This is a genomic window from Bacillus cereus group sp. MYBK195-1, assembly GCF_051916605.1.
GTDB classification, from domain to species: domain Bacteria; phylum Bacillota; class Bacilli; order Bacillales; family Bacillaceae_G; genus Bacillus_A; species Bacillus_A cereus.
Map to the genome: position 1 here is coordinate 287,240 of NZ_JBQAGZ010000001.1, position 57,671 is coordinate 344,910.

Here is a 57,671-nt window from a genome sequence, read left to right on the forward strand (position 1 = left end):
ACATATTGGTATTATATTGTTGTTTAAGCGACATTTCATACGTAAATTGTCGGTTGTAGATTCAAAATAATTATTTATAATTATAAACGATAGTCCTTCAGAAATCAGCACCGCTCGCAGGTAGATAAATTTCGATTTACGCTGCAGATGGTGTGATTTTTTTGTTAAAAGGTTAATATAATTAACAATTAAACAATCTAAACAATAAGGACATAAATAGTTTAGAAAAAAATTATATGCGATATAAGGAGAGGAATGCAATGAATCAGTTTCGAAGAATGGTAATTATCAACATTATCACATTAATTGTACTAGTTGGCGGCGGTATTGGCGGTTATTACTATTACAACCAAACGGAAAATTACTTAAAAACAGACAATGCAAAGATTGATGGGAAGGTAATTCCGGTTGCTTCACCAGTGGCAGGTAAACTAACTGACTGGAAAGCTGAAGTAGGAAAAAATTATAATGAGAACGATAAACTAGGCACTGTTACTGTAGCGGCAGCTAATGGAGAACAAACAGTAGATGTAACCATTCCACAAAATGCAACGGTTGTACAATCAAACGCAACAACAAATGCTTTCGTTGGAGCTGGTAGCCCGATTGCTTACGCATTCGATATGAACAATTTATGGGTAACAGCAAACATTGAAGAAACAGATGTTGATGATGTTCAAAAAGGTCAAGATGTAGATGTGTATGTAGATGCATACCCAGATACAACGTTAACAGGAAAAGTAGAACAAGTTGGCTTAACAACAGCGAGTACATTCTCTATGTTGCCATCAAGCAACGCAACAGCGAACTATACGAAAGTAACACAAGTAGTACCAGTTAAAATTTCTTTAGATCATAGCAAATCAGTAAATATTGTTCCTGGCATGAATGTGACAGTTCGTATTCATAAGTAAGGGGGAGATGAGATGTCCTCAATTGTAATTGCAGGATATGCACTATTTTGTATAATCGTCTTCTTCCTTGTAAATCGTCTTTTACGAAAGAAAAAAACGAAAATGGGAGAAGAACAAGTCCCAGCCGTAAGTAAAATAGAAATAAGTAAAGTTGAAACAGAAGAGAAAGAAATTGAACGAAAGCAAGAATCGGAAATTTCTAATGTAGTTGAGTTAGAAACAGGAAAGCAAGAAGAAGTAAAACAAGAAAAAGAAGTGCCGAAAAAACAAATGTCTACGCCTGTAGAGAATGTGAACGTAAAAGCAGTTGTAGCTGTATTAATTCTCGGCATGTTCGTTTCTATTTTAAACCAAACAATTATTAACGTTGCATTACCTCCGTTAATGAATGAATTTAACGTATCAACTTCAACAGCACAATGGTTAATTACAGGCTTCATGCTTGTAAATGGTATTTTAGTACCGATTAGTGCATTTTTAGTTTCACGATTTACGTATCGTAAATTATTCGTAGCAGCAATGTTATTCTTTACGGTAGGATCTATCATTTGTGCTACTTCAGGAAACTTTACAATGATGATGACAGGTCGCGTAATTCAAGCAGTTGGTGCGGGTATTTTAATGCCGGTTGGTATGAATATCTTCATGACGTTATTCCCGCCTCATAAACGCGGAGCGGCGATGGGATTACTAGGTGTAGCGATGATTTTAGCACCAGCTATCGGACCGACTGTAACAGGTTGGGTGATTGAAAACTATAGCTGGAACTTAATGTTCTATGCGATGTTTATTATCGGTTTAATTATTACGTTCCTATCTTTAAAATTCTTTACACTAGCTCAGCCAGTGTCTAAAACGAAATTAGATATATTCGGTGTGGTTAGTTCAAGTATTGGACTAGGAAGCTTATTGTACGGATTTAGTGAAGCTGGAAATAATAGTTGGACTAGTGCAGAAGTTGTTATTTCACTTATCATTGGTGTAATTGGTTTAGCGTTATTTATTTGGAGAGAGCTAACAACGGACAATAAAATGCTTGATTTACAAGTATTTAAATATCCAGTATTTACTTTCACTTTAGTAATTAACGCAATCGTTACGATGGCATTATTCGGAGGTATGTTATTGCTTCCAGTATATCTGCAAAACATTCGTGGCTTTACGCCAATTGAATCTGGTTTACTACTTCTTCCAGGATCATTAATTATGGGGATCATGGGACCAGTAGCGGGTAAATTATTCGATAAATATGGCATTCGTCCATTAGCGATAATTGGATTGGCAATTACGACGTATGCGACATATGAATTTACAAAATTATCGATGGATACACCGTATAGCGTTATTATGACGGATTATATTATACGTTCAATTGGTATGTCATTCATTATGATGCCAATTATGACGGCTGGTATGAACGCGCTGCCGATGAAATTAATTTCTCACGGTACAGCAACGCAAAATACGTCAAGACAAGTAGCGGGTTCAATCGGAACAGCGATTTTAATTACACTTATGACGCAACAAACGACTGCTCACGTAGCAGATTACGGCAACATGTTAACAACATCAAACCCAATTTTAGTTGATAAAATACACGGCATGGGGCAAAGTTTAGCGGCCTTAGCTGGATCAGCTCAAGCAGGAGACGCGATGAGTACACAACTATTATATGGACAAATTTCAAAGCTATCTGCAATTAACGGTATTAACGATGCCTTCTTAATCGCAACGATACTAGCAGGTATCGCTTGGGTGTTATCGTTCTTCTTACCATCAGGCAATAAACCAAATAGAAAAGCAGGGAATTAAATTCCCTGCTTTTTTGTGTTCTTTATGCAGTTAAATATAAAAGCTGGTAACCAGCTACGGAGCACAGCCCTGTTATAAACAAAATTGTTCCCATAGCACGAATACTTGATATTTGTCTGCCGCTTATAATAGCTAATAGTCCAGCTAAAGAGAAGAGACCCCAATATAAAGTTCCTGAAATTGGAATCATCCCCTCTAAGTCTATTCCATAACCTATACAAATGATAGGAACAACGATAAGAGATATGCTAATTAAACCAGCTATAATAGTAAATGATTTACGACATTTCATACCAGCAATAATAAAAAAAATGCCGACGATGAATTCGCATAACATTAAAGTAAAAGCTAAAATCATCCAAATTAATATTCCGAACATTTCTGTATTACCTCCGATTTGTGGGTTTCGAAAAAAGTTATATATAGAATCAAACACCTACAGACATGAGTACCCAGAAGATAACCCCTAATATTCCAATGGTAAAAATAATGAATCCCATATTACGTATACTTTTAATTTTTGCTTGGAATCCACTTATCCCTGCTAATAATCCAGTTAAAGAAAATAGGGTCCAGTAAAGAGCAGTTGGAATGGGGAAGATTGTATCCATATTAATTCCTATACTTAAAAAAACAAAAGGTAGTGTGACAAAGGATAGGCTAAGTAGCCCCATTAAACCAACGAGTAATTTCCGATATTTAATTCCTGTTACTATTAAAAAAATACCACCAGCAATCCCGCATAGTAAGAGAAGTGGCGTGAAAAGCATCCAAATAACACTGAACATATGTAAACTCCTTTATATGAATTAAGTTATATTTTACTACATGAAGTTTATTTTGGATATTATTAATAAATATGTATAAATTGATAGAAATGAGAAGTGATCATACGAATTAATAAAAGAGGTATCGTGAGGATACCTCTTTCTAATTCAAGAATGCCAACAAATTATTCATAATATGAAATAACATAGCTGGAATAATGGATTTTGTTTTTTTACATAAAATAGCCATTAATAATCCCATGAAGAAAGTAATGACCATTACGCCAAGTGAGTATGTATGAGCGATACCGAAGAAGAAGCTTGTTATAATCGCTGCAATCCAAAATGGAAAGCGTTCTGAGAAAAAGCGAAGTATAAAGCCACGGAAAATAAGCTCTTCAAAAATTGGTGTGAGTATTGCAAAGCCGAGAAGTAATAATATTTGATACTGCTTAAAGACATCTAAGTTTAGTGCGGAAGATTGCTGCTTTGTTGCGTCTTGGAACACATAATTTAACAAGATGTAATTGAGTAAAATGTTTATAGCGAAGAAAAGAAGTAAGTATACGTATGTACGCCATTCTCTCAGTGCTTTAAAGTTAAATGATTGTAGTAGTAATTTTTTTGCGGGTTCGAATTTAAAAATGAAGAATAACAACACGGCTAGCTGTAATACAATACTTGCAGTATTTACGATAGATTCATACAGGGCAATTTGTTTTTTATCTGTAAGACCGGCTGTATAAATTGTTAAGGGCATTGCGAGGAACACAGTAATAAGTCCGGTTCCGAAAAAAGCGAATACAACGGAGCTAATAAATTGTCCCCATGACATAGAGTATTTCTGTTCATTAGAAAGTTGTGTAGCGGGTTGCATATGTAGAATCACCTCTTTATATTTGTATATTTAATTATAAGGCATTTTGTTTTCAGGCGTAATATTTAAATATTACATATAAAGGTGTATTTTCCATAAAATAATAAAAGAGGTATCACCCTGTAGTGATGCCTCTTTCTCATTGATAACTATGTTCTATCTTGTTATTCAATTTTGCTTGCTCTATTTGCAATTCACGCTCTACCAATCGATCTAATTGCTGAATTGCTTTAAGTGCTTTTTCATAAGAAATTGTTCGATAATGATGCGCTCCGCCCGGTTCTTCATCTGCTTCGTCTGCCCATTTAATAATATTTTGAAGAGATGTTCTTTCAATTTCTTGTTCCACTAAGAAAGAATCTGTATGAAGAAGAATTGCAATAGAAATTTCTTTTGCTAGTTTTGGATGTTCTCCTAATCTAATAAGTAATTTATGTGCTCTTTCAGCACCTTTAATTGCGTGTATATCATTCTTTTTATATAAGTCATAATCCCATTCACCGCCTGTGTACCACGTATGATGTCCGATATCATGAAGGAAGCCAGCTTTTGTGGCAGCATCGACTGAGGCGTGATGCTTTTTGGCTAGGTGAAACGCATGGTAAGCGACAGCGATCGCGTGGACCATTCCAGAACGGTTTACGTATTTTTGTGTAATGTGGTGTTTAAAAATTTGTTCAAGCGTAATACGGTGCATAAAACATTCACTCCTTTTATCTTATGGTGTATATGAAGAAAAATCGATCGGTTTAAATGTATTTTGAACATTGTACTCCATCATAGTTCGTTAGTAAAGTAGAAATGTTTAGGAGAAGAAAAAATTTTTCTGCAAAAAAAATCACCTTAGCTTATGCAAAGGTGATTTTCAAATTGCTTATTTTTTTAATCCTTGCTCTAGTGTTTCTAACATTTCGTGCTTTTCATTTTCATCAGCGTTTTTCCAAATGACTTCAAATAAAACGCCAAGACCTGGAAGCATTTTTTCTTCACCGCTTTGAATTGCATCGACGATTGTTTCTTGTAATTGATCTTGTGAATTTCCAGATACATTCGCTAATACGGCACCGCGTAAATTAAAACTCATTGCTTTCACCTCTTCTTCAGAATTGAAACTGACGTTAGTTTTTGTTCTTTTTTATGTAAATATGTATGAAAAATAGGCTATAATGATAAGACAAGAAGAGAGGGAAATACATATTATGAAAAACATTGATTCAGTACAAAATCCGCGTGTAAAGCAGTGGAAAAAGCTGCAAACGAAAAAAGAACGCGATAAAAAAGGTTTATTTTTTGTAGAAGGATTCCACTTAGTCGAGGAAGCTTTGAAGGCAGGAATTGTAACAGAACTTATCGTTTCAGATCAGACAGACCTTCCGAAAGATTGGACAGTTAATGATGTGGAAATGTATATCGTACCTGAGGCGATTGTCAAAATACTTCGTGAAACAGAAACGACACAAGGTGTATTTGCTGTTTGTGAGAAGCATGAGAAAGAAGTAGCTCTTACTGATGGGAAATTCCTTTTATTAGATGGCCTGCAAGACCCAGGTAATTTAGGAACAATTATTCGTACAGCTGATGCAGCTGGTATTCACGCCGTTGTGCTTGGAGAAGGTTGTGTTGATGTTTACAATAGTAAAGTACTCCGCTCTACACAAGGCTCTATTTTCCACTTACCAATTGTAAAAGGGAACTTAGAAGAATGGGTAGACAAGTTAAAAGAAAACAACGTTCCTGTATATGGAACAGCTCTTGAAAATGGAGTTCCGTATGGTGAAGTAACGCCGGCTGGCAGTTTTGCATTAATTGTAGGAAATGAAGGAAATGGCGTACGCCAAGAAATTCTTGCAAAAACGGATCAAAACTTGTATATTCCGATTTACGGCGGGGCAGAATCATTAAATGTTGCGGTTGCAGCAGGGATTTTAACGTATTATTTGCAAAGCCCGGTTGCGAACAAATAAAAAACTTCTTATAATAAGTTGAAGTACATTATATTAAAAGTTAAATAACGAAAAACGTTGATAGAGAAGAGTAACTTACAAAATCGCCATATAGGGAGAGAGTGCCGTAGACTGAAAGCATTCTTATGGTAGACGGAAGTGAATTCACCTCTGGAGTTGACGCCAGGACCATGTATATGTAAAGGCGTTCCGGTCAGAATTGATCGTTATAACTAATGAGTGGGCAGACTTGTTCTGTCAATTTAGGGTGGTACCGCGAATTTACCTCGTCCCTTTTTGGGAGCGAGGTTTTTTTATTTTTAAAATTAGGAGGGTTCCAAAATGGAAGCACGTTTAAAAGAGCTAAAGCAAAAAGCGTTAGAGCTTATTGAAGAAGCGAAAGAGCTAAAGGGCTTAAACGACGTACGCGTAGCGTATTTAGGAAAAAAAGGCCCAATTACAGAAGTATTACGCGGCATGGGAAAATTGTCAGCAGAAGAGCGTCCACGTATGGGAGCATTAGTAAATGAAGTGCGTGAAGCGATTCAAACGCGTTTAGATGACAAAATTAGTAACTTAGAAAAAGCAGTAATCGAAGCGAAATTAGCTACTGAAACAATCGATGTTACACTGCCAGGTCGTCCTGTTGAAACAGGTTGTCACCATCCGTTAACAGCTGTTGTTGAGCAAATTGAAGATGTATTCATCGGTATGGGTTATGAAGTAGCTGAAGGAACAGAAGTAGAAAAAGACTACTACAACTTCGAAGCACTAAACTTACCGAAAGATCACCCAGCGCGTGATATGCAAGATACATTCTACATTACAGAAGAAACGTTACTACGTACACATACATCTTCTGTGCAAGCACGTACGATGGAAAATAATAAAGAAAAAGGCCCAATCAAAATTATTTGTCCTGGTAAAGTGTATCGCCGTGATGACGACGATGCGACGCATTCACATCAGTTCATGCAAATTGAAGGTCTTGTAATTGATAAAAACATTCGTATGAGTGACTTAAAAGGTACACTGCAAGTATTCGTGAAAAAGATGTTCGGTGAAGATCGTGAAATCCGTCTTCGTCCAAGTTTCTTCCCATTCACAGAGCCATCTGTAGAGATGGATATTTCTTGTATGATGTGTCATGGCAAAGGTTGCGGCACTTGTAAAGGAACTGGCTGGATTGAAATTCTAGGCGCAGGTATGGTTCACCCGAACGTACTTGAAATGGCTGGTTATGATTCAAAAGAATATCAAGGTTTCGCATTCGGTATGGGCGCAGAGCGTATCGCAATGTTGAAATACGGAGTAGATGACATTCGTCATTTCTATACAAATGATGTACGTTTCTTACAACAATTCAAACGAGCGTAAGGGAAGGAGAGGATAAATATGTTCGTATCATATCGTTGGTTACAAGAGTATGTAGATATTAAAGATGTAACAGCACAAGAACTAGCAGACAAAATCACGAAAAGTGGTATTGAAGTAGAAGGCGTTGAAGTATTAAATAAAGGTGTAAAAGGTGTTGTAGTTGGTCACGTATTAGAATGTGAAAAACACCCAGAAGCTGATAAATTAAGCAAATGCTTAATCGATATCGGTGAAGAAGAGCCAGTTCAAATTATTTGTGGAGCTGCTAACATTGCAAAAGGTTTAAAAGTACCAGTTGCAAAAGTTGGAGCTGTACTTCCTGGTAACTTCAAAATCAAAAAAGCAAAACTACGCGGTGAAGCTTCTCACGGTATGGTTTGTGCTCTTCAAGAGCTTGGTATTGATGGAAAGTTAGTTTCAAAAGAATACGCAGATGGTATCTTCATCTTCCCAAGTGACGCTGAAGTTGGTGCAGATGCACTTGAAATTTTAAACTTACACGATGAAGTACTTGAGCTTGGCTTAACACCAAACCGTGCAGATTGCTTAAACATGTTAGGTGTTGCTTACGAAGTAGCTGCTATTTATGGCCGCGAAGTAAAACTTCCAGCTATCGACTTACAAGAAACAGCAGAAAAAACTTCTGATTATATTTCTGTAAGCGTAGAAGCGAAAGAAGAAAACCCATTATACATTGCAAAAATGGTTAAAAACGTAAAGATTGGTCCGTCACCAATGTGGATGCAAACTCGTCTTATGGCAGCTGGCATTCGTCCAATTAGCAACGTAGTTGATATTACAAACTACATTTTAATGGAATACGGTCAACCGTTACATGCATTCGATTACGATAAATTAGGTTCAAAAGAAATCGTTGTTCGTCTTGCAAAAGAAGGCGAAAAAATTGAAACGTTAGATGATCAAGAGCGTACATTACAAAGCCACCATCTTGTAATTACAAACGGCACGAAAGCTTTAGCTGTTGCTGGTGTAATGGGCGGGGCGGATTCTGAAGTTACAAATGAGACAGTAAACGTTCTAATTGAGTCTGCATACTTTGCAGGTCAAACAGTACGTCGTACATCAAAAGACTTAGGTCTTCGTAGTGAATCAAGTGCACGTTTCGAAAAAGGAATCGATCCAACACGTACATTTGAAGCAATTCAACACGCAGCTGCTTTAATGGCGAAATATGCTGGCGGTGAAGCACTTGAAGGTGTAGTAGAAGCTGACAACTTACAAGTACAAGAGCGTACAGTATCTGTTACTGCTGAAAAAGTAAACCGTGTATTAGGTACAAATATTTCTGCGAGTGAAATGGGTACAATGTTCACAAACTTGAAATTCCCATTTACAGAAGTAGAAGGAACATTCCATGTAAATGTACCAGCACGTCGTCCTGATATTACAATTTCAGAAGACTTAGTAGAAGAAGTGGGCCGTCTATACGGTTATGACCACATTCCAGTTACATTACCTTCTGGAACGATGACTCGTGGTAAATTAACATCAGCACAAACGAAACGTCGTAAAGTACGCCGCTTCTTAGAGGGTGCTGGTTTATATGAAGCAATTACGTATTCATTAACAAGCGCTGACAAAGCGAAACAATATATGGTTGAGCCAAACGAAAAGGCGCCTGTAGGTCTTGCACTTCCAATGAGTGAAGAACGTAGCCAACTTCGTTTAAGCTTAGTACCGCAATTACTAGAAGCAGTTTCATACAATGTCGCTCGTAAAAACGACAGCGTTGCTTTATACGAAGTAGGTTCTATCTTCTTACCGACAGAAGAAGGAGAACTTCCGAAAGAAGAACAACATCTTGCAGGTGTTATGACAGGTCTTGCTCTTCACCATGCATGGCAAGGTGAGAAGAAAGTAGTAGACTTCTTCGTTGTGAAAGGTGTACTAGAAGGACTATTCGACGTGCTTGGCGTTTCAAATCAAATCACATATGCACCAGCAAAACGTGAAGGTATGCACCCAGGCCGTACAGCTGACATCGTATTAGATGGCGAAGTAATTGGTTTCATCGGTCAATTGCACCCAGAAGCAGAAAAACAATTAGATGTGAAAAATACATTCGTATTTGAATTATCTCTTGTAAAAGTATTCGGTGCAGACGCTGAGGAAACTTACTACTCAGCAATTCCACGTTTCCCATCTATGACACGTGACATGGCTGTTGTAGTAACAAAAGAAACAAAAGCTGGTGAAATGAAGCAAGTCATTGCTGAAGCTGGCGGAGAACTTCTGAAAGACGTAACACTATTCGACTTATACGAAGGTGAAAAAATGGAAGAAGGCAAGAAATCACTTGCATTCTCTATGACTTACTTCGATGCAGAACGTACATTAACAGACGAAGAAGTAACAGAAGCACATAACCGTGTATTAACAACGGTAGAAGAGAAATTCGGTGCGGAGTTACGTAAGTAATTAGAAAATTGCCGGATTCATTCCGGCAATTTTTTTATTGGATTGGTTGTCGGACGCTGTCGGTAAGTCGATATATTACAAAAATCGCTCATATATTTTCCGACACCTTGCATCTTTCTCTCGAATGTAGTACATTAATTTTAGTTTAACAAAATGAAAGACGATGATAAGGAAAAGTAGTATATACTATAATCCAAAGCGAGTCAGGGACGGTGAGAGCCTGATGAGGCGGTATATGTGAAGAACACCTTGGAGTTGCTAACCGAAATTGAATTTTGTATTCAAGAGTAGACTTAGACGGGAATCCGGCCTGTTACAAACCGGGAAGTATGTATTACATACGAGTTAAAGTTGGTCTTTATGACAAATTGGGTGGTACCGCGAAGTTTAACCTTTCGTCCCTTTATGGATGAAAGGTTTTTTTGTATTTAAATATATGAGCAAAGGAGAATTTCACTATGGAAAACACATTAGTAAAAAGTCTGTATAGAGATACAGAAAAGTATGCAGATCAAACAGTACAAGTATCAGGGTGGATTCGTAACTTACGTGATTCAAAAGCATTTGGTTTCATCGAATTAAACGACGGTAGCTTCTTTAAAAGCGTTCAAATCGTTTTCGATACAGAATTAGAGAACTTCAAAGAAATTGCAAAACTTCCACTTAGCTCTTCAGTTAAAGTAGAAGGTAAAGTAATTGCAACGCCGGGAGCGAAGCAACCATTTGAAATTAAAGCAGAAAAAATTGATATCGAGGGCTTATCAGATTCTGATTACCCACTTCAAAAGAAGCGTCATACGTTTGAATACTTACGTACAATCGCTCACTTACGTCCAAGAACAAATGCATTCTCTGCAACGTTCCGCGTACGTTCTATCGCAGCATTTGCGATTCACCAATTCTTCCAAGAGCGTGGATTCGTACATGTCCACACACCAATCATCACTGGTAGTGATACAGAAGGTGCTGGCGAAATGTTCCGCGTAACAACGCAAGATTTAAATAACCTACCAAAAGGTGAAGACGGAAAAGTTGATGAGTCAAAAGACTTCTTCGGTAAAGAAACAAACTTAACAGTAAGTGGACAGCTGAACGCTGAAGCTTATGCATTAGCATTCCGTGATGTATACACATTCGGACCTACATTTCGTGCAGAAAACTCAAACACAACTCGTCACGCTGCTGAGTTCTGGATGGTTGAGCCTGAGATTGCATTCGCTGAACTAGGTGACGTAATGAACCTTACAGAAGATATGCTGAAATATGCAATGAAATACGTATTAGAGCATGCTCCAGAAGAAATGGAATTCTTCAACAGCTTCGTTGATAAAACAGTTCTAGAGCGCATGAACAACGTAATCAACTCTGACTTCGGTCGCATCACATATACAGAAGCAATTAAAGTGCTTCAAGAATCAGGTGCTGACTTCAAATACCCAGTAGAATGGGGAATTGACTTACAAACAGAGCACGAAAGATACTTATCAGAAGAAATCTTCAAACGCCCTGTATTCGTAACTGACTATCCGAAAGACATTAAAGCATTCTACATGCGTTTAAATGAAGACGGTAAAACAGTAGCTGCTACTGACCTTCTAGTTCCTGGCATCGGCGAATTAATCGGCGGAAGCCAACGTGAAGAAAGAATGGACGTTTTAGTAGACAGAATTAAAGAATTAGGTATGAACGAAGAGGACTACTGGTGGTACTTAGAACTTAGAAAATACGGCGGTACAAAACACGCTGGATTCGGTCTAGGTTTCGAGCGCTTCCTAATGTACATCACTGGTATGGCTAACATCCGTGACGTAATTCCATTCCCAAGAACTCCAGGTTCTTCTGAATTCTAAAATATGAAAAAAAGCGAGAGGATTTCCTCTCGCTTTTTATTTTACATATTGTATAGTTTATTCCCTCGTAGCAAAAAGTAACGCGAAGGGGTGAATATAAATGAGTAAAAAAGTGAAAAAAGATCATTCAAGATCGGGCCTAGGTTCTCCAGAAGTTGAAGGACAAGGAACGACGACACATGAAACAGGTTCTCATAAAGTATCTTCATCAAATAAGAAGCAGAAACGAAGCTAACATAACAAAGGAGAGTCTTAAGGGCTCTCCTTTGTTATGTGTTACATCTTATTATCGTTAATTTCTTTTGTAATCTTATTTATGTCTTTGTCTAATCGATCTAAATAGAAAAACCACAGTAAACTTATGAACACGTAATAGATGGCCATCACGCCAAGATTATCAGATATATTTTCGAATGTGGATTTAGTAGTGAAAAAAGCTCCCCAAATGATAGAAATAGTGAGGTAAGAAAGTGGGCCTACGAGGTGTACGAAAGCATATAGTACCTTTTTAACTTTTACAGCGTTCATATGAAAAACCTCCTTTTTCTAATCATACATTCAAGTTCTTCACAGAAGTGTTGTAGTTTTGCTGGATTATGTATTAACAAGCGTGCATCGTGTTTCCCAATAAATCTTCGAATCCGAAAGTTTAATAAGAAAGATCGACCATAACGCTCTATTAAATCGTTGAACGCTGGTTGTTCACTTAGTAGCTGAATGTTTTCTCTAATTTCGAACTGTCTTTCGTGTGGATCGCCTAGTAAAATATTTAGAATCATTTGTAGAAGTAGCAATGTAGATCTCCTCCTATGTTAGGATAATCCATATATTATAATTATAACAAAACTATAAGGACAATAGTAGGATGAAACAAAAAACAGGAGTTTGTAGGCTCCTGTTTTTGTCGATACTATTTTAATAAGCGAAGCGCCTTCTCCGTATTAGCGAAATGCAGTTTCACAAACTCGGGTAATCGTTCTTTACCAAGCTTTTGAATTAATTTAGCAGCAGCGATATCAACTTGTTTACCAGCACCTTTCGGAAGTGGCATACCAGCTTTTTTACTTAGTTCGTCAAACTGTTTTACGAATGAGTAGCGAGCTAAAATAGAAGCAGCGGCTACTGCTAAATGGACGCTTTCACCTTTCGTAGCGAAATAAACATTTTCACGCTGTACCTGTTTTTGTTTTGCTAAATATTTATAGTATGTATCAGGTTGTGTGAATTGATCGATTAAGACGCCTTCAGGTTTTGTAGGTGCCATTTTCGCTAATAAGTTTGTAATAGCTTTATTATGTAGCAAGGCTTTTAACTTACCTTGGTTGTTTCCTTTATCAAATAGCTCGTTATATTTTTCATTATGAAGGACAAGAGAGCTGTAAGGAACAACGTGTAGAAGTTGTTTCGCAATGGCAGTAATTTGATCGTCATTTAAGTTTTTAGAGTCTTTTACACCAAGTTCTTTTAGTAGTGGAATTTGCTTCGCATCCACATATACAGCAACGACTGTCATCGGTCCAAAGAAATCTCCCGTACCAACTTCATCAGACCCTACAATAGACATTGTACTGATGGAAGTAGGCGGCGCATAACGATGGGAATCGACAGATTTTTTTACAGCTGTTTTTGGCGCGTGAGAGACAGTTTGCCAACGAGAAGCTTCTGCTTCAGCGCGGCCTCCTTGGAACATTACTTTTCCAGATTTATACGCTGTAATCGTGCAAGATGGCACCTTAGCCATAAAGATACCGCCTTGCGGAATTTTCGGGGTAAGCGAATGTTTATATTGTTGTTTCATGTCTTCAATTACTGTAGAATTTGTTTGAATTACGATAGAATTTGACATAATGGTCGCCCCTTTTTTTATATTGTTATTTTTATCATATCGGATTGTTCTTTCTGTTTCCATATTATGAAGGTTCATGGTATGATAAACTTTAGGATTCTGTACGTGATTGGAGGCCGGTGAGTTGTCACAACAAAAGGGAAAGAAAAGTCGAATTAATGTAGAAATCTATGGTCAGCAATATTCAGTTGTTGGCGATGAAAGTACAAGTCATATCCGCATGGTAGCAGCGATTGTGGATGATAAAATGCGCGAACTCAATGCCAAGAATCCTTCGCTTGACACGAGTAGACTAGCGGTATTGACGGCGGTAAACGTCATACACGATTACATAAAATTAAAAGAAGAACATGAGAAATTGAAAGAAAGTATGACAAAAAAAGGAATGGAATAACATGATTGATATTATTATCATTTTACTGCTTGTTATGGGATTTTTCCTCGGCTTACGCAGAGGGTTTATTCTGCAACTTGTGAAGTTAACAAGCTTTATTATCGCATACCTTGTTGCATACTGGTACTGTAAAGATTTAGCGCCAGCACTTGCGAAATTTATTCCGTATCCATTTGATAAAAACGTATCTGTTCCAGAATGGATTGATGCAAATAATATTGAGACAGTATTTTATCAAGCGCTTGCGTTTATCATATTGTTTATTATTACAAAAATAGCACTTTCATTACTTGGTAATTTGTTAAATATGTTTGCAGAAATACCGGTTTTAAAGCAAGTAAATGCGTTTGCGGGGGCAATCCTCGGATTTTTAGAAGTATATATTGTTTTGTTTGTCTTAATTATCATTGGAAACATTCTTCCGATTGAACAAGTACAAACACCATTACAAAAATCATCAATTAGCAAAATAATTGTAGACGATACACCGATTCTATCTGAAAAGGTGAAGGAACTATGGCAGACAGGTAGCAGAGTATAACTTCTCTTTTTTCGGAAAGAGAAGTTTTTTTCTATGAAAGAAAGGCGGGGTAATGATGAAAGTAAATAAAAAACAAGTTATCAAATTATTAGAGACAATCGGGCTTTTTATGGAACTAAAGGGTGCGAATCCATTTAAAATATCTGCATTTCGTAAAGCGGCAGCAGCATTAGAAAGTGACGATCGTAGTCTTTCTGAGATTGAAGACTTCACAAAGATTCCGGGCATCGGAAAAGGAACAGCAGCCGTTATTCAAGAATATATAGAATCGGGAACATCTGAAGTATTACAAGAACTTGAAAAAGAAGTACCGAGTAGCTTATTGCCGTTATTAAAACTACCAGGTCTTGGTGGTAAAAAGGTGGCTAAGTTATATAAAGAGCTAGGCGTTATTGATATGGAGACGTTAAAAGCTGCTTGTGAGGAAAATAAAGTACAAGCTTTAGCTGGTTTCGGTAAGAAGACAGAAGAGAAAATATTAGAAGCAATCGATCAAGTAGGCTCTCGTCCAGAGCGTTTACCAATTGCGATGGTATTGCCTATTGCCGGGGAAATAGAGGAGAAATTGTCGAATATTGCTGAAGTAATTCGTTTCTCTCGCGCTGGTAGTTTGCGCCGTGTTCGTGAAACAGTGAAAGATTTAGATTTTATCATTGCAACGACAGAACCAGCAGCGGTACGTGAGCATTTACTACAATTCGATAATATGATTGAGGTAATCGCAAGTGGGGATACGAAAGTTTCTGTTCGTCTTCAATATGAATATGATATTTCAATCGATTTCCGCTTAGTAAAACCAGAAGAGTTTATTACAACACTTCACCATTTCACAGGATCAAAAGACCATAACGTGAAAATGCGTCAAATCGCAAAAGATAAAGGCGAGAAAATTAGTGAGTACGGTGTAGAGAACTTAGAAACAGGTGAAGTGAAAACATTTGAGACTGAAGAAGACTTCTTTGCTCATTTCGGTCTACCATTTATTCCGCCAGAAGTGCGTGAAGATGGAAAAGAAATTGAATTAATTAAAGAGTATCCGAACTTAATTCAGTTTTCCGATATACAAGGTGATTTACATATGCATACAACTTGGAGTGACGGTGCTTTTTCTATTGAAGAAATGGTACAAGCGTGCCGTGCTCGTGGATATAAGTTTATGGCGATTACTGATCACTCGCAATACTTAAAAGTAGCGAATGGTTTAACGAAAGAGCGTCTTCGTGAGCAAGCGAAAGAAATTGAACGTATGAATGAAAAGTATCCAGACATTACAATTTTACGCGGAATTGAAATGGACATTTTACCAGATGCCTCGCTTGATTTTGATGATGAAGTATTAGAAGAATTAGACTATGTCATTGGAGCGATTCACTCTAGCTTCTCACAAGACCGTGAAACGATCATGAAGCGTCTGCGTACTGCACTTGAGAATAAATATGTCACAATGATTGCTCATCCGACAGGACGTCTTCTCGGGCGCCGTGAGGGTTATGATGTAGATACAGATTTATTAATTGAACTCGCAAAAGAGACAAATACAGTTTTAGAATTAAATGCGAATCCGAACCGTCTAGATTTAAGCGCAAAATTATTAAAACAAGCACAAGATGCTGGTGTAAAAGTAGCGATTAATACAGATGCTCATACACTTGAAATGTTAGAAGATATGGAAACAGGTGTAGCAGCAGCACGTAAAGGTTGGATTCAAAAAGATAACGTGATTAACACATGGGATATTGAACGTTTATTAGACTATATTAAACGTAATAAGTAACACAAGGGGGACCTGCAACATGTTAGAAAGAACGTTGCGTGTATTAGAATACAATAAAGTAAAAGAACAATTACTTGAACATACAGCCTCTTCACTTGGCCGTGACAAAGTGAAGCATTTAGTGCCGAGCACTGATTTTGAAGAAATTGTAGAAATGCAAGATACAACGGATGAAGCAGCGAAAGTTATTCGTTTAAAAGGTAGTGCACCATTAGGTGGTATTACGGATATTCGCTCAAATGTGAAGCGTGCAAAAATTGGGAGTATGTTAAGTCCAAATGAATTACTTGATATTGCGAATACGATGTATGGTAGTCGTAATATGAAACGTTTCATTGAAGATATGGCTGATAACGGTGTTGAGCTTCCGATTTTAGAAACTCACGTCGCTCAAATTGTATCTTTATATGATTTAGAAAAGAAAATTACAAATTGTATCGGTGACGGCGGTGAAGTAGTGGATAGCGCAAGTGATAAACTGCGTGGGATTCGTACTCAAATTCGTACTGCGGAAAGCCGTATTCGTGAAAAGTTAGAAAATATGACGCGCTCTTCAAACGCGCAAAAGATGCTGTCTGACTCGATTGTAACGATTCGTAACGAACGTTACGTGATCCCAGTAAAACAAGAATACCGCGGCGTATATGGTGGTATTGTTCACGATCAATCAGCTTCTGGACAAACGTTATTTATTGAACCGCAAGTCATTGTAGAATTAAATAACGCACTGCAAGAAGCTCGTGTGAAAGAGAAACAAGAAGTCGAACGCATCTTATTGATGTTAACAGAAGAAGTGGCAGTAGAAGCTGATATCGTTTTATCAAACGTAGAAGTAGTTGCGAATCTTGATTTCATTTTTGCGAAAGCTTTTTATGCAAAGCGAATTAAAGCAACGAAACCAATCGTAAATAACGAGCGTTATATGGATTTAAGACAAGCTCGCCATCCGCTAATCGATCCAGAAATTATTGTGCCAAATAACATTATGTTAGGTAAAGATTTCACGACAATTGTTATTACAGGACCGAATACAGGTGGTAAAACAGTTACGCTGAAAACAGTTGGTATTTGTGTTTTAATGGCGCAATCTGGTCTTCACATTCCAGTAATGGATGAGTCAGAGATTTGTGTGTTTAAAAATATATTTGCTGATATCGGTGATGAGCAATCGATTGAACAAAGTTTAAGTACGTTCTCCTCACATATGGTGAACATCGTTGATATTTTAGAAAAAGCTGATTTTGAAAGCTTAGTTTTATTCGATGAATTAGGTGCTGGAACAGACCCACAAGAAGGTGCTGCACTAGCAATTTCGATTTTAGATGAAGTATGTAATCGCGGTGCTCGCGTTGTTGCAACGACGCATTATCCAGAATTAAAAGCGTACGGATATAACCGTGAGCAAGTTATTAATGCGAGTGTTGAGTTTGATGTAAATACATTAAGTCCAACTTATAAATTATTAATCGGTGTACCAGGCCGTAGTAATGCCTTTGAAATTTCGAAACGTCTTGGATTATCTGATCGCGTTATTGACCAAGCACGCAACCACATTAGTACAGATACGAATAAAATTGAAAATATGATTGCGAAGTTAGAAGAAAGCCAGAAGAACGCAGAGCGTGACTGGAACGAAGCAGAAGCACTTCGCAAACAATCTGAAAAACTTCATCGTGAATTACAACGTCAAATCATTGAATTTAACGAAGATCGCGATGAACGATTATTAAAAGCGCAAAAAGAAGGGGAAGAAAAAGTCGAAGCCGCAAAGAAAGAAGCAGAAGGCATTATTCAAGAACTTCGTCAATTGCGTAAAGCACAGCTTGCAAACGTGAAAGATCACGAGTTAATTGAAGCGAAGAGCCGTCTAGAAGGCGCAGCACCAGAGCTTGTTAAGAAACAAAAAGTAAACGTGAAAAATACTGCGCCGAAGCAACAGTTACGTGCAGGTGATGAAGTAAAAGTATTAACGTTCGGTCAAAAAGGTCAATTACTTGAAAAAGTAAGCGATACTGAGTGGAGCGTACAAATCGGTATTCTGAAGATGAAAGTAAAAGAATCTAACATGGAATACATTAACACACCGAAGCAAACAGAGAAAAAAGCAGTTGCAACGGTAAAAGGTAGAGACTATCACGTTTCATTAGAACTTGACCTTCGTGGTGAACGATTTGAAAATGCAATGGCGCGCGTTGAGAAATACTTAGACGATGCCCAGCTTGCAAGCTATCCTCGCGTATCAATTATTCACGGTAAGGGGACAGGAGCACTTCGCCAAGGTGTACAAGATTACTTGAAGAAGCATCGTGGTGTAAAAACCTTCCGTTACGGTGACATGGGCGAGGGAGGCCTAGGCGTAACAGTTGTCGAATTAAAATAGAAAACAACGAAACAAAGGGGAAACCATTATATGTTTATGGACAAACTTGCAAAAGTATTGTTAGCTTGTTGCGGAATATTTTTGGTGATTGGGGTTATTTATTTAGTTGTTTTTGCGAAGTGAAAAAGCGTCAATCGTGGCAGAATGATATTGCCATAGATTGACGCTTTTAATATATGTGAAAAGGAATAGAACATGAAAATCAACCAATACATAAGCGAAGCAAAATCATGCTCCAGACGTGAAACAGATCGCCTCATTAAAGCTGGACGCGTGGCTATTAATGGTGAAATATGTACGCACGGTGCACTTGTGAGCGATGGTGATGTTGTAACGATTGATGGGCAAGTTATTGTAAAAGAAGAGAAAGAAAAGGTGTACATAGCCTTTCATAAACCAGTCGGAATTACTTGTACAGCAGCTGATCATATTGAAGATAATATTATTGATTATATCAATTATCCAGAGCGAATCTTTCCAGTTGGACGATTAGATAAAGCATCGGAAGGACTTATCTTATTAACGAATGACGGCGGTATTGCGAATCGAATTTTACATGGTGATCATGAGCACGAGAAGGAATATGTTGTCACAGTCGATAAACCTTTTACGGACTGGTTTATTGATGAGATGTCCAGCGGTGTAAAGATTAAAGATGGAATGACGAAGCCGTGCAAAGTGACAAGAGTCGATCAATCAACATTTCGTATTGTTTTAACGCAAGGAATGAACAGGCAAATTCGTAGAATGAGTCGAGCTTTCGGGTTTACTGTAATAAAGCTAAAGCGAGTACGCATTATGAATATAGAGCTAAATGAGCTTGAAGTTGGAAAGTGGCGGAGCGTTACGGCTGAAGAGTTAGAAATTTTAATAGGGCAGTTATAGGGAGGGAAAATTTTCTCCCTATATTTTTTTGTCAGAAAAAATAAAACTATTGATTTTTTAAAAAATAGCCCATATAATAAAAAGCAACAAGTTTCGACAAGATATTTTATAAAAGTAATGATGAGGACATGAGTTGTATTTTACGATTCTCAGAGAGGGAAGCCTTAGGCTGTGAGCTTCCTAATACGAAAAGACAAGCTTACCACCTCTAAACTTCAAGAGTGAACTGCATACATGATGCATTGTAATTCTTGGCGGATAAAACCGTTATCAATTTACACGAGCTATAAAATGAGCGTATTTCGTTATAAATTCATTTTATTAGAATAAGGGTGGAACCACGATTTCAACACTCGTCCCTTTGTTAGGGACGGGTGTTTTTTGCGTTCTTTTACGGGGAAGTATGCTTGAAAGAGGATATGTAACGGATTTCAATTCAGAATATTTTGTTAATTTATCATTTTAGGAGGTTAGTAGAAATGAAATCATCTTTAAAGTTTTCAGAGATGTTTGCAATAAGTTTAATGTTATTTGCACTGTTTTTTGGTGCAGGTAATATGATTTTTCCACCAGCGTTAGGGCAAGGTGCTGGAACGGACGTATGGATCGCGCTGTTTGGTTTTATCGTAACAGGCGTTGGACTACCTTTATTAGGAGTAATTGTTATAGCTTTAAAGGGAGATATTAATGAGCTAGCAGGACGTGTACATCCTATATTCGCACTTGTTTTTATCACTGCAATTTATTTATGTTTAGGCGTATTCGTAAGTGTGCCGCGTACAGGAACAGTAGCTTATGAGATGAGTGTTGCACCGTTTTTACCAAGTGAGATAGCTGGTCAGTCATATCCACTTGTTATCTTTACACTTATTTTCTTTGCAGTCACTTTCTATTTAGCTTTAAATCCTTCGAAATTAGTGGGTCGTATTGGTAAAGTGCTAACTCCAATATTATTAGCTGTTATTGCAATTATCGTAGGTAAAGCACTTATTACACCAATTGGAGAATTTGGTGCACCGACAGAAGCGTATAGTGCTCCTCTCTTTAAAGGATTTATTGATGGATATTTAACTTTAGATGGACTTGCAGCACTGGTATTCGGAAATGTTGTAATTCATGCGTTAAAAGAAAAAGGCATTACAAATAAAAACAGTATTGCAAAAGTAACAATCTTTGCAGGATTTATTGCAGCGCTTGGTCTACTACTTGTGTATTTAGCACTTGCTTATCTTGGAGCTTCTAGTGTGTCACTTGGAATGGGCGCAAACGGAGGAATTATTTTAACAAATGTCGTGAATCATTTATTTGGTAGCTACGGAACTTTATTATTAGGGATCGCAATTACAGCAGCATGTTTGACAACTTCTGTAGGTATTGTTGCAGCTTGTGGTGATTACTTCTCTTCCTTATTACCAAAGCTTTCTTATCAAAAAGTCGTTTTCATTTTCTGTGTATTAGCATTTATGGTAGCAAACCTTGGGTTAACTCAGTTAAATGCATTAGCGTTACCAATCTTAATCGCAATTTATCCAATTGGAATCGTACTTATCGTATTATCACTTGTTGAAAACTACGTTCGTCTTCCATTAGCGATGTATGTGGGCGGGATTGTAGGAGCATTTGCAATAAGTTTCTTTGATGGATTACACAATGCAAACCTTCAAATTGTAGCGCTAGCACCTATTTTAGATAAGATTCCATTATATAGTGTAGGAATTGGTTGGTTAGTTCCAGGGATAATCGGTATAGGATTTGGTTATATAGTTTCTAAGTTTCAAAAGCAGGAAATTGCTGTAGAGAAATAGAGAAAAGAGACTTTCTATAACAGAAAGTCTCTTTTTTTGTAAAAAAAGCAGCATATAGAGAAATTCAGATATTAAAAATTTTATACGTAATATAGTTGACAAAAAATTTATGAGTAGGCTAAGATTGACTTAGTTGTGGAAATATTGGAAGGGAAGTGAGGGAAAAGGGGTTTCTATAACTATAGTGTTGTTATGGGAAGAGGTGAAAGAAGAGGAGAAGAGATAGTTTATTTTTTTTGATTTGCATTGAGAATGATAATCAATAAATACGTTTTATCATTTTTTCTCAGTTTCTATGCCTTCGTATAAGGAATAGGGTGAGATATTATTTTTAACATTAAATGAGAATGATAATCAATAATACTTATGTTAGATAAAAGAATGCTAATTAAATAATAGGTAGAAGAGATTATTTTTTTCTTATAAATTGAGAATAATTATCATTTTCAAGAAGTGAAATAAAAGATAACCAAGGAGGAAACAAGAAAAATGAAAAAGGTTTCTGTATTACCCGCTTTTATTATAACGTTCGTATGTATGCTAGCTTTTCTTGTAATGCCATACGGGAATGCTTCAGCAAAACTAGCTGATGGTACTTACGATATTAATTACGTAATTCAAAAAGCGGAAAATGATTCAGCTTCAATGGCAAATGACTATTTTGAAAAGCCGGCAAAATTAATAGTGAAAAACGGTGAGATGAGAGTACAAGTTCCGATGAATCATAGTGCTTGGATTACAGAATTTAAAGCACCAGAGAATGGGAATTTTGTTGATGCGAAAGTTGTTAGTAAAGATGAATCGGCAGATAAAAGAACAGTAGAGTTTAAAGTAGATGATTTATCCAAACCGGCAGCTGTAAAAATTCATGTTGTTGTACCAAATGCAAACTATGACCACCACTACACAATTCGTTTTGCATTTGATGCAAATGTAAAAGCTGTAGGTGGCGATAACGGCGTAGCTGCTACAAAAAAAAATAATGATCAAGCGAAAACAGATACACAAGTAAAAGAAGAGAAAACAAAAGTAGAGAGTAAGGAAACAGCTAAAGAAGTGAACAAAGAAACAAAAAATGAAAATGGAAAAGCTGAAAAAACAGATAACCCAAAAACAGGCGATGAAGCACGTATTGGATTGTTTGCAGCGTTAATTCTTATTTCAGGTGCTTTCTTAATTCGTAAAGTGAAGTTGAGTAAATAAATCTTTTGAAGGGTGATGAATATATGTTTAAACAATTTAAAATGATTATTGCCGTATTTGCTGTTTTATTTACGTTTATCGCAACACTAGGTTTACAAGATGCAAAGGCTGCTACAAAACTAGCTGATGGAAAATATAATATTGCTTTTACTGTATGGAAAGGCGATAAAGATGAATCGTCTAGAATGAATAGTTATTTTGAAAGCCCAGCAACATTAACAGTTAAAAATGGAAAACAATACGTTTCATTTAAAGTGAAAGATAGTGCTTCTATTAAAAGTTTCCAAGTAGAAAAAGATGGTCAATTTGTAGAAACAACCGTGTTAAGTGAAAACAAAAAAGATAATACTAGAGTAGTAGAATTTGAAGTTGCTGACTTGTCAAAAAAACTAAATGGAAAGGTGAAAATTAATATTCCAATTATTAATTATAATGCTTCGTATGATATTCGCTTTGTATTTGATGGGAGCAGTATTAAATAATTTTCAAAAGGGAGAGTCGTTCCATTGAACAGGTATACAAAAATTATTGTTGCTATGTTTTTAATGATATTTACATTCGTGTCAACATTACAACCACTTGCAGTTCAAGCAGCTACCAAGTTGGCTGACGGTGAATATTCAATTGGGTTCAAAGTTTTAAAAGATACATCAGATGAAGAATCGATGATGAATCAATATTCAGTAAGTCCGGGAACTTTAAAAGTGAAGGATGGGAAAAAGAAAGTATCCTTTACATTAACGAATAGTTCATGGATTACGAAGTTTGAAACAGAAAAAGCAGGTAAGCTAGTTGCGACAAATGTAATTAGTGAAGATAAAGAAAAAGATACAAGAGTAGTAGAATTTGATGTAGAAGATGTAGAGAAGGTATTAAATGCAAAAGTAAAAGTAGATATTGATTTTTTAAATTATCATCATGAGTACGACGTTCGTATTGCATTTGATCAAAATAGTATTACACCAATTCATGTGGAACAACCAAATGAAAAAGAGGACCCAGCTAATAAGCCAGATCCAAATGAAAAACCGGATCCAAGTCAGAAGCCCGACCAAAAGCCTGACCCAGATCAACAACCAAATTCTAACACAATTAAAGATGGTGCGTACAGCATTCCATTTAAAGTGTTAAAAGATCAAACAGATGAAGAATCTAAGATGAATACTTACATGGTAAATCCAGGAGTATTAAAAGTAGAAAACGGTAAGAAAAAAGCAATTGTAACATTAAAAAGTAGCTCATTAATTAAAAATTTTCAAACGGAAAAAGATGGCACATTTGTTGATGCAAAAGTAGTAAGTGAGGATACGGAAAAAGATACAAGAGTAGTAGAGTTTGAGGTAAACGATTTATCTAAAAAACTAAATACAAAAGTATTTATCGAAATGGCATCAAGAAATTATAAGCAAACGCATGATGTACAACTTTTATTTGAACAAGATAAACTTGAACAAATTAAAAATGAAGAGAAACAACCAGAAGTAGAAAAACCAGAAGCAGAAAAACCAGAAGTAGAAAAACCAGAAGTAGAAAAACCAGAAGCAGAAAAACCAGAAGTAGAAAAACCAGAAGCAGAAAAACCGGAAGTAGAAAAACCAGATGAAAATAAAAAATCAGATGAAAATAAAAAACCAGATGCTGAAACAATTAAAGATGGTGAATACAGCATCAATTTCAAAGCATTAAAAGATCAAACAGACGAAATTTCAATGATGAACACATATACAAAAAGTCCAGGTGTGCTAAAAGTAAAAGATGGTAAGAAGTATGTATCATTTACGTTAACGAACAGTTCTTGGATTACAAAATTTGAATTTGAGAAAAATGGTTCGTTTGTTGATGCACATGTAATAAGTGAAGATAAAAAAGCTGATACACGCGTAGTGGAAGTAGAAGTACCAGATTTATCAAAAAAGTTAAATGCAAAAGTAAAAGTAGATATCGATTCAATGAATTATCACCATTTTTACGATATTCAATTTGCATTTGATAAAGGTAGCATTAAGCCGTTAGATAGCCAAGGCGGAAACAACAACCAAGGCGGAAACAACAACCAAGGCGGAAACGACAACCAAGGCGGAAACGACAACCAAGGCGGAAACGACAACCAAGGCGGAAACAACAACCAAGGCGGAAACGACAACCAAGGTGGAAACAACAACCAAGATGAAAATAATAAACCGAGAGTAATAGTTGATTCGAAAAATTTAGTAGATGGCCAATATGATATTACATTTAAAGTATTAAAAGATAAAACAGATGAGATTTCAAAGATGCATGACTATGTTGTAAATCCAGCGAAATTAATCGTAAAAGATGGTAAAAAATATATTGAGATGACGCTGAAAAATAGTGCGTGGATTACGAAATTCCAAGCGGAAAACAATGAACTATTCGCTGATGCGAAAGTAGTAAGCGAAGATAAAAATGCAAATACGCGAGTAGTACAGTTTGAAGTAGAAGATCTATTTAAAAAATTAAACGCAAAAGTAAAGGTAGACATCGATGAGATGAACTACCATCATTTCTACGATGTACAAATTCAATTTGATACAAATAATATCGGCGCGTTAGGAACTCTTAAAGAGGAACCGAAAAATGAACCGAAAAATCCAGTGACTACACCGAAAGTAGATAATGTAAAAACAGTAGGTACTCCTGATTTTAATCGAAATGCAGATGGTCACAAGAAAAAAGAAGATACAAAAAATGATTCGAAAAAAGAGAAAAACTCAAAAACTGCAGATACAGCACAACTTGGTTTATATATGGTGTTACTGCTAGGTTCACTTGCTTTACTAGTTCGTAAATATAGAGCAGGTAGATTGTAATTTTTGGAGTCTTGATGCATGTTCGCGTGCATCAAGACTTGTTTCATATTGTATGGAAAGGAGTGGTGATTGAGAGTGAAGAAAATTGCAAGTGTACTAATGGCTATCATTTTGTTAATGAGTATAGCCGGGTGCTCATCACCAAAAAAAGAATCAGCAAAGCAGGTAAAGAGTGAAAGTAAAGAGCGCGTCGTTGCAACAACAGTGGCTGTTACTGAAATTATGGATGCGTTAGAAGTAGATTTAGTCGGCGTTCCAACAAGTTCTAAAACTTTACCGAAGCGATATAAAGGTTTACCTGAAGTTGGGAATCCAATGAGTCCAGATATGGAAAAGGTAAAGTCATTAAAGCCTTCAGAAGTGTTATCTGTGACAACACTTGAATATGAATTAAAGCCAGTTTTTGATGGTGTGGGTATGAAAGCAAACTTTTTAGATTTAACGAGCTTGAAAAATATGCAAAGTTCTATTAGCGATTTAGGTAAGAAATATGGGCGTGAAAAACAGGCCGAAGCAGTAGTAACTAAATTAGATAAAAAGGTTGCTAGCATTCAAAAAGAAGTAAAAGGAAAGAAAGAACCGACAGTGCTTATTTTATTAGGTGTGCCGGGAAGTTATTTAGTAGCAACAGAGCATTCTTATATTGGAGATTTAGTGAAACAACTAGGTGGTAAAAATATTGTGCAAGGTGAACAAGTAGAATATTTAGCTTCTAATACAGAGTATTTAAAGAAAGCTGATCCAGATATTATTTTACGAGCAGCTCATGGTATGCCTGATGAAGTTGTAAAAATGTTTGATAAAGAATTTAAAACAAATGATATTTGGAAACACTTTGCTGCGGTTAAAAATAACCGTGTTTACGATTTAGAAGAGCGTTTATTTGGAACGACAGGCAATTTAGCAGCAATTGAAGCATTAGATGAATTGAAAAAAATGATGTATCCGTGATGCATTTTAATATAAAGGAAGAGTAGAATGAATAAAAAAACTTGGAGTTTCCTCATTGTTACTGCATTGCTTATTGTTATGACATCATTGTCAGCGATGAAAGGTAGTTTAGAAGTAGGTATTGTTGAACTTGTACAAGGGATATTTACAGGTGGAAATGAAGATGTTGAAGTCATTAAAGATTTACGTTTTCCGCGTATTATTATTGCGTTGTTCACTGGAGCGGCTCTCGCTGTTTCAGGTGTGCTTTTTCAAGCTGTTATGAAAAATCCACTCGCTGATGCTGGGGTAATCGGTATATCTTCAGGAGCAAGTTTTATGACACTTGTTATTATTACGTTGTTCCCGCAATTCTTTTTCTGGACACCCGTATTCGCCTTTTTAGGTGGTGCGCTTGCATGTTATCTCGTTTATTCGTTTTCATGGAAATCAGGATTAAGCCCGCTTCGCATTATTTTAATTGGTATTGCCATTAATGCAATGTTTACTGGATTAAATGAATCATTCGTTACGATTTGTGGATATTTTATTAAGAGTATTAAGCAAACGACGACTTCTAACATAACAATGAAGACGTGGGGCGATGTAGAAATAATGGTGACTTATGGAACGATTGGTCTTATTCTTGCTCTGTTCGTAGGGGCTTGGTGTAACTTATTATCGCTACAAGATAAGACTGCGAAAAACTTAGGCTTGCACGTGACGAGAGTTCGTCTTATTATTTCTGCCATTGCAGTACTCTTAGCGGCAGTATCAACAGCGATTGCAGGTGTTATTGCTTTTGTAGGATTACTAGTTCCGCATATTTCAAGACAATTAGTCGGTTCAGACCATAAAGTATTAATTCCATTTTCTGCTCTTGCAGGGGCGTTATTAATTTTGACGGCAGATACGATTGGAAGGTTAATTGTGCCACCTAACGAAATTCCAGCAGCAACAATTATGGCGGTTATTGGTGGTCCATTCTTAATATTCTTGCTTAGAAAGAGTGATAAAGTTCATGGAAATTAAAAATGTAACCTTTTCATACGATAACGTAACAAATCGATTAAAGTCTGTTAGTAGTGAAATAGAAATTGGGAAAATTACAACAATCATTGGACCGAATGGATGTGGGAAATCAACATTACTTAGTGTCATGTCTAGAAACCACGCTCCTAGCAGTGGAGAAGTAATACTTGATGGGAAAGCGATTAGTGAATATAAACCGAAAGAGTTTGCTAGAAAACTAGCGGTTGTCCATCAACAAAATGAGGCTCCAGCAGATATTACAGTGGAAAAGCTAATAAGCTTCGGGCGTATGCCATATAAAAATATATTCTCTCCGCAAACAGATGAAGATAGAGAAGCGATTGAGCGTGCGCTAGTATGTACGAATTTACAAAGTAAGCGTGATAAGCCAATTTATGCTTTATCTGGTGGAGAGAGGCAGCGAGTTTGGATCGCAATGACATTAGCTCAAAATACACCAATGCTCTTCTTAGATGAGCCGACCACATATTTAGATATTTACTATCAGCTAGAAATATTAGAGTTAGTGAAAGAGTTAAATGAAGTGCATGGACTAACGATTGTAATGGTATTACATGATATTAATCAAGCCATTCGTTATAGCGACCATATTATCGTTATGAAAGATGGAGAAATCATTACGAAAGGTAATCCTAATGATGTAATAACAGAAGAAATGGTTAAAGCAATATATGGTGTAGATGTCATTGTAAAGCAGGATGAAGATACCGGATTGTACATGGTACCTATGGGAATCTAAAGGCTGAGCATAATCCGTTTTGAGGTGATAATTTGAATAGTAAGAAAGGACGGAAAAAGAATTCTTTTTTTCAACGCATACTTACAATTGTGTTTTTAGGAATCTTTTTCTATTCAATGTATGAGTTGGGCGGGATTTTCATGGATTATTATGAAAATCGTAAAGTAATGGCTGAGGCACAACATATTTATAAAAGAAGTCCAATGGAAGAAAAATCAGAAGATGGAGAGGTACGTAAACAGTTTCAGGATCTCCAGAAAATTAATCCAGAGATAGTCGGATGGATTACGATGGATGATACACAAATTAATTATCCAATCGTTCAAGCAAAAGATAATGATTACTATTTATTTCGTAATTATAAAGGTGAAGATATGAGAGCGGGAAGCATTTTTATGGACCATCGTAATGATGTGAAATCTCAAAATCGAAATACGATTTTATATGGCCATCGTATGAAAGACGGTTCTATGTTTGGTAGTTTAAAAAAGATGTTGGATGAAGACTTTTTTATGTCTCATCGTAAATTATATTACGATACATTATTTGAAGGATACGACGTGGAAGTTTTTTCAGTATACACGACAACAACGGACTTTTATTACATTGAAACGGATTTTGAAAATGATGCAGCATATACATCGTTCTTAAAGGAAATTCAAGAAAAATCACTGTACAAAACGGATACGGAATTGACGGCTAATGATGAAATCGTAACACTTTCTACTTGTGACTATGCGCTTGATCCAGAGGCTGGAAGGCTAGTTGTACACGCAAAATTAATAAAAAGAAATTAAAGAAAAAAGTATAGAATATGAGAAGTGATAGATAACGCTTCTCATATTCTATACTTTAAAAAAGGACTGTTTTTACTGTGCTGCAGCCATTGGCATACGTACAACTTTTACATCATAGTAAGCAATTTTATTATCAAGAATATATTCTGGCATTCCGCCTTGATGTGAGTGAGCATCTTTAAATGCAGCGCTCTTTGTCCAACCTTGGAAATCTTCTTTTGCATTCCAGCGAGTGCTAATTGTTACTTCATCATAATCAACTGTATTTTGCGTTAAAAGAACTTCTAGACCTAAAAAGCCTGGCATCGTTTCAACTTTACCTACTTTATTAAAACGCTCAATTAATTTATGTCCATTTCCCTTTGTAATTTTAGCTGTATTTGTAACAATAATCATGTTTATTCCTCCTATTAAATATAGCCTTTATTTTCGAGAACTCATATACATTAAATGATAATGAAAATCATTATCATTGTCAATGCTAAATGTGAAATATAAAAGTTTTTTATATTATATTGGACAGTAAGATTTCCAGTTCAAAATGTAGTAAATATGTGGCAGTTAAGCGAGAGAATGAGCGAGTTGTACTAGCAAAGCAATAATATGGTATAGTGAAACGAGGCTGTTTTTTCAGTCTCGTTTTTTAAATGCTTCCTGTAGAGAAAGCATGCAAATGGAAAGGAAGTTATTATATGCGATCAGAAGTAACTGTAAAAATAAAACCGAAATTTATAAAAGAAATTAAAAGTGGATATCCGCTTATTTTAAAAGATGCGATTCAAAATTTAAATGATGTTCAGGAAGAAGGAACAATCATTAAAGTAGTAGATGAGAAGAACCAATTTATCGGAAAAGGCTATTATGGAAAACAAAATAAAGGATACGGCTGGATTTTAACGAGAAAAGAGAGTGAACAAATTAATCAGTCTTTCTTTGAAAGTAAAATAAAATCTGCCTTACATAAACGAAAGCAATTTTACAAATCAAGTGATACGACAGCATTCCGCGCCCTAAACGGTGAAGGTGATGGTCTTGGAGGACTAATTATCGATTATTATGATGGCTACTACGTAGTAAGTTGGTATAGTGAAGGGATTTATACTTTCAGAGATGAGATTATAGCCGCTCTTCAAAAAGTAGCAAACTTTAAAGGTATTTATGAGAAAAAGCGTTTTGATACGAAAGGGAAATATATTGAGGGTGATGATTTCGTAGCAGGAGAGCGTGGTGAGTTCCCGCTTATCGTAAAAGAAAATGGTGTGAACTTTGCTGTTTATTTAAATGACGGAGCGATGGTTGGTGTATTTTTAGATCAGCGTAACGTTCGAAAACAAATTCGTGATAAGTATGCAAAGGGAAGAACCGTGTTAAATATGTTCTCTTATACAGGTGCTTTTTCTGTATTTGCAGCGCTTGGCGGAGCGAGCAAAACGACGAGTGTCGACCTTGCAAATCGTAGTTTAAGTAAAACGATTGAGCAGTTTAGTGTAAATGAAGTTGATTATGAAGCGCAAGATATTATTGTAGAAGATGTATTTCTTTACTTCAAATATGCAGCGAAGAAAAAAATGAAATTTGATATGGTCGTACTTGATCCTCCAAGCTTTGCACGCTCAAAAAAATATACATTTAGTGCAGCAAAAGATTATAAAAATTTATTAAAAGAAACAATTGCTATTACAGAAAATAACGGTATTATCGTTGCTTCTACAAATTGTAGCGCATTCGATATGAAAAAGTTTAAAGGCTTTATCGATACAGCCTTTAAAGAAATGAATGGCAAATATAAAATATTAGAAGAACATTCTTTACCAGAAGATTTCCGTACCATTGATCAATTTAAAGAAGGAGACTATTTAAAAGTAGTTTTCATCGAGAAAATTAAAGGTTAATAAAGAAAAGGAGCTCGAGTTTACTTGAGCTCCTTTTCTTATTGAACGATATTTTGTACTCTACCGACTTGCCCGTCCTGCAATCGCACTTTAATGCCATGCGGATGGGAAGGGGAGTTTGTTAAAATATCTTTTACAATTCCACGTGTTAATTTGCCTGTTCGTTGATCTTGTTTTAATACAATATCAACTTCAAGACCGGGTGCTATATTAGAACGTTTTTGTCCGTTCATTTACACACCTGTACGTCTACGTTGGTTGTTTGTTTTCTTTGTTTGTTGGTTTTGTAATTTTTTTGTTTCTTGGCTTTGATTTTTGGCATTTTGACCATTACCGTTACCTTGCTTTTTCTTTGCAAGTTGTTCACGCATTAAATCAGCTAAGCTTACTTTTTTGTTTTCTGACATGATAAGTCTCCTTTATATAAAGTTAATTATGAACTATCGTAGTAAATTTCATCATATCATTGTTAGGGAAGGAAGGGAAGTTGGTTTGAAAATTCATATAATTCTTCACAGTATTCATTCGTTACGATACAATTAAAATGCTAATGTTTGTAAAAAAGGGGATAGACATATGTCACATCATATTTTATTAGTTGAAGATGATATCTCAATTCAAGAGATGGTGGAAAAGTATTTAATAAAAGAGGGCTTTCAAGTAACAATTGCGTCTGATGGAGAAGAAGGCGTGAACACATATTTAAAAGGTTCATTTGATTTGATTATCCTTGATATTATGATGCCAAAGCTAGATGGCTTAGAGGTTGTACGAATCATTCGAGAAAAAAGTGCAGTTCCGATTTTAATGATGTCGGCAAAAGATACAGATGTTGATAAAGCTGTTGGATTAGGACTTGGAGCAGATGATTACATTTGTAAGCCATTTTCTATGATTGAATTAGCTGCACGTGTAAAGGCAGGTATTCGGAGGTCTACGAAATATTCGGCTACAGAATCAACAGAAGAAAAAATGATTCAAATTGGTGATTTAACAATCGATCCAATTAATTTTACGGTTGAAAAAAACGGGAAACCTCTCAAACTTACTTTAAAAGAATTTGAGATCTTAAAACTGTTCGTAAAAAATCAAAATCGTGTATTTACGAAAGCACAAATATACACGTTAGTTTGGAACGAAGAGTATTACGGTGACGATAACGTCATTAATGTTCATATGAGAAGATTGCGTGAGAAAATCGAAAGTGATCCATCTAATCCAGAATATATTAAAACGTTATGGGGCATCGGCTATAAGCTGGAAGTGATGTAATATGATCAATTTGTTAATAGGTATTATTTTTATATTGTTATGTGTTATTTATATGCAATATAAAATGAGAAAAAATAGTAGTAAAAATTTACGATACACATATGAAAAGTTAGAAAGTATTGTAAATGAAAAAACAGGCGAGACGTTACTCGTTATGACAGATGATCTAGAATTGCAAAAATTATTAGTGGCAATTAATCAATTATTAGATGCAAAACAGAAAACGAATGCAGATCATGCAAAAGTAGAAATTTCGATGAGAAAAATGCTTTCAAATATTTCGCATGACTTGAAAACACCACTAACAGTTATTCTTGGATATACAGAAATGTTAAATAAGGATAAAACGATGAATAAAGAAGAACAACAAATATTACTTGAGAAAGTGCATACGAAAACACTAGAAGTGATGGAGCTAATTCATAAGTTTTTTGATTTAGCGAAATTAGAATCTGGTGACAAAGCAATTGAAATGACAAAAGTAAATATGAATGAAGTTTGTCGCGAGAAGATTTTATCATTTTATGATTTAGTGACGACGAAAGGTTTTCAGGTTCATATTGATATACCAGAAAGAAATATATACGCACTTGGAAATGTGGAAGTATTAGGTAGGGTATTGAATAATTTAATATCAAATGCGATTACATATGGAGACGATGGAAAGGCACTCGGTATGACGTTAAGAGATGATGACACGAGCGTGTATATAGATATATGGGATACAGGAAAAGGAATTGATGAATCTCATATTGATAAAGTGTTTGAGCGTATGTACACACTTGAAGATTCAAGAAATAGATTGTACCAAGGAAGCGGTCTCGGATTAACGATTACGAAACGGCTTGTGGAAGCGATGGACGGAAAAATTCATCTTTCTAGTAAACCGTATGAAAAAACAATTTTTACAATTGTATTAAAAAAGATGCTGTTTTAGCTTGTAGAGAAGTAGATTCTACAAGCTTTTTTTCAGCGTAAGGAATTTGTAAGAAACGGGTAAGAAAAAAGAGATTTCCGTTGTCTATTATAGAAATATAGAGTATTGCGAAAGGGGAAAGTAACATGACATATATATTAAAAACAAATCAGTTAACGAAAGTGTTTAAAGGGAAAGAAGTTATTTCCAGTGTTAACATGCATGTGAAAAAAGGAGAGATATACGGTTTTTTAGGACCAAACGGTGCTGGTAAAACAACGATTATGAAAATGATTACAAATTTAATAAAACCGACGAGTGGTGATATTGAAATCTTCGGTGATAAATTAACAGATACATCTTATGAAGTATTAAAAAGAATGGGGACAATTATTGAATATCCAATCTTTTATGATAAATTAACGGCGAAAGAAAACTTAGACCTACATTGTGAATACATGGGCTACTACGATAAAAATGCAATTGACCATGCTTTACATTTAGTGAAACTACAAGGGGTAGATAATAAAAAAGTAAAAGATTTTTCATTAGGAATGAAACAACGACTCGGTATTGCAAGGGCAATCGTTACAAAGCCAGAATTGCTCATTTTAGATGAACCAATTAACGGTTTAGATCCAATTGGTATTAAAGAGTTACGAGACTTATTTAAAATGCTCTGCAAAGAATATGGCATTACATTATTAGTTTCTAGTCATATTTTAGGTGAGATGGAACTAATGGCCGATACAATTGGTGTGATTCAAAATGGAAAACTAATAAAAGAAGTTTCAATGAAGAGTATTAACGGAAAACAAACAGAGTATATTGAAATTACTGTTCCTGATGTGAAACGTGCAGCTTATATTTTAGAAGATAAACTTGGTATAAAAAATTACAAAATAATGAGCGGAAACATGATTCGGATTTATGAAGTGGCGGTGACACAGCAAGCCATTTCAAAAGCACTTATTATGAACGATGTGGAAATTGAAAGTATTAATAAGAAACATAGTTCCTTAGAAGAATATTTCTTAAATGTAATGGATGGAGAAGGTATTCATGCTTAATGGACTGTGGCTGAACCTGGTAAGTGGATTTATCGTAATGCTAATAAGTGGAATTTTATATTATAGAAAACCAGAGCGGAAATGGTTGTTCATTGTACTAGTGATAGGAATGTTAAGCTTCGTTACTGCTGGAATTAGAATGTTAGCAGCGTAGAGACAGGTATATAAAGAATGGAGGCGTAATTTATATGTTTAAATTAATGAAGCTCGAATGGAAGAAACATAAATTATCTCGTTACTTTAAAAGTGTAGCAATTTGTATTATAGCAATTTTCGCTGCAGTAAGCCTTATGGCATTGGGAATGAAAGCCGAGGAAGACATGCTCTTCTCTGACTTCACACAGAACATGGCTGCAGCAAATATTTTTATTAGGATAACATTCATTATTTTTAGTTCGGTCATTTTATCACGTTTAGTAATTGATGAGTATAAGAACAAAACGATGCAATTATCGTTTATGTACCCGCTGCAAAGGAAAATGCTAATGAGGGCGAAATTAACAATTGTTTTTTGTTTTTGTTTTGTGAGCACCATTATCGCTACTTTTATTATTAGTTTACTCGTATATTTTGTGAGTCCAATGATGGGACTGATTGAAACGCCAGCTACGATAGGTGAAATAATAGCTATCGTTCCAGATACTTTTATAAGTGCATTTATGATATCTGGTATAAGTTTAATTCCTTTATTTTTTGGAATGAGAAAGAAATCGACACCGACAACGATTACTTCGGCAGTAATAATTGGTATGCTGATTAGTGGTAACGTTGGTCCTGGAAACGATCAAGTAAGTATGTTTGATTTTATAGCTATCCCAATCGTGCTCTGTTTATTAGGGATTTTCATTAGTTATTTATCGTTTCGTAAAATCGATAAGATTGATGTGGTGTGAAGCAAGCTTAAAACAACAACGAACTGGGGTATGAATGGTGAAAAAGATAATAGTAATTGCAATATTATTCATTACAATTGCTAGTGTAGTTTTTGGTATTAAGGTATTTCAGGGGAAAGATTTTAAGAAAGAAAAGTCTTTTGAGATAAATAATATAAAAGAAATAGAAGTAGATAATGAAAACTGGAATCTTGAATTTAAAAGTACAGACGCTAATAAAATAGTAATTTCTGCTCAAGGTGAACAACCAGATAAAGAGATAGATCCCGTCAAAATAGAAAATGATGAAAATAAAATTGTGATTAAGCAAAAACAAAAGGTGAACAGATTTTTTTATGGTTTTACGTTTAGGAAGAAAAATAGTATATCTATAGCTATTCCGAAGAAAGAAATAGATAAAATTGTATTAAATAATAAATTGGGTGATGTGAAAATAAACGATATAGTAGTAAAAAGGATCGTGACAAAAGGCAAATCTGGAGATGGAATGATTACAGGACTATCGGCAGAGAAGGGTGAATTTACATCCGAAAGCGGAGATTTAATGTTAAAAGATAGTTCATTACAAGAAGTAAATATAACTTCCACTACTGGTGATAATTATGTAAAAAATGTAAAAAACGAAAATATGAACATCACTTCAACATCTGGGGAAGTATTACTGAAAGATATGACAGAAGGAAAATCATTATTTGTAGAAACAAAATCAGGGGATATTGGCGTACGGTATAAAGGTGTCCCGGCATCATTGAAGCTTATGGCTAAAAGTAATTCGACTGACGTAATAGTGGATTTAAAAGGACTTAAGAAAGATAAAAATACAGAAAAGATAAAAGAAGGAACTATTGGTGATGCAAAAAACGAAGTGAAGATTTTAAGTAAAACAGGGGTAATTTATATTGATTAAAGTTTAAATGAAAGGAGGAATATCATGCTACGTCTTATGAAGCTAGAATTGAAGAAGTTTAAGTTTGGATGGTATGTGAGGGGAGCAGTTATTGCAAATATCATTATACTGGCATTATTAATCTTTGTTAGTTTCATTGCACAAATAGAAGGAGATCCAGAAATAAGAGATCCGCAGATGATTTTGCTAATGGCTAGTACAGTAGTAAGAGCAACATTTATTATTTTTGGTAGTGTGTTAATCGCAAGGTTAATAATTGGCGAATATAAAAATAAAACAATACTACTCATGTTTTCTTATCCTATTAACCGAAAGAAAATGATGGCTAGTAAGTTGGCTATTACAGCGATAGTAACATTTATAACAGTTATTGTATCTAACATTTTAGTAGTAGGAATTTTCTTTGGGATAGATAGTTATTTTTCAATTCTTCCTCATTCATTCACAGTAGATCAATTGGTGCAAGAAGGAATAAAACTGGTTCCTTTAGCTATTGCAACTGCGGGAATGAGTTTAATCCCATTATATTTCGGAATGCGTAAACGTTCAGTGCCAACTACAATTGTTTCATCTCTTATCGTTGTAGCAATTGCAATGAATAGCAACCCAGCGTTTCCTACAGCAACTTTACTTCCCCTTCAACTAGCACTCGCAGCAATTGGAGCTGTGATTGCATATTACGGAATTAAAAATATAGAGAAGGAAGATATAACTGTATGACAAGAATAAGAAAAAAGAGTTGGCGTTACACTAACTCTTTTTTGTATATGTATGCTTCGTTACTACTCTGTAAATTTGGAGTGTTTGCTTAAATACTCTTGAACTCCTGGAGAGATATTAAAGTTATTAGGACTTTTATATTCGATAGTAAAATCTCCGTCTCTACTTGTCTCAAAGGAGATGGCATAGCTATTCATTTTAGCATCGTAAGAAGTATTTTTGACTTCTGCATCTAGATTAAAATATTTTGTAATATATTCTTTTGAGTCCGTAATTGCTGCTTGTTTTCCCCAAGGGGTACCATAATAGGTGAAATAAAGAGATACACTAATAACTCCAATAAGGGAAGTTAGTAAAATAGTTCCCATAGCTATTTTTTTATTTTTTGTATTCAATTTGGTTACTCCTCTTCGTAATATGTATTCATTTTAACCTATATATTCCATAAAACAACCATTTTAAAAAATAGTTTCACATGAAACAAGTTACAGAAAAAGACAAGATATGTAAACACCTTGTCTTTTTTGTCATTACATTTTAGGAGCTACCATTCCAGCCGCAGCCCACTCTTCTTTTGCGGGGCCGTACACACCAGGAACTGTTAAGCCGGCTTGTCGCATTAAAACCGTCATTTGCCCGCGATGGTGATTTTGATGATTAATAAGTGTCATTAAAAATATAGAATTCGGCATAGGGCGACCAAAGAAGTCGTTAATAGTAGCTAAGTCTTTATCAGTCCATTTATTTTGAAGTGTTTCAACAAAAGCCGCGTTCACTTTACGGTACTCATCTGCAATTGTTTTTGCAGAAGTTGGAACAGGATAATCTTTCGTTTCTCCTTCAAACTTTAGCCCTGTGCCAGATAGTATAACAGGAATTGCCGTCACGATATGCCAAGCAACTCTTCCTAAAGTCCAATGTTCAGGTGCAATTTCTTGTGATAAAGATGCATCGGTTAATGAATCAAGCATTTTCTGAGTAGATTCAGCCTCGTATGTCCATGATTGCAAGAAGCCATCAATTGTTTGGTACATAATTATCCCTCCTATTTTTGTTCATAGATTAAATTCGTGAGAGATAATATAATCCCTGTTCCACAAGAAATAATTAATTAAGCATTGCTACAATATGAAAACAATTAGAAAATATTTGTAAAAGTGTCAGGAAACGAATGTGCTCATTCGTATATATAATGAATAAAGAATAGGATAAAGAGTGGTGATAAGGGTGAAGGATATAGAAATAGTAGAAGGTCTTCGGAAACAAGATATGTTAGCATTACATACAGCAATTGATCGATATGGAGATTTAATTTATAAGGTAGTTCATAGTATTTTAGATACTGCACAGAGTAAGGTGTTAGTGGATGAATGTGTTGACGATATTTTATTAATCGTTTGGTACAACATTAGTAGTTATGATGAAAATCGTGGGAAGTTTAGAAACTGGCTTATATCTGTCGCTAGGTTTAAGGCCATCGATTATAAACGAAAAAGTAATAAGTCTTATCAATTACAAGAGTTTCAGCAAGAAATATATGAAGATAGAAAAAATGTCAATTTAACAAAAGAAGAGCGAGATTATAATTTTTACGTTTTAATTAAAGAATTGAATGAAGAAGATAAGAAAATTTTTATAAAAAGGTATTTAGATGAATATAGCGTACAAGAAATAGCGCTTGAATTCGGTATGACACGAGATACGGTATATAGTAGGCTTTCAAGAGGGAGAAAGAAATTGAAGAAGCTGCTGGGGGGGAAAAGGAATGAATAAAGAAAAGTTACTTCAGGAATTAAATAACTTACAGTATAGCGATAATTGTGTAGATGATTATAGAAATGATGAGAAAATAGATAAAAAGAAAATAGATCGTACAAAAGAAGTTGTAACAAAAACAATTTTAATGAAACGTTGTTATGAGGTTGTACAAGAAGAGTTACAGGGAAGCGAAGAGATTTTATATAGTATGCTTGCCGAAAATCATCGTGTGAAAAATTGGCAGACAGGCACAGCAATGACATTAGGGATAGGCGTTCTTGCAATGAACTTCGGTATTAATAATGTGTTAATCGTTACAAATAAACGGTTGTATGTGTTTTTTATGGATCGTTATTATAATGAAGTTGATTTAAAAGTATGTGTATTGAATGAAGTAGCTTATATGAAAACAATATTAGACCGTAAAGGTGGAAGTGAGTTTCTGCATATAAAGTATAAAAATGATAACGAATACGTATTATTGGGAAATGCTGATGATTACAGAGAGTTATTTCAAATAGTAGGTAGGTTGAAAATAGCGAATGGAATAGAATTGAGATTACAAGATAAGAAATTAAAGAGAAAGTTAACTTTAAAACGAAGTGTGTTCAATATAATCATGTATTTACTTGTTATATATATTATGTACAAAGCCTATGTTAATTTTATGCCATAATAGGAAAAGACGGCTTCACATATATGAAGCCGTCTTTTAATTAACCTTCTTCCCACTCTTCCTCATCAACCATAAGAAATAAGGTGCTCCAAGTACAGCAACGACAAGACCAGAAGGAATTTCTTTCGGATATGCGATTGTACGTCCAAGTAAGTCAGCAACAGAAAGAAGGATTGCTCCAAATAGTGCTGAACAAACGAATAGTCTTTGATGATTCATACCAACAATAATTCTTGCTAAGTGAGGTGCGACAAGGCCTAAAAAGGCAATTGTACCGACAGCAGCGATATTTACTGATGCAAGTAGTGTCGCTAGCACAATCAGAGCAAGACGTGTTTTATTTACTGGTTGCCCAAGTCCAGTTGCTAAATCGTCTCCAAGTACGAGAACGTCAAGTTGTTTTATTAAGAAAAAGATAATGAATACAAGAATTAGAGATGGATATAGAATGATATTTTCTAAGTGATTCCATCCTCTTGCATACGTACTGCCAGATAACCATGTTAAAGCAGCGGCAACATTCAAATTGGCTCTAACGATAAAGATTTGAATAATTGCCGAGCCAAGTGCAGAAATACCAATTCCTATTAAAGCAAGGGCTGTTGGGCTAAATCCTGATTTCCATGAAAAGAAGAGGACAATTCCTACTGCAAGTAGTCCTCCGATAAATGCACCAATTGGTAGAAAGAAACCAGGAAGTGCAGGAAAGACATACATAATAGTTAAAGCACCAACACCAGCTCCCGATGAAATACCAATAATAGAAGGATCGGCAAGTGGATTTCGTAATATACCTTGGAAAACAAGCCCACTTATTGCAAGGCATGCGCCAGCAATAGCAGCCACGAGCATTCTTGGTAAACGAAGATTCATCATCATATTTTTGTCAAATAGTGTTAATTGACCTGATATAACATTTGTAATACTTTCGATATAAGCGTTACTACCGATTGTAACACCAAGAGCAATCGTCACAATACAAAGTGTGATAGATATAATGATTACCTTTTTATAAGAGTAATAGCGGGAACTAGCTCCAGCTGCATTCGCACCGTTATCATTCATATATTGTTTCGACTTCATCATTCGGTACACTAAGTAAATAAGCCAAGGAGATCCAATCATTGCTGTGACTGCCCCAACAGGAAGTTCTGCACCGGTTGGATCTATTAATCTACCGACAACATCTGCTCCAAGTAATAATACTGCCCCCCATAAGAAAGAAGAGAGAAGAAGAGTAAAGTGTTGACGGTATCCGATAAGGCGCATTAAATGAGGCGCAACTAAGCCGACAAATCCAATTGGTCCAACAACAGTAACAATTACTGCTGTTAAAAAGATTGCAGCAATGAAGGCGATAAGACGTGTTACTGCTGTTTTTTCACCAAGAGAAACAGCAACATCATCACCAAGTAAGAGAATGTTGAGTTTACGAGACATAAATAGTAAAACTAGGAAAGAAATAATGATAAATGGAAAAGCAAATTGAACGCCATCCCAGTTATTTTGAATAAGAGAGCCAGCTCCCCATAAAAATAAACCAGCTGTTTCATTTTCATAGAAAAGCTGCATCGTTCCGGTAAAGGCAGAGAGCATTAATGTAACGACCATACCAGCTAATGCCATTCTAAGTGGGGTTCCCTTTTTTCCACCAGAAATACGGTATACAAATAAAGCAGTAATAGCACCGCCGATAAATGTGAACAGAAGAGAATTAATTTGTAAACCTTTCGGTAAGAAAATTGTAGCCGCTACTAGAAAGAAATATGCGCCAGAGTGAATACCCATTGTACTGGATTCAGCAAGTGGATTTTTCGTTAACGTTTGTAAAATAACCCCTGATGCAGCAAGAGCGCCTCCAGCTAAAATGGCAATTACAGCTCTAGGTAATCGAAGCATGATTAAAGTTTGATGTTCTAGCGATTGGTTCGGTGAGATAAGAGCATCAATAATCATACTATAGGAAATGTTTGCTTGACCTTGTCCGATATGAATAAAGAAAAGGAGGAGCAAGAGAGCTGCTCCTCCTCCGAATACAAGACTTGCTCGAAGTGTGTGTTGTAAGCTATTCATCGTGTAATCACTTCTTCGCTGTCATTACATCTGCTACTTGTGTTGCTAAAGATGTTGCAGACTCAGGACCACCGAAAATCCAAGTATCGCCTTTTAATTTATACATTTTGTTTTCTTTTTTGAACTTTAATTCTTCCCAAGCAGGGTTGCCTTTTAGTTGCGTGTCAAAAATGTTATCTTCATCCGCTACAATGTAAATGAAGTTTGAATCTTGTACACTTTGTAATGATTCTACAGTTGTTTGTTTGAAACCATCTGGCTCAGATTTTCCTGCTTCAAAAGTATTTGTTAAACCTAATTTTTTTGTAACTTGTAAAGCTAAAGAATTGTCAGTTAAGATACGGAATGTTGGTACGTTTTTAGCAGTAAATGCTTGTGCCATTGCGATGTTTTTATCTTTTAAGTCTGCTTTCTCAATTTTTGCTTTTGCATCAGCGAATGCTTTATCCATATCAGCTAATACTTTTTTACCTTCTTCTTCTTTTCCAACTGCTTTTGAAATTTGTTTAAATGTTTCTGTCATTTCAGCAAAGTGATCGTTATTACTTGTTGATGGATCAAACATAACTGTTGGTGCAATTTGCTCTAATTCATTTTTAATTGCTTTACCACGGAATGAAGCTGTGATAATTAAGTCTGGTTTTAAACGGCTAATTTCTTCTAAGTTTGGTTGTTGACGTGTCCCTACATCTACAACATCTTTACTCGGTTTTGTTTTTGTATTTACCCATTTATTATAATTCTTAATGTCTGCCATCCCTACTGGCTGAACACCAAGTGCTAATAAGTCTTCTGAATATACCCACTCAAGTACAACTACTTTTTTCGCTGGTTTATCTAACTTCGTTTCCCCTTCAGCGTGTTTAATTGTTATAGCTTGATTTTTATTGTCCGCTTTTGTTTCTTTTTTCTCCTCTTTTTGCTGTCCGCATCCAACAGCGAATAGAAGAACTACTATAAAAATACTGATAATTTTCTTCATCTTCTGCCCCCAAATTAAGTGTTTTTTGTAACTAGTACCGTAAGTGAAAATGGTTATCAATTACAACAACCAAATCATACTATGAGGATAAATTAAGTGTCAATATTTTTTTAAAATTTTGACTAAAAACAACAAATTATACAGATTTTTATATGTTATAGTCGCTATTTATGAAGAATAAGCCTCTTTACTAAAAAGATTGGCGAATGTGGAAAGTTTAAATGGGAACTTGGCTGTGTACGAAAGTGTAATGTGTATGGTTAATAATCTGTGGAGATGGGGCGAAAGTACAAGCAAAAGGAGTGAGAATAGCATGTAATAATTACTAGAATGTATAGAATAAACCTGTGTTTATCCCTAATAGGTAAAGTATTTCTTTGTTATTTAGATAGATTTTTTTAACTCGGTGATTGTACTTAAAAGATTGCATGTAAAGGAAGTGATCAACATGTCTTCATGGAGCAATAACGTAAATGGATATTGTGGGTGTAATAATCAAAATGGTGTACATGTTGATTCATGCTGTTTTAGTTGCGATGGGACAGTGCCTAAAGTTGGTCCAACCGGTCCGACGGGAGCAACAGGCTCAACAGGTCCAACGGGAGCGACAGGTCCAACGGGAGCGACAGGTTCAACGGGAGCGACAGGTTCAACAGGTCCAACGGGAGCGACAGGTTCAACAGGCCCAACAGGCCCAACAGGAGCGACAGGTTCAACAGGTCCAACGGGAGCGACAGGTTCAACGGGAGCGACAGGTTCAACAGGTCCAACGGGAGCAACGGGTCCAACAGGAGCGACAGGAATAACAGGAGCGACGGGAATAACAGGAGCAACGGGTTCAACAGGTCCAACGGGAGCGACAGGAATAACAGGAGCAACGGGTTCAACAGGTCCAACGGGAGCGACAGGAATAACAGGAGCAACAGGCTCAACAGGTCCAACGGGAGCGACAGGAATAACAGGAGCAACGGGTTCAACGGGAGCAACGGGTCCAACAGGAGCAACGGGTCCAACAGGAGCAACAGGAGCAACAGGAATAACAGGAGCAACGGGTCCAACGGGAGCGACAGGCCCAACCGGAGCTACAGGTACAAGTATCACGGCGACGTATGCATTTGCAAATAATACGTCAGGAACAGCGATATCAGTACTTCTAGGTGGAACGAATGTCCCGCTTCCGAATAATCAAAATATCGGTCCAGGTATTACGGTTTCCGGGGGAAATACAGTATTTACGGTTGCAAATGCTGGAAATTACTATATTTCATATTCGATTAATATAACGGCTTCATTATTAGTTAGTTCACGGATTACAATCAATGGAGCACCACTTGCCGGAACAATCAATTCTCCTGCTGTAGCGACTACATCATTTAGCGCAACAATCATTACAACTCTTGCAGCAGGAGATGCTATTAGCTTGCAATTATTTGGTTTGTTAGCTGTTGCGACATTATCAACAACTACACCAGGAGCTGTGTTAACGATAATAAGATTAAGCTAAATAATAACTCTCTTATTTTTTTATAGATTAGGAGAGTTTGTACATATAATAAGAAGTTAATAGAGTGAAGCATAGTTATATAAAAGTCAGAATATTATGATTGTAACGTTATGGTGACTATAATATAATGAAACCAACCATCATGAATGAACATTCATTTATTTTTATGTATTTGAAGGGGGAATGAAGGTGGAAAAACCATGGTTGAAAAGTTATCCAGAGGAAATTCCGAGTACGATTTCTTATGATATTCAGCCGCTTCATAGATATGTAGAACAGATGGCTTCTCGCTATCCAGAAAAGAAAGCGCTTCACTTTTTAGGGAAGGATATTACATTTTCAGACTTCCATGATAAGGTGAAGAGGTTTGCAAATTATCTTCAAAAGCTCGGTGTGGAAAAGGGTGATCGAGTTGCTATTATGTTGCCGAATTGTCCGCAGGCTGTAATTGGTTATTACGGTACATTACTTGCGGGGGGTATCGTAGTACAAACAAATCCACTATATACAGAGAGAGAATTAGAATACCAGCTTCATGACTCGGGAGCAAAAGTAATTCTTTGCCTCGATTTAGTATTTCCAAGAGTAACGAATGTTCAATCTGCAACAAAAATTGAACATATTATCGTAACTCGTATTGCGGACTTTTTACCATTCCCTAAAAATCTATTGTATCCATTTGTGCAGAAAAAACAGTCGAATTTAGTTGTGAAAGTATCAGAGAGTGAAACGATTCATCTTTGGAACTCAGTAGAAAAAGAAGTGAATACGGATGTTGAAGTGCCTTGTGATCCTGAAAATGATTTAGCTCTTTTACAGTACACAGGAGGAACAACTGGATTTCCGAAAGGCGTTATGTTAACGCATAAGAACCTCGTATCCAACACGTTGATGGGGGTTCATTGGTTATATAATTGCAGAGAAGGAGAAGAAGTCGTTCTTGGGGTTCTTCCATTTTTCCACGTGTACGGCATGACGGCTGTTATGAATTTGAGTGTTATGCAAGGATACAAAATGGTCCTTATTCCAAAGTTTGATATGAAAATGGTTTTTGAAGCGATTAAGAAGCATAAAGTGACACTATTTCCAGGGGCACCAACTATTTATATCGCTCTTTTAAATAGCCCACTTTTAAAAGAATACGATATTTCTTCTATTCGTGCTTGTATTAGTGGATCAGCACCACTCCCAGTAGAAGTACAGGAAAAGTTCGAAACAGTTACAGGTGGTAAACTAGTAGAGGGATATGGTTTAACAGAATCCTCTCCGGTTACACATAGTAATTTTTTATGGGAAAAGCGAGTGCCAGGTAGCATTGGAGTTCCGTGGCCAGATACAGAAGCGATCATTATGTCACTTGAAACTGGTGAGGCATTACCGCCAGGAGAAATAGGGGAAATTGTAGTGAAAGGTCCTCAAATTATGAAAGGATACTGGAATAAGCCAGAGGAAACAGCGGCTGTATTGCAAGATGGCTGGCTCCATACAGGTGATGTTGGCTACATGGATGAAGATGGATTCTTCTATGTAAAAGATCGCAAGAAAGATATGATTGTCGCGAGTGGATTTAATGTGTATCCTCGTGAAGTTGAAGAAGTATTATATGAGCATGAAAAAGTGCAAGAAGTAGTGACAATTGGAGTTCCAGATCCGTACCGAGGAGAGACAGTTAAAGCATTTGTTGTGTTAAAAGAAGGTACGGAGTGCTCTGAGGAAGAATTAAATCAGTTTGCACGTAAATATTTAGCGGCTTATAAAGTGCCGAAAGTATATGAGTTTAGAGATGAATTGCCGAAAACGACAGTAGGGAAAATTTTGCGCCGTGTTCTAATAGATGAAGAGAAGAGAAAGAATGAGGATGAGCAAACGGGCTAAGGCCCTTTCTTTTTGAAAAAATAGGATTGACACTTTTCTAAATAGTCAGTATTATAAGAATATGAATGACTATTCATTCAGTCATCTTCTTGAAGGGGACAGTAAAGTGAAGAAAAATAGACCGAAATACAATCAAATTATTGATGCGGCAGTTATTGTGATTGCGGAGAATGGGTACCACCAAGCGCAAGTTTCTAAAATCGCAAAGCAAGCTGGGGTAGCTGATGGCACGATTTATTTATATTTTAAAAATAAAGAAGATATATTAATATCCTTATTCCAAGAGAAGATGGGAGAATTTGTCGAAACAATTCGTCAAAAAACAGCAGGAATTGAAAGCGCTGTATCGAAGTTATTCATGTTGGTAGAAACGCACTTCTTGCTGTTGTCGCAAAATGATCCTCTTGCTATCGTTACGCAATTAGAGCTGAGGCAGTCCAATCAAGACTTGCGCCTTAAAATAAATGAAGTATTAAAAGGCTACTTACAAGTTATGGATGAGATTTTAGAGACTGGTATAAAACAAGGTGAATTTCAAGCAGATTTAAATGTTCGCGTGGCAAGACAAATGATCTTTGGAACAGTAGATGAAGTTGTGACCAATTGGGTAATGAGCGATCATAAGTATGATCTGGTCGCACTTTCAAAAACGGTACACGGGCTACTTATTGCAGCTTGTGGTTATCGTCAATAATGGGAGGGATCATGTTGAAATTCCTATCTGTAAGAGTTGAAGATCATATCGCGGTGGCGACATTAAATCACGCACCAGCGAATGCGATGTCTTCACAAGTTATGCATGACGTTACTGAATTAATTGATCAAGTGGAAAAGGATGATAACATTCGTGTTGTTGTTATTCACGGTGAAGGACGTTTCTTCTCAGCGGGAGCAGATATTAAAGAATTTACATCTGTTACTGAAGCGAAACAAGCAACAGAATTAGCACAGCTTGGACAAGTTACGTTTGAGCGTGTTGAAAAATGTTCAAAACCAGTTATTGCGGCAATTCATGGAGCGGCACTGGGCGGCGGCCTTGAGTTTGCTATGTCTTGCCACATGCGCTTTGCAACTGAAAGTGCAAAACTTGGTTTACCTGAATTAACACTTGGATTAATTCCTGGCTTTGCAGGTACACAGCGCTTACCACGTTATGTTGGGAAAGCGAAAGCTTGTGAAATGATGTTAACAAGTACACCAATTACTGGTGCAGAAGCATTAAAGTGGGGACTTGTTAACGGATTGTTCTCTGAAGAATCTCTTTTAGATGATACGCTTAAAGTTGCAAAACAAATTGCTGGAAAAAGTCCAGCAACAACTCGTGCTGTACTAGAGTTATTGCAAACGACAAAATCGTCTCATTACTATGAAGGTGTACAACGTGAATCACAGATTTTTGGTGAAGTATTTACAAGTGAAGATGGAAGAGAAGGTGTAGCTGCATTTTTAGAAAAGCGTAAACCTTCATTTAGTGGCAGGTAGTTCAATTATTTTTTTAATATAAATTAACAGAAAATTAAAATTGATAGAATCTTTCTGAAAAACAAGGGGGTAAATGGAATGAACATCTACGTACTCATGAAACGAACATTTGATACAGAAGAAAAAATCGTAATTAAAAACGGTGCAATTTACGATGGCGAAGCGGAATTCATCATCAACCCTTACGATGAATATGCAATTGAAGAAGCAATTCAAGTAAGAGACGCACAAGGTGGAGAAGTTACAGTTGTAACAGTCGGTGGCGAAGATAGTGAGAAAGAACTTCGTACTGCATTAGCAATGGGCTGTGATAAAGCCGTATTAATTAATATTGAAGATGATGTAGAAAATGGTGACCAGTTCACGACAGCAAAAGTGCTTGCTGAATATTTAAAAGATAAAGATGCAGATTTAATTTTAGGTGGAAACGTTGCAATTGATGGTGCATCTGGACAAGTAGGACCACGCGTAGCTGAAGCGTTAAATATTCCATATGTAACGACAATTACAAAACTTGAAATTGACGGTACAAATGTGAAGATTGAGCGTGATGTTGAAGGTGATACAGAAGTGATTGCAACTTCATTACCAGTTTTAGTAACAGCACAGCAAGGTTTAAATGAACCGCGTTATCCATCGCTTCCAGGTATTATGAAAGCGAAGAAAAAGCCGCTAGAAGAATTAGAATTAGATGATTTAGATTTAGAAGAAGATGATGTGGAAGCAAAAACAAAAACAATTGAAATCTATTTGCCTCCTAAGAAAGATGCAGGAAAAGTGTTACAAGGCGAGCTGCAAGATCAAGTAAAAGAACTTGTATCGTTGCTCCATACAGAAGCGAAAGTAATCTAATAAAATACGAAATTATATATGCAGGAGGGAAAATCTATGGCTCGTAAAGTATTAGTAATGGGTGAAGTTCGTGATGGATCGCTACGTAACGTTTCTTTTGAAGCGGTAGCAGCAGCAAAAACAATTGCAGAAGGCGGTGAAGTAGTAGGTCTTCTAATTGGAGACAGCGTTGCCTCTTTTGCAAATGAATTGATTCATTACGGTGCAGATCGCGTTGTGACAGTTGAAAATGATAAATTAAAATCATATACATCTGATGGTTATGCACAAGCGTTTTTAGCTGTACATGCTGAAGAAAATCCAGAAGGTATTGTCTTTGGACATACAGCACTTGGTAAAGATTTATCACCAAAATTAGCAGCGAAGCTTGAAGCTGGTTTAGTTTCTGACGTAACTGCTTTAGAGGTTGAAGGTGGAAATGTTATCTTCACTCGTCCAATTTATTCTGGTAAAGCATTCGAGAAGAAGATTGTAACAGACGGCATCTTATTTGTGACAGTGCGTCCAAATAACATTGCAACTCTGGAAAAAGATGAGTCTCGCAGCGGTGACGTATCTTCTATTACAGTTGATGTGAAAGATTTACGTACAATCATTCAAGATGTTGTCCGTAAAACAGCAGAAGGTGTGGATCTTTCTGAAGCAAAAGTTATTATCGCTGGCGGACGCGGTGTGAAGAGTGAAGAAGGCTTTAAACCATTAAAAGAGTTAGCAGACGTACTAGGCGGCGCTGTTGGGGCATCTCGTGGTGCTTGTGACGCTGAATACTGTGATTACTCATTACAAATTGGTCAAACTGGTAAAGTTGTTACGCCAGACTTATACATTGCATGTGGTATTTCTGGTGCGATTCAGCATTTAGCAGGTATGTCTAACTCAAAAATAATCGTTGCGATTAATAAAGATCCAGAAGCAAGTATCTTTAAAGTAGCTGACTATGGTATTGTCGGTGACTTATTCGAAGTTGTACCTCTTTTAACAGAAGAGTTTAAAAAGTTAAAAGTACATTCATGATTTAAGTACCCTTGAGTTCCAAGTGAAGTACCCCTATATATAGAAAAAGGTGAGAGATCCCCTGTCTCTCATCTTTTTAGTATTTAATCCGTATTTTTATATAGTATAAAGGAACATTTTTTTGTTACAATACATAACGATACATATTATTCGCCACGTATATAAGTTAATGATATACTCTTGGTAGAATATACTTGAAGGAGGAAATAAAATGGCAATTGTAAACGCAAATGACCAAAGCTTCGCAGCTGAAACTAGCGAAGGTGTTGTATTATTAGATTTCTGGGCACCTTGGTGTGGACCTTGTAAAATGATCGCTCCTGTATTAGAGGAAATTGATGCAGAACTAGGCGAAAAAGTAAAAGTAGTAAAAGTAGACGTTGATGAAAACCAAGAAACTGCTCGTCAATTCGAAGTAATGAGCATTCCAGCTCTTTTCGTATTAAAAGACGGTAAAGTAGTTGATCAAGCGTTAGGTTACAAACCGAAAGAAGCGTTAGTAGAATTAGTTTCTAAACACTTCTAAAATAAAAAAGCTACCATTTGGTAGCTTTTTTTATTTTCTTTTTTACAGTCTTTCCGTTACAATAAAAGAACGTATGTTGGGTGTTTGGGCATAGTATGTTTTCAAGGGAAAATAAAAATGCTAAGTATGTAGAAATGGAGGGAGACGAGTGCACGAACATTTGAAAGAGAAGTTGGCTATTTTACCAGATCAACCTGGTTGTTATTTAATGAAAGATAAGCAAGGAACGGTTATATATGTCGGAAAGGCAAAAGTGCTTAAAAATCGTGTGCGCTCGTACTTTACTGGTTCACATGATGGGAAAACACTGCGGCTTGTAGGAGAAATTGTTGATTTTGAATATATTGTAACCTCTTCGAATTTAGAAGCACTTATTTTAGAGTTAAATCTAATTAAAAAATATGATCCGAAATATAATATTCAATTAAAAGATGATAAAACATATCCTTTTATTAAAATTACGGCGGAGAAGCAACCGCGCTTACTCATTACTCGAAACGTAAAAAAGGATAAAGGGAAATATTTTGGTCCTTATCCAAATGCACAATCTGCTCATGAAACGAAAAAACTGCTAGATCGTATGTATCCACTTCGGAAATGCACGAATATGCCAGATAAAGTTTGTTTGTATTATCATATGGGTCAATGTTTAGCACCTTGTGTGAAAGAAGTGACGGAAGAACAAAATAAAGAAATTGTAGATGAAATTATTAAGTTTTTAAATGGTGGACATAAAGAAGTTCGTTCAGAACTAGAAATAAAAATGTATGAGGCTTCAGAGAAACTAGAGTTTGAACGTGCAAAAGAGTTGCGTGATCAAATTGCTCATATTGATGCGATTATGGAAAAACAAAAGATGATTATGAGTGACTTAGTGGATCGTGATGTGTTTGGATATGCAGTGGATAAAGGATGGATGTGTGTTCAAGTTTTCTTCGTTCGAAAAGGAAAGCTAATTGAACGTGATGTTTCTATGTTTCCAATTTACGATGAACCAGAAGAGGGTTTTTTAACGTTTATCGGCCAATTTTATGAAAACAGTAGTCATTTTAAGCCGAAGGAAATTGTCGTTCCAGGAAGTATAGACTCGGAATTAGTAGAGCGCTTTTTAGAAGTGGAAGCGACGCAGCCGAAACGTGGTAAGAAAAAAGACCTTGTAGAATTGGCAAATAAAAATGCGAAGATTGCTCTTGAAGAGAAGTTTTACTTAATTGAACGTGATGAAGAACGAACGATTAAAGCGGTAGATCATTTAGGGAAGCAGCTTGGGATTGAAACGCCATATCGTATTGAAGCGTTTGATAACTCAAATATTCAAGGAACAAATCCCGTTTCTGCAATGATTGCTTTTATCGATGGGAAACCGGCGAAGAAAGAGTATCGGAAATATAAAATTAAAACGGTTCAAGGACCAGATGATTATGAGTCTATGAGAGAAGTTGTGAGGCGCCGTTATACAAGGGCGCTTAAAGAAAATTCACCTTTACCTGATTTGATTATTATTGATGGAGGAAAAGGCCATCTAGCGGCTGCAAGTGATATTTTAGAGAATGAGCTCGGATTATATATTCCGATGGCAGGTCTTGTAAAAGATGATAAACATAAAACCTCCCATTTAATTATTGGGGATCCACCGGAACCTGTGATACTTGAGAGAAATAGCCAAGAATTTTATTTGTTGCAGCGTATTCAAGATGAGGTGCATCGATTTGCGATTACATTCCATCGTCAATTACATGGGAAATCTGTCATTCAATCAGCATTGGATGATATTCCAGGAATCGGTGATAAACGGAAAAAGGTATTGTTAAAACATTTTGGTTCATTAAAGAAGATGAAAGAAGCTTCTATAGAGGAATTTGTCGAAGCGGGTATGCCGAAAAATGTCGCGGAGACGATTTATACGTATTTAACAGATAAGAAGACGTTGTAGTTTACAACGTCTTCTGTTTTTTGGTATAATTTCTGAAGATTTAAAATAAACGCATCTGAATGAAAATACAAAAAAGTCAACTAAACTGATATGTCTAGTTGACTGTAGGTAATGCTTACACTTCAATGAGATCTTTTATATCCCATTTTACAAGAAATGTAATAGAGTCAGAACGTTTTTTCTTTTCTTCGTATGACTCCGCAACGACGTTCCGTTGCTTTTGGATTTGTTCAGCGATGAATCCGGCTTCTAGTTGATAAGAAGAATGTCGTTTTTGTTTTTGACGTTCTGCGATGAGTGTGCCTTTAAGTTGGAACTGCATTTCACGACGCTTATGTTCAACAATGCTTAAAGTGCCCCAGCCAGCCTTTTCAAAGAACTGAATGACTTCTTCAATTGTTTCTAGCGGATATTTTCTTGCAAGGTTTCTACCAGACCAGTATAAAATACCATCTAAATCGTTGCCGATTAAATCAGGTAGTAATTCTTCACGTAGCAATTCATAAGCGAAGGCGTTCAATGAAACATCTTCTAAAGATGTTGTATCGATTGTATTTTTACTCACAATATTCCCCTCTTTCTATAGGGATTATTATATAACATTTCACATTTATAAAAACAGATTTTTCTTTAGGAAAATCTGAATATATAAGAAGAAAAAAAGAATTGGCAAATTATATGCAAATTATGTATACGTTTTCTTGACGCTTCGACAAAAATAGGAGTAAAATGAACTTGGTATCAAATTATGCTGAAATATTTCGAATAATTTTTTCAGTTTTTCTTATGCCAATAGTGAAAAAACATTATTGTCATAAACTAATCTGAAAACAGCAGTCAAACATTCAAGGGGGGTAATGGGGACATGAAAGGCCGCGAGTATACGTTTCGTAAGTGGCACTCATTAATGGGGGTCATCCCGGTTGGTGTCTTTTTGACGCAACATTTAATTGTAAACAACTTTGCAACACGAGGAGCAGAGGCTTTTAACAAAGCTGCAGGCTTTATGGAGCTCCTTCCATTCCGGTATGCGCTAGAAATTTTCATCATCTTTTTACCGATACTGTACCATGCTATATATGGCTTATATATTGCATTTACAGCTAAGAACAATGCGGTTTCTTACGGTTATTTCCGTAACTGGATGTTCGTTTTCCAAAGAATTTCAGGTATCGTTACGCTGATCTTCATTTCTTGGCATGTCTGGGAAACTCGTATTCAAGCAATGTTAGGTAAAGAGGTAAACTATGATATGATGGCAGATATTTTAAACAATCCAGCTATGTTTGCATTCTACTTAGTTGGTGTTGTTTCAACAATTTTCCACTTTGCAAATGGACTATGGACATTCTGCATCAGCTGGGGAATTACAGTATCTCCACGTTCACAAAGAATCTCTACTTATGTAACATTAGCTATTTTCTTAGGTTTATCTTATGTAGGTGTGAGTGCATTATTAGCGTTCATCGATCCACAGCTAGCAAACCAGTAAGGAGTGGGAGAGCATGAAAGGGAAACTTATAGTAGTCGGCGGTGGCTTGGCTGGCTTAATGGCAACGATTAAAGCGGCAGAAGCAGGAGTAAATGTTGAACTGTTTTCTTTAGTACCAGTAAAACGTTCACATTCTGTATGTGCTCAGGGCGGAATTAACGGTGCCGTAAATACGAAAGGTGAAGGGGATTCTCCATGGATCCACTTTGACGATACAATTTATGGTGGGGACTTCTTAGCGAACCAACCACCAGTTAAAGCGATGTGTGAAGCAGCACCTGGTATCATTCATTTAATGGACCGTATGGGTGTTATGTTCAACCGTACGGAAGAAGGACTTCTTGATTTCCGTCGATTTGGTGGAACGCAACATCACCGTACAGCATTTGCTGGTGCAACAACTGGACAGCAATTACTTTACGCATTAGATGAACAAGTACGTCGTCACGAAGTAGCAGGACTTGTAACGAAATATGAAGGTTGGGATTTCTTACGAGCTGTTGTTGATGATGAAGGTGTGTGCCGAGGAATCGTTGCACAAGACTTACAAACTATGGAGATTAGAAGTTTCGGAGCAGATGCCGTGATTATGGCAACAGGGGGCCCTGGTATCATTTTCGGAAAATCAACAAACTCCATTATCAATACAGGTACAGCAGCTTCTGCTGTATATCAACAAGGCGCATATTATGCAAACGGTGAGTTCATTCAAATTCACCCAACGGCAATTCCTGGAGACGATAAATTACGTCTTATGAGTGAATCTGCACGTGGTGAAGGTGGACGTGTTTGGACATATAAAGATGGTAAACCATGGTACTTCTTAGAAGAAAAATATCCGGCTTACGGAAACCTTGTACCTCGTGACATCGCAACACGTGAAATCTTTGATGTTTGCGTAGAGCAAAAACTAGGTATTAACGGTGAAAACATGGTGTACTTAGATCTTTCTCATAAAGATCCAAAAGAACTAGATATTAAACTAGGTGGAATTATTGAAATCTATGAGAAATTTACAGGGGATGATCCTCGTAAACTACCGATGAAAATCTTCCCAGCTGTTCACTATTCAATGGGCGGACTATGGGTTGATTATAAACAGATGACAAATATTCCAGGTTTATTTGCAGCAGGTGAGTGTGATTATTCTATGCACGGTGGTAACCGTCTTGGTGCGAACTCACTATTATCAGCAATTTATGGTGGTATGGTAGCGGGACCAAACGCAATTGAATATATGAAAGGTCTTTCTAAATCATCTGATGCTGTTTCATCTACTGTATATGAGCAAAATGAATTAATCGAAACAGAGAAATTTAACAATATTTTAACGATGGATGGTAACGAAAATGCGTATGTTCTTCATAAAGAGCTTGGAGAATGGATGACAGATAACGTTACAGTAGTTCGTGAAAATAAAAAATTATTAGAAACAGATGCGAAAATTGAAGAATTAATGGCTCGTTACAAACGTATTAACATTAACGATACAGCAAGATGGAGTAACCAAGGTGCTTCATTTACACGCCAACTTGCAAATATGTTTGAGTTAGCACGTGTTATTACAATTGGCGCATATAACCGTAATGAAAGCCGTGGGGCGCATTACAAACCTGAATTCCCAAATCGTGATGATGCAAACTTCTTAAAAACTACGATGGCAAAATTTGAGGGAGAAGGAAATGCACCAGCATTCCATTACGAGGACGTTGATATTTCGTTAATTAAACCACGTAAACGTGATTATTCTTCAAAACACGATGTAGCTGCTAAGGGTGAAGAGAAGGGGGATAAACAACATGTCTGAGAAAACAATCCGCCTCATCATTACAAGACAAGACGGGCCAGATGCGCAAGCCTTTGACCAAGAGTTTGAAATTCCATATCGTCCGAATATGAATATTATCTCAGCACTTATGGAAATCCGTCGTAATCCTGTTGATTCAAAAGGGAACCAAACAACTCCGATTGCATGGGATATGAACTGCTTAGAGGAAGTATGTGGTGCATGTTCGATGGTGATTAACGGAAAACCACGTCAATCATGTACGGCACTTATCGATCAATTAGAGCAACCAATTCGCTTAAAACCGATGAAGACATTCCCGGTTGTACGTGACTTGCAAGTTGATCGTAGTCGCATGTTTAATGCTCTAAAACGCGTTAAAGCGTGGATTCCAATTGATGGTACGTATGACCTAGGTCCAGGACCAAGAATGCCTGAGAAAAAGCGTCAATGGGCTTATGAGCTTTCAAAATGCATGACATGTGGTGTTTGCTTAGAATCATGTCCAAACGTAAACAGTAAGTCTGATTTTATTGGACCAGCACCGTTATCACAAGCTCGCTTATTCAACTCACATCCAACGGGTGAAATGCATAAAGCAGATCGCTTACGTGCAATTATGGGAGATGGAGGACTAGCAAACTGTGGTAACTCGCAAAACTGTGTGCAATCATGTCCGAAGGGTATTCCTTTAACAACTTCAATTGCGGCATTAAACCGTGATACAACAATTCAATCGTTCAAAGATTTCTTTGGTAGCGATAATAACTATTAATAAATATTGCCTCTTCATATCGAAGAGGCAATATTTATAACTATATTTTTCTGTTTATTCTGTTTATTTTAAGGTGAAAAGGAGAGATAACAATGAAGAGGATTTCTTATATTGAAGACTTTGAGCAATGGGAAAGTGGTTTTTCGTTTTACAACCCTGTAAAGGTTCGTTTTGGTGAAGTAGATATGTTTGGACATGTAAATAATGTCGTTGCTTTTACTTATTTTGAAGAAGCTCGTATTGCGTTGTTTAAAGAACTTGGATTTATGCAAGAGTGGACACATGCATCATCAGAAACGATGATCGTTGTTGCGGATTTACAATGTAATTTTATTAAGCAAATATATTTTGATGAACAGCTGAAGGTGTATGTAAAGGCAGGATCGGTCGGGAATTCTTCTTTAGATTTACATTATATGGTGAAGAATGCAGCAGGAGAGGTTTGTTTAGTAGGTCGTGGAATGATGGTTCAAGCGTCGAAAAAAACAGGAAGAGGCGAACCATGGCCTGAAGAATGGAAGAAGAAATTAATACAATAACAGAGTGAAAGAAAAATAAGAGAGCAATTTGCTCTCTTATTTTTTGTCTTCCATCGCTTCTTCTAATGTTAAGTGATGTTTATATAGGTATGTAGCGTATGGATTACCAACGTAGCGTAAGTGCCATGGTTCATATGCATATTCTGTTGTATCTGTTTTATCTTCTAAGTAACGAATGACAAAGCCGAATTCATGAGCGTGTTCTGCGACCCATTTTCCTTCTGCTGTCTCCCCGAAGATAGGCTCTAATTGAAATTTAGCTGATTTTGAACTAATATCCATTGCTAAACCCGTTTGGTGTTCACTTGTACCAGGAATTGCGCTTACCGAATTAGCTTCGGCTTTTCCTTGACGTCTAACGTATGTATCATGCAACGATTTTTGGCGTTTGTATGAACGATAACCAGATACAGCTGTAAGATCAAGCCCTTCTTTTTTCGCAGCTTTAAACATGTTTTCAAGTGCCTCTGCAGCATCTTTTCGCAGCAATGTTTTTTCTTTATCTTTTGGACTAATAAATGGTACATTTGGTCTCGTTAAGTCTTCAGGAATGTATCCATCTGGTAGTTTTCGATGTTTATTAATTAAGACAAGATTAGATTTTGGATTTGTTACAACTGAAAAGTCATTGTCTATTTTCTTTGCATTATGATCAGCTTTTGGAAAAGCAGGAATCTCTTCTTTTTTATGGTTATTATGCTTTTGACTTTCGACAGCTTTTGCTTCATTATGTAGTGGTGTTTTAGAACCAAAGTAAGCGAAAGATGTGATACCGATTACAATAGTAGTGGCAGAAATAATTATTATCTTTTTCATGATGCCTTGTAATCACAGTCCCTTCTTAATAGAATGTGTAATGTTTTTTTATTATAAATCTAGTTTGTTGGAAAAGGAATATAAGAGTCATAACGTAATAGAAATGCAAAGAAAATGTCAGAAAATGTGTGAATTTGTAGTATTTTTTTATATAATTCATTTCTTATCTTTCATGAAATGCATTTTTTATGTAATATATATACATAAGAAGATGTAGCGATTATCGAGAATAGAGAACTTCTTGTATAGACTAGGAGTGAATGGGAATGGATTTTGCAACAATTATTGGACTTATTTTAGGATTTGTAGCAGTGGTAGTAGGGATGGTCGTCAAGGGCGCTGACATAACAGCCTTATTAAATCCTGCCGCAGCATTAATTATTTTTATCGGTACATTTGCTGCAGTATGTATTGCATTTCCGATGAATCAACTAAAAAGGGTTCCAAAACTATTTAAAGTTCTTTTTGGTTCAAATAAAAAGGATTTAAGTTATGAACAGTTGCTAGAATTATTTGTTCATTGGACATCTGAAAGTAGAAAATACGGTATTTTGTCTTTAGAGCAACAATTAGACAAAATTCAAGATGAATTTCTTTTGCGCGGTATGAAATTTGTGATTGATGGTGTATCCGCAGAAGATTTAGAGCAGATTTTGGAATCTGAATTAGAGGCAATTGAAGAAAGACATGCAAAGGGAGCTGCTATTTTTTCACAAGCTGGTACGTATGCACCGACATTAGGAGTTTTGGGTGCTGTTATC

Annotated in this window: 60 protein-coding genes and 3 other annotated features (1 of these 63 cut by a window edge); of the genes, 43 read left to right on the forward strand and 17 right to left on the reverse strand. The window is 36.2% G+C overall.

Going from position 1 to position 57,671, the window contains the following annotated elements:
• The first annotated feature begins 260 nt into the window (after positions 1-260).
• Together ACTFRY_RS01605 and ACTFRY_RS01610 are read left to right on the forward strand one after the other, a co-directional pair.
• Positions 261-914, forward strand: coding sequence for an HlyD family secretion protein (locus tag ACTFRY_RS01605; protein WP_098617039.1), 654 nt, complete (start codon positions 261-263; stop codon positions 912-914).
• 12 nt (positions 915-926) lie between these two features.
• On the forward strand, positions 927-2,726 hold the full coding sequence (locus ACTFRY_RS01610) for a DHA2 family efflux MFS transporter permease subunit (protein ID WP_000095271.1): 1,800 nt from the start codon (positions 927-929) through the stop codon (positions 2,724-2,726).
• A 22-nt stretch (positions 2,727-2,748) separates the two neighbouring features.
• Here the strand turns inward: ACTFRY_RS01610 and ACTFRY_RS01615 are convergent, their stop codons facing one another.
• The 5 genes from ACTFRY_RS01615 to sspI form a co-directional block, all read right to left on the reverse strand.
• Positions 2,749-3,105: an ammonia permease gene (locus ACTFRY_RS01615; RefSeq protein ID WP_098617044.1), complete on the reverse strand. Its 357-nt coding sequence runs from the start codon at positions 3,103-3,105 to the stop codon at positions 2,749-2,751.
• Positions 3,106-3,154: 49 nt separating this feature from the next.
• The gene (locus ACTFRY_RS01620) at positions 3,155-3,514 is read right to left on the reverse strand and encodes a hypothetical protein (RefSeq protein WP_016118702.1); all 360 of its coding nucleotides are present in this window, start codon (positions 3,512-3,514) and stop codon (positions 3,155-3,157) included.
• Between the two features lie 142 nt (positions 3,515-3,656).
• Positions 3,657-4,370, reverse strand: a complete 714-nt coding sequence (locus tag ACTFRY_RS01625) for a CPBP family intramembrane glutamic endopeptidase (RefSeq protein WP_001182122.1) — start codon at positions 4,368-4,370, stop codon at positions 3,657-3,659.
• Between the two features lie 139 nt (positions 4,371-4,509).
• A complete protein-coding gene (locus ACTFRY_RS01630; protein ID WP_016118701.1) occupies positions 4,510-5,067 on the reverse strand; it encodes an HD domain-containing protein in 558 nt (185 codons plus the stop codon).
• Between the two features lie 177 nt (positions 5,068-5,244).
• Positions 5,245-5,454, reverse strand: coding sequence for a small acid-soluble spore protein SspI (gene sspI, locus ACTFRY_RS01635; RefSeq protein WP_000009509.1), 210 nt, complete (start codon positions 5,452-5,454; stop codon positions 5,245-5,247).
• 82 nt (positions 5,455-5,536) lie between these two features.
• Between sspI and ACTFRY_RS01640 the strand changes: the two genes are divergently transcribed.
• The 5 genes from ACTFRY_RS01640 to ACTFRY_RS01660 all read left to right on the forward strand — a co-directional run bounded on the left by ACTFRY_RS01640 (position 5,537) and on the right by ACTFRY_RS01660 (position 12,214).
• Positions 5,537-6,334: a TrmH family RNA methyltransferase gene (locus tag ACTFRY_RS01640; protein WP_001986644.1), complete on the forward strand. Its 798-nt coding sequence runs from the start codon at positions 5,537-5,539 to the stop codon at positions 6,332-6,334.
• A 48-nt stretch (positions 6,335-6,382) separates the two neighbouring features.
• Positions 6,383-6,611, forward strand: a binding site (T-box leader).
• A gap of 44 nt (positions 6,612-6,655) precedes the next feature.
• Entirely contained in the window at positions 6,656-7,690 is a 1,035-nt protein-coding gene (gene pheS / locus ACTFRY_RS01645; RefSeq protein WP_000388219.1) for a phenylalanine--tRNA ligase subunit alpha, read from the forward strand.
• An 18-nt stretch (positions 7,691-7,708) separates the two neighbouring features.
• Entirely contained in the window at positions 7,709-10,129 is a 2,421-nt protein-coding gene (gene pheT / locus ACTFRY_RS01650; protein ID WP_000498191.1) for a phenylalanine--tRNA ligase subunit beta, read from the forward strand.
• A 154-nt stretch (positions 10,130-10,283) separates the two neighbouring features.
• Positions 10,284-10,535 (forward strand) — a binding site (T-box leader).
• Positions 10,536-10,587: 52 nt separating this feature from the next.
• A complete protein-coding gene (asnS, locus tag ACTFRY_RS01655; RefSeq protein WP_000432177.1) occupies positions 10,588-11,979 on the forward strand; it encodes an asparagine--tRNA ligase in 1,392 nt (463 codons plus the stop codon).
• Between the two features lie 100 nt (positions 11,980-12,079).
• On the forward strand, positions 12,080-12,214 hold the full coding sequence (locus tag ACTFRY_RS01660; protein WP_000039590.1) for a YuzL family protein: 135 nt from the start codon (positions 12,080-12,082) through the stop codon (positions 12,212-12,214).
• 41 nt (positions 12,215-12,255) lie between these two features.
• Here ACTFRY_RS01660 and ACTFRY_RS01665 read toward each other — a convergent pair whose 3' ends face one another.
• The 3 genes from ACTFRY_RS01665 to rnhC all read right to left on the reverse strand — a co-directional run bounded on the left by ACTFRY_RS01665 (position 12,256) and on the right by rnhC (position 13,825).
• Positions 12,256-12,507 carry a hypothetical protein gene (locus ACTFRY_RS01665; RefSeq protein ID WP_000994758.1) on the reverse strand — a complete coding sequence of 84 codons (252 nt, stop codon included), beginning with the start codon at positions 12,505-12,507 and terminating at the stop codon, positions 12,256-12,258.
• Positions 12,504-12,773: a hypothetical protein gene (locus ACTFRY_RS01670; protein ID WP_000925537.1), complete on the reverse strand. Its 270-nt coding sequence runs from the start codon at positions 12,771-12,773 to the stop codon at positions 12,504-12,506. The genes ACTFRY_RS01665 and ACTFRY_RS01670 overlap by 4 nt, the downstream gene beginning before the upstream one ends.
• 116 nt (positions 12,774-12,889) lie before the next feature.
• Positions 12,890-13,825, reverse strand: a complete 936-nt coding sequence (gene rnhC, locus ACTFRY_RS01675) for a ribonuclease HIII (protein ID WP_016118699.1) — start codon at positions 13,823-13,825, stop codon at positions 12,890-12,892.
• A gap of 124 nt (positions 13,826-13,949) precedes the next feature.
• On the opposite strand from rnhC, the gene zapA reads away from it, so the two are divergent.
• The 13 genes from zapA (at position 13,950) to srtB (ending at position 29,157) form a co-directional block, all read left to right on the forward strand.
• Positions 13,950-14,219, forward strand: a complete 270-nt coding sequence (zapA, locus tag ACTFRY_RS01680) for a cell division protein ZapA (protein WP_000082701.1) — start codon at positions 13,950-13,952, stop codon at positions 14,217-14,219.
• Between the two features lies 1 nt (position 14,220).
• A complete protein-coding gene (locus tag ACTFRY_RS01685) occupies positions 14,221-14,760 on the forward strand; it encodes a CvpA family protein (protein ID WP_000565412.1) in 540 nt (179 codons plus the stop codon).
• Positions 14,761-14,815: 55 nt separating this feature from the next.
• Positions 14,816-16,534 (forward strand): DNA polymerase/3'-5' exonuclease PolX, encoded by a 1,719-nt coding sequence (gene polX, locus ACTFRY_RS01690; protein ID WP_098617040.1) that lies wholly within the window; start codon positions 14,816-14,818, stop codon positions 16,532-16,534.
• Between the two features lie 19 nt (positions 16,535-16,553).
• Positions 16,554-18,914, forward strand: a complete 2,361-nt coding sequence (locus ACTFRY_RS01695) for an endonuclease MutS2 (RefSeq protein WP_000893716.1) — start codon at positions 16,554-16,556, stop codon at positions 18,912-18,914.
• 195 nt (positions 18,915-19,109) lie between these two features.
• Complete coding sequence (locus tag ACTFRY_RS01700) at positions 19,110-19,799, forward strand: 23S rRNA pseudouridine(2604) synthase RluF (protein ID WP_061663239.1); 690 nt, start codon at positions 19,110-19,112, stop codon at positions 19,797-19,799.
• A 108-nt stretch (positions 19,800-19,907) separates the two neighbouring features.
• Positions 19,908-20,163 (forward strand) — a binding site (T-box leader).
• A gap of 115 nt (positions 20,164-20,278) precedes the next feature.
• The gene (gene brnQ6 / locus ACTFRY_RS01705) at positions 20,279-21,604 is read left to right on the forward strand and encodes a branched-chain amino acid transport system II carrier protein BrnQ6 (protein ID WP_086408657.1); all 1,326 of its coding nucleotides are present in this window, start codon (positions 20,279-20,281) and stop codon (positions 21,602-21,604) included.
• Positions 21,605-22,093: 489 nt separating this feature from the next.
• Positions 22,094-22,807, forward strand: a complete 714-nt coding sequence (isdC, locus tag ACTFRY_RS01710; RefSeq protein ID WP_016118697.1) for a heme uptake protein IsdC — start codon at positions 22,094-22,096, stop codon at positions 22,805-22,807.
• A 23-nt stretch (positions 22,808-22,830) separates the two neighbouring features.
• On the forward strand, positions 22,831-23,289 hold the full coding sequence (locus ACTFRY_RS01715; protein WP_000476165.1) for an NEAT domain-containing protein: 459 nt from the start codon (positions 22,831-22,833) through the stop codon (positions 23,287-23,289).
• A gap of 24 nt (positions 23,290-23,313) precedes the next feature.
• Positions 23,314-25,638 (forward strand): NEAT domain-containing protein, encoded by a 2,325-nt coding sequence (locus tag ACTFRY_RS01720; protein WP_144516945.1) that lies wholly within the window; start codon positions 23,314-23,316, stop codon positions 25,636-25,638.
• A gap of 69 nt (positions 25,639-25,707) precedes the next feature.
• A complete protein-coding gene (gene isdE, locus ACTFRY_RS01725; RefSeq protein ID WP_002098036.1) occupies positions 25,708-26,589 on the forward strand; it encodes a heme ABC transporter substrate-binding protein IsdE in 882 nt (293 codons plus the stop codon).
• 27 nt (positions 26,590-26,616) lie between these two features.
• On the forward strand, positions 26,617-27,600 hold the full coding sequence (locus ACTFRY_RS01730; protein WP_001036848.1) for a FecCD family ABC transporter permease: 984 nt from the start codon (positions 26,617-26,619) through the stop codon (positions 27,598-27,600).
• Positions 27,590-28,360 (forward strand): ABC transporter ATP-binding protein, encoded by a 771-nt coding sequence (locus ACTFRY_RS01735; RefSeq protein WP_000403761.1) that lies wholly within the window; start codon positions 27,590-27,592, stop codon positions 28,358-28,360. Before ACTFRY_RS01730 ends, ACTFRY_RS01735 begins: the two co-directional genes overlap by 11 nt.
• A 32-nt stretch (positions 28,361-28,392) precedes the next feature.
• Positions 28,393-29,157 (forward strand): class B sortase, encoded by a 765-nt coding sequence (gene srtB / locus ACTFRY_RS01740; protein ID WP_001086121.1) that lies wholly within the window; start codon positions 28,393-28,395, stop codon positions 29,155-29,157.
• 72 nt (positions 29,158-29,229) lie between these two features.
• Here the strand turns inward: srtB and isdG are convergent, their stop codons facing one another.
• Positions 29,230-29,553 carry a heme oxygenase gene (gene isdG, locus ACTFRY_RS01745; RefSeq protein ID WP_000587818.1) on the reverse strand — a complete coding sequence of 108 codons (324 nt, stop codon included), beginning with the start codon at positions 29,551-29,553 and terminating at the stop codon, positions 29,230-29,232.
• 296 nt (positions 29,554-29,849) lie between these two features.
• On the opposite strand from isdG, the gene ACTFRY_RS01750 reads away from it, so the two are divergent.
• Complete coding sequence (locus ACTFRY_RS01750) at positions 29,850-31,049, forward strand: class I SAM-dependent rRNA methyltransferase (protein ID WP_016118693.1); 1,200 nt, start codon at positions 29,850-29,852, stop codon at positions 31,047-31,049.
• Between the two features lie 38 nt (positions 31,050-31,087).
• On the opposite strand, the gene ACTFRY_RS01755 is transcribed toward ACTFRY_RS01750, so the two are convergent.
• Both ACTFRY_RS01755 and ACTFRY_RS01760 read right to left on the reverse strand, forming a co-directional pair.
• Positions 31,088-31,282, reverse strand: coding sequence for a YwbE family protein (locus ACTFRY_RS01755; RefSeq protein ID WP_001014310.1), 195 nt, complete (start codon positions 31,280-31,282; stop codon positions 31,088-31,090).
• Positions 31,283-31,456, reverse strand: coding sequence for a hypothetical protein (locus ACTFRY_RS01760; protein WP_001293578.1), 174 nt, complete (start codon positions 31,454-31,456; stop codon positions 31,283-31,285).
• A gap of 169 nt (positions 31,457-31,625) precedes the next feature.
• On the opposite strand from ACTFRY_RS01760, the gene ACTFRY_RS01765 reads away from it, so the two are divergent.
• The 7 genes from ACTFRY_RS01765 to ACTFRY_RS01795 all read left to right on the forward strand — a co-directional run bounded on the left by ACTFRY_RS01765 (position 31,626) and on the right by ACTFRY_RS01795 (position 36,827).
• Positions 31,626-32,321 carry a response regulator transcription factor gene (locus ACTFRY_RS01765; protein ID WP_016118692.1) on the forward strand — a complete coding sequence of 232 codons (696 nt, stop codon included), beginning with the start codon at positions 31,626-31,628 and terminating at the stop codon, positions 32,319-32,321.
• A 1-nt stretch (position 32,322) separates the two neighbouring features.
• Complete coding sequence (locus ACTFRY_RS01770) at positions 32,323-33,258, forward strand: HAMP domain-containing histidine kinase (RefSeq protein ID WP_044796492.1); 936 nt, start codon at positions 32,323-32,325, stop codon at positions 33,256-33,258.
• Between the two features lie 125 nt (positions 33,259-33,383).
• Positions 33,384-34,307, forward strand: a complete 924-nt coding sequence (locus tag ACTFRY_RS01775; RefSeq protein WP_044796494.1) for an ABC transporter ATP-binding protein — start codon at positions 33,384-33,386, stop codon at positions 34,305-34,307.
• A complete protein-coding gene (locus tag ACTFRY_RS01780) occupies positions 34,300-34,461 on the forward strand; it encodes a hypothetical protein (RefSeq protein WP_000931813.1) in 162 nt (53 codons plus the stop codon). Before ACTFRY_RS01775 ends, ACTFRY_RS01780 begins: the two co-directional genes overlap by 8 nt.
• A gap of 34 nt (positions 34,462-34,495) precedes the next feature.
• Complete coding sequence (locus tag ACTFRY_RS01785) at positions 34,496-35,200, forward strand: ABC transporter permease (RefSeq protein WP_000475529.1); 705 nt, start codon at positions 34,496-34,498, stop codon at positions 35,198-35,200.
• A 34-nt stretch (positions 35,201-35,234) separates the two neighbouring features.
• Positions 35,235-36,107, forward strand: a complete 873-nt coding sequence (locus ACTFRY_RS01790) for a DUF4097 family beta strand repeat-containing protein (protein WP_136986143.1) — start codon at positions 35,235-35,237, stop codon at positions 36,105-36,107.
• Between the two features lie 24 nt (positions 36,108-36,131).
• The gene (locus ACTFRY_RS01795) at positions 36,132-36,827 is read left to right on the forward strand and encodes an ABC transporter permease (RefSeq protein ID WP_000945182.1); all 696 of its coding nucleotides are present in this window, start codon (positions 36,132-36,134) and stop codon (positions 36,825-36,827) included.
• Between the two features lie 62 nt (positions 36,828-36,889).
• Here the strand turns inward: ACTFRY_RS01795 and ACTFRY_RS01800 are convergent, their stop codons facing one another.
• Both ACTFRY_RS01800 and ACTFRY_RS01805 read right to left on the reverse strand, forming a co-directional pair.
• Positions 36,890-37,222 carry a YfjL-like protein gene (locus ACTFRY_RS01800; protein WP_001093299.1) on the reverse strand — a complete coding sequence of 111 codons (333 nt, stop codon included), beginning with the start codon at positions 37,220-37,222 and terminating at the stop codon, positions 36,890-36,892.
• A gap of 135 nt (positions 37,223-37,357) precedes the next feature.
• Positions 37,358-37,861, reverse strand: coding sequence for a DinB family protein (locus ACTFRY_RS01805; protein ID WP_086424113.1), 504 nt, complete (start codon positions 37,859-37,861; stop codon positions 37,358-37,360).
• Between the two features lie 235 nt (positions 37,862-38,096).
• On the opposite strand from ACTFRY_RS01805, the gene ACTFRY_RS01810 reads away from it, so the two are divergent.
• Together ACTFRY_RS01810 and ACTFRY_RS01815 are read left to right on the forward strand one after the other, a co-directional pair.
• Positions 38,097-38,600 carry a sigma-70 family RNA polymerase sigma factor gene (locus ACTFRY_RS01810; RefSeq protein ID WP_206702468.1) on the forward strand — a complete coding sequence of 168 codons (504 nt, stop codon included), beginning with the start codon at positions 38,097-38,099 and terminating at the stop codon, positions 38,598-38,600.
• Positions 38,593-39,261: a hypothetical protein gene (locus tag ACTFRY_RS01815; protein ID WP_001031129.1), complete on the forward strand. Its 669-nt coding sequence runs from the start codon at positions 38,593-38,595 to the stop codon at positions 39,259-39,261. The genes ACTFRY_RS01810 and ACTFRY_RS01815 overlap by 8 nt, the downstream gene beginning before the upstream one ends.
• A 36-nt stretch (positions 39,262-39,297) precedes the next feature.
• On the opposite strand, the gene fhuB is transcribed toward ACTFRY_RS01815, so the two are convergent.
• Positions 39,298-41,334: a Fe(3+)-hydroxamate ABC transporter permease FhuB gene (fhuB, locus tag ACTFRY_RS01820; protein ID WP_001087098.1), complete on the reverse strand. Its 2,037-nt coding sequence runs from the start codon at positions 41,332-41,334 to the stop codon at positions 39,298-39,300.
• A gap of 7 nt (positions 41,335-41,341) precedes the next feature.
• Positions 41,342-42,316 (reverse strand): ABC transporter substrate-binding protein, encoded by a 975-nt coding sequence (locus ACTFRY_RS01825; protein WP_000720874.1) that lies wholly within the window; start codon positions 42,314-42,316, stop codon positions 41,342-41,344.
• 448 nt (positions 42,317-42,764) lie between these two features.
• Between ACTFRY_RS01825 and ACTFRY_RS01830 the strand changes: the two genes are divergently transcribed.
• From ACTFRY_RS01830 to uvrC, 8 genes are all read left to right on the forward strand, one after another.
• On the forward strand, positions 42,765-43,820 hold the full coding sequence (locus ACTFRY_RS01830; RefSeq protein ID WP_440032099.1) for a BclA C-terminal domain-containing protein: 1,056 nt from the start codon (positions 42,765-42,767) through the stop codon (positions 43,818-43,820).
• A gap of 189 nt (positions 43,821-44,009) precedes the next feature.
• A complete protein-coding gene (locus tag ACTFRY_RS01835) occupies positions 44,010-45,695 on the forward strand; it encodes a long-chain-fatty-acid--CoA ligase (RefSeq protein ID WP_136986615.1) in 1,686 nt (561 codons plus the stop codon).
• Positions 45,696-45,801: 106 nt separating this feature from the next.
• Entirely contained in the window at positions 45,802-46,389 is a 588-nt protein-coding gene (locus tag ACTFRY_RS01840) for a TetR/AcrR family transcriptional regulator (protein ID WP_000742223.1), read from the forward strand.
• Positions 46,390-46,400: 11 nt separating this feature from the next.
• Positions 46,401-47,177: an enoyl-CoA hydratase gene (locus tag ACTFRY_RS01845; protein ID WP_000911292.1), complete on the forward strand. Its 777-nt coding sequence runs from the start codon at positions 46,401-46,403 to the stop codon at positions 47,175-47,177.
• 78 nt (positions 47,178-47,255) lie between these two features.
• Positions 47,256-48,029, forward strand: coding sequence for an electron transfer flavoprotein subunit beta (etfB, locus tag ACTFRY_RS01850; protein WP_001029028.1), 774 nt, complete (start codon positions 47,256-47,258; stop codon positions 48,027-48,029).
• 36 nt (positions 48,030-48,065) lie between these two features.
• A complete protein-coding gene (gene etfA, locus ACTFRY_RS01855; protein WP_000101947.1) occupies positions 48,066-49,043 on the forward strand; it encodes an electron transfer flavoprotein subunit alpha in 978 nt (325 codons plus the stop codon).
• A gap of 211 nt (positions 49,044-49,254) precedes the next feature.
• Complete coding sequence (trxA, locus tag ACTFRY_RS01860) at positions 49,255-49,569, forward strand: thioredoxin (RefSeq protein WP_001018943.1); 315 nt, start codon at positions 49,255-49,257, stop codon at positions 49,567-49,569.
• Between the two features lie 148 nt (positions 49,570-49,717).
• Positions 49,718-51,502 (forward strand): excinuclease ABC subunit C, encoded by a 1,785-nt coding sequence (gene uvrC / locus ACTFRY_RS01865; RefSeq protein WP_000544295.1) that lies wholly within the window; start codon positions 49,718-49,720, stop codon positions 51,500-51,502.
• A 115-nt stretch (positions 51,503-51,617) separates the two neighbouring features.
• Here uvrC and ACTFRY_RS01870 read toward each other — a convergent pair whose 3' ends face one another.
• Positions 51,618-52,067, reverse strand: coding sequence for a YslB family protein (locus ACTFRY_RS01870; protein WP_000042226.1), 450 nt, complete (start codon positions 52,065-52,067; stop codon positions 51,618-51,620).
• A gap of 300 nt (positions 52,068-52,367) precedes the next feature.
• On the opposite strand from ACTFRY_RS01870, the gene sdhC reads away from it, so the two are divergent.
• The 4 genes from sdhC to ACTFRY_RS01890 all read left to right on the forward strand — a co-directional run bounded on the left by sdhC (position 52,368) and on the right by ACTFRY_RS01890 (position 56,094).
• A complete protein-coding gene (gene sdhC / locus ACTFRY_RS01875) occupies positions 52,368-52,994 on the forward strand; it encodes a succinate dehydrogenase cytochrome B558 (protein WP_000678354.1) in 627 nt (208 codons plus the stop codon).
• A gap of 13 nt (positions 52,995-53,007) precedes the next feature.
• Positions 53,008-54,801, forward strand: coding sequence for a succinate dehydrogenase flavoprotein subunit (gene sdhA / locus ACTFRY_RS01880; protein WP_000676750.1), 1,794 nt, complete (start codon positions 53,008-53,010; stop codon positions 54,799-54,801).
• Positions 54,794-55,555, forward strand: a complete 762-nt coding sequence (sdhB, locus tag ACTFRY_RS01885; RefSeq protein ID WP_001291827.1) for a succinate dehydrogenase iron-sulfur subunit — start codon at positions 54,794-54,796, stop codon at positions 55,553-55,555. The genes sdhA and sdhB overlap by 8 nt, the downstream gene beginning before the upstream one ends.
• A 92-nt stretch (positions 55,556-55,647) precedes the next feature.
• The gene (locus tag ACTFRY_RS01890) at positions 55,648-56,094 is read left to right on the forward strand and encodes an acyl-CoA thioesterase (protein WP_000822733.1); all 447 of its coding nucleotides are present in this window, start codon (positions 55,648-55,650) and stop codon (positions 56,092-56,094) included.
• A gap of 36 nt (positions 56,095-56,130) precedes the next feature.
• Here ACTFRY_RS01890 and ACTFRY_RS01895 read toward each other — a convergent pair whose 3' ends face one another.
• On the reverse strand, positions 56,131-56,910 hold the full coding sequence (locus tag ACTFRY_RS01895; RefSeq protein ID WP_000720201.1) for a M15 family metallopeptidase: 780 nt from the start codon (positions 56,908-56,910) through the stop codon (positions 56,131-56,133).
• A 266-nt stretch (positions 56,911-57,176) separates the two neighbouring features.
• Between ACTFRY_RS01895 and motA the strand changes: the two genes are divergently transcribed.
• Positions 57,177-57,671 carry the 5' portion of a flagellar motor stator protein MotA gene (gene motA / locus ACTFRY_RS01900; RefSeq protein WP_000344853.1) on the forward strand. It continues 300 nt past the right edge of the window, so only the first 495 of its 795 coding nucleotides appear in the window; it begins with the start codon at positions 57,177-57,179; the stop codon falls past the right edge of the window.

Bases quoted from the DNA above. Each gene is read 5' to 3' on its own strand.
- ACTFRY_RS01775 (WP_044796494.1), top strand. From the start codon at position 33,384: ATGACATATATATTAAAAACAAATCAGTTAACGAAAGTGTTTAAAGGG.
- ACTFRY_RS01845 (WP_000911292.1), top strand. From the start codon at position 46,401: ATGTTGAAATTCCTATCTGTAAGAGTTGAAGATCATATCGCGGTGGCG.
- asnS (WP_000432177.1), top strand. From the start codon at position 10,588: ATGGAAAACACATTAGTAAAAAGTCTGTATAGAGATACAGAAAAGTAT.
- ACTFRY_RS01615 (WP_098617044.1), bottom strand. From the start codon at position 3,105: ATGTTCGGAATATTAATTTGGATGATTTTAGCTTTTACTTTAATGTTA.
- ACTFRY_RS01620 (WP_016118702.1), bottom strand. From the start codon at position 3,514: ATGTTCAGTGTTATTTGGATGCTTTTCACGCCACTTCTCTTACTATGC.
- brnQ6 (WP_086408657.1), top strand. From the start codon at position 20,279: ATGAAATCATCTTTAAAGTTTTCAGAGATGTTTGCAATAAGTTTAATG.
- ACTFRY_RS01730 (WP_001036848.1), top strand. From the start codon at position 26,617: ATGAATAAAAAAACTTGGAGTTTCCTCATTGTTACTGCATTGCTTATT.
- pheS (WP_000388219.1), top strand. From the start codon at position 6,656: ATGGAAGCACGTTTAAAAGAGCTAAAGCAAAAAGCGTTAGAGCTTATT.
- trxA (WP_001018943.1), top strand. From the start codon at position 49,255: ATGGCAATTGTAAACGCAAATGACCAAAGCTTCGCAGCTGAAACTAGC.
- ACTFRY_RS01890 (WP_000822733.1), top strand. From the start codon at position 55,648: ATGAAGAGGATTTCTTATATTGAAGACTTTGAGCAATGGGAAAGTGGT.
- ACTFRY_RS01770 (WP_044796492.1), top strand. From the start codon at position 32,323: ATGATCAATTTGTTAATAGGTATTATTTTTATATTGTTATGTGTTATT.
- ACTFRY_RS01715 (WP_000476165.1), top strand. From the start codon at position 22,831: ATGTTTAAACAATTTAAAATGATTATTGCCGTATTTGCTGTTTTATTT.
- ACTFRY_RS01660 (WP_000039590.1), top strand. From the start codon at position 12,080: ATGAGTAAAAAAGTGAAAAAAGATCATTCAAGATCGGGCCTAGGTTCT.
- ACTFRY_RS01750 (WP_016118693.1), top strand. From the start codon at position 29,850: ATGCGATCAGAAGTAACTGTAAAAATAAAACCGAAATTTATAAAAGAA.
- ACTFRY_RS01795 (WP_000945182.1), top strand. From the start codon at position 36,132: ATGCTACGTCTTATGAAGCTAGAATTGAAGAAGTTTAAGTTTGGATGG.
- ACTFRY_RS01685 (WP_000565412.1), top strand. From the start codon at position 14,221: ATGATTGATATTATTATCATTTTACTGCTTGTTATGGGATTTTTCCTC.
- ACTFRY_RS01895 (WP_000720201.1), bottom strand. From the start codon at position 56,910: ATGAAAAAGATAATAATTATTTCTGCCACTACTATTGTAATCGGTATC.
- ACTFRY_RS01695 (WP_000893716.1), top strand. From the start codon at position 16,554: ATGTTAGAAAGAACGTTGCGTGTATTAGAATACAATAAAGTAAAAGAA.
- ACTFRY_RS01610 (WP_000095271.1), top strand. From the start codon at position 927: ATGTCCTCAATTGTAATTGCAGGATATGCACTATTTTGTATAATCGTC.
- sdhC (WP_000678354.1), top strand. From the start codon at position 52,368: ATGAAAGGCCGCGAGTATACGTTTCGTAAGTGGCACTCATTAATGGGG.
- ACTFRY_RS01630 (WP_016118701.1), bottom strand. From the start codon at position 5,067: ATGCACCGTATTACGCTTGAACAAATTTTTAAACACCACATTACACAA.
- ACTFRY_RS01760 (WP_001293578.1), bottom strand. From the start codon at position 31,456: ATGTCAGAAAACAAAAAAGTAAGCTTAGCTGATTTAATGCGTGAACAA.
- ACTFRY_RS01810 (WP_206702468.1), top strand. From the start codon at position 38,097: ATGTTAGCATTACATACAGCAATTGATCGATATGGAGATTTAATTTAT.
- ACTFRY_RS01790 (WP_136986143.1), top strand. From the start codon at position 35,235: ATGGTGAAAAAGATAATAGTAATTGCAATATTATTCATTACAATTGCT.
- ACTFRY_RS01665 (WP_000994758.1), bottom strand. From the start codon at position 12,507: ATGAACGCTGTAAAAGTTAAAAAGGTACTATATGCTTTCGTACACCTC.
- pheT (WP_000498191.1), top strand. From the start codon at position 7,709: ATGTTCGTATCATATCGTTGGTTACAAGAGTATGTAGATATTAAAGAT.
- ACTFRY_RS01765 (WP_016118692.1), top strand. From the start codon at position 31,626: ATGTCACATCATATTTTATTAGTTGAAGATGATATCTCAATTCAAGAG.
- ACTFRY_RS01815 (WP_001031129.1), top strand. From the start codon at position 38,593: ATGAATAAAGAAAAGTTACTTCAGGAATTAAATAACTTACAGTATAGC.
- sdhB (WP_001291827.1), top strand. From the start codon at position 54,794: ATGTCTGAGAAAACAATCCGCCTCATCATTACAAGACAAGACGGGCCA.
- etfB (WP_001029028.1), top strand. From the start codon at position 47,256: ATGAACATCTACGTACTCATGAAACGAACATTTGATACAGAAGAAAAA.
- sdhA (WP_000676750.1), top strand. From the start codon at position 53,008: ATGAAAGGGAAACTTATAGTAGTCGGCGGTGGCTTGGCTGGCTTAATG.
- fhuB (WP_001087098.1), bottom strand. From the start codon at position 41,334: ATGAATAGCTTACAACACACACTTCGAGCAAGTCTTGTATTCGGAGGA.
- polX (WP_098617040.1), top strand. From the start codon at position 14,816: ATGAAAGTAAATAAAAAACAAGTTATCAAATTATTAGAGACAATCGGG.
- ACTFRY_RS01825 (WP_000720874.1), bottom strand. From the start codon at position 42,316: ATGAAGAAAATTATCAGTATTTTTATAGTAGTTCTTCTATTCGCTGTT.
- ACTFRY_RS01755 (WP_001014310.1), bottom strand. From the start codon at position 31,282: ATGAACGGACAAAAACGTTCTAATATAGCACCCGGTCTTGAAGTTGAT.
- isdC (WP_016118697.1), top strand. From the start codon at position 22,094: ATGAAAAAGGTTTCTGTATTACCCGCTTTTATTATAACGTTCGTATGT.
- rnhC (WP_016118699.1), bottom strand. From the start codon at position 13,825: ATGTCAAATTCTATCGTAATTCAAACAAATTCTACAGTAATTGAAGAC.
- etfA (WP_000101947.1), top strand. From the start codon at position 48,066: ATGGCTCGTAAAGTATTAGTAATGGGTGAAGTTCGTGATGGATCGCTA.
- ACTFRY_RS01605 (WP_098617039.1), top strand. From the start codon at position 261: ATGAATCAGTTTCGAAGAATGGTAATTATCAACATTATCACATTAATT.
- sspI (WP_000009509.1), bottom strand. From the start codon at position 5,454: ATGAGTTTTAATTTACGCGGTGCCGTATTAGCGAATGTATCTGGAAAT.
- ACTFRY_RS01735 (WP_000403761.1), top strand. From the start codon at position 27,590: ATGGAAATTAAAAATGTAACCTTTTCATACGATAACGTAACAAATCGA.
- ACTFRY_RS01830 (WP_440032099.1), top strand. From the start codon at position 42,765: ATGTCTTCATGGAGCAATAACGTAAATGGATATTGTGGGTGTAATAAT.
- ACTFRY_RS01785 (WP_000475529.1), top strand. From the start codon at position 34,496: ATGTTTAAATTAATGAAGCTCGAATGGAAGAAACATAAATTATCTCGT.
- isdG (WP_000587818.1), bottom strand. From the start codon at position 29,553: ATGATTATTGTTACAAATACAGCTAAAATTACAAAGGGAAATGGACAT.
- ACTFRY_RS01700 (WP_061663239.1), top strand. From the start codon at position 19,110: ATGAAAATCAACCAATACATAAGCGAAGCAAAATCATGCTCCAGACGT.
- ACTFRY_RS01640 (WP_001986644.1), top strand. From the start codon at position 5,537: ATGATAAGACAAGAAGAGAGGGAAATACATATTATGAAAAACATTGAT.
- ACTFRY_RS01780 (WP_000931813.1), top strand. From the start codon at position 34,300: ATGCTTAATGGACTGTGGCTGAACCTGGTAAGTGGATTTATCGTAATG.
- ACTFRY_RS01805 (WP_086424113.1), bottom strand. From the start codon at position 37,861: ATGTACCAAACAATTGATGGCTTCTTGCAATCATGGACATACGAGGCT.
- ACTFRY_RS01625 (WP_001182122.1), bottom strand. From the start codon at position 4,370: ATGCAACCCGCTACACAACTTTCTAATGAACAGAAATACTCTATGTCA.